Origin of the sequence: Amycolatopsis sp. NPDC058340, assembly GCF_042723975.1 — a bacterium.
GTDB lineage: Bacteria > Actinomycetota > Actinomycetes > Mycobacteriales > Pseudonocardiaceae > Amycolatopsis.
Genome location: NZ_JBHXIB010000030.1, coordinates 1 through 57,671, shown reverse-complemented (window position 1 = coordinate 57,671; position 57,671 = coordinate 1). Strand labels below are relative to the sequence as shown.

Annotated in this window: 44 protein-coding genes (1 of these 44 running past the window's edge); 22 read left to right on the top strand and 22 right to left on the bottom strand. The window is 69.5% G+C overall.

What is annotated here, in order from left to right; all coding sequences use genetic code 11:
• The 3 genes from ACFWIW_RS27750 to ACFWIW_RS27740 all read left to right on the top strand — a co-directional run.
• Positions 1-118 carry the 3' end of a xanthine dehydrogenase family protein molybdopterin-binding subunit gene (locus ACFWIW_RS27750; protein ID WP_378371176.1) on the top strand. The gene continues 2,057 nt to the left of window position 1, outside the view, so 118 of the gene's 2,175 nt are visible here — the last part of the coding sequence; its start codon lies off the left edge, out of view; its stop codon occupies positions 116-118.
• 379 nt (positions 119-497) lie between these two features.
• Positions 498-2,807 carry a CHAT domain-containing protein gene (locus ACFWIW_RS27745; protein ID WP_378371175.1) on the top strand — a complete coding sequence of 770 codons (2,310 nt, stop codon included), beginning with the start codon at positions 498-500 and terminating at the stop codon, positions 2,805-2,807.
• A gap of 10 nt (positions 2,808-2,817) precedes the next feature.
• Positions 2,818-3,192, top strand: a complete 375-nt coding sequence (locus ACFWIW_RS27740; protein WP_378371174.1) for a hypothetical protein — start codon at positions 2,818-2,820, stop codon at positions 3,190-3,192.
• A 28-nt stretch (positions 3,193-3,220) separates the two neighbouring features.
• Here ACFWIW_RS27740 and ACFWIW_RS27735 read toward each other — a convergent pair whose 3' ends face one another.
• Complete coding sequence (locus ACFWIW_RS27735; RefSeq protein WP_378371173.1) at positions 3,221-4,147, bottom strand: ornithine cyclodeaminase family protein; 927 nt, start codon at positions 4,145-4,147, stop codon at positions 3,221-3,223.
• A gap of 12 nt (positions 4,148-4,159) precedes the next feature.
• Positions 4,160-5,176, bottom strand: a complete 1,017-nt coding sequence (locus ACFWIW_RS27730) for a proline racemase family protein (RefSeq protein WP_378371172.1) — start codon at positions 5,174-5,176, stop codon at positions 4,160-4,162.
• A 59-nt stretch (positions 5,177-5,235) separates the two neighbouring features.
• Here ACFWIW_RS27730 and ACFWIW_RS27725 point away from each other — a divergent pair, with 59 nt between their 5' ends.
• Positions 5,236-5,898 (top strand): GntR family transcriptional regulator, encoded by a 663-nt coding sequence (locus ACFWIW_RS27725; protein ID WP_378371171.1) that lies wholly within the window; start codon positions 5,236-5,238, stop codon positions 5,896-5,898.
• A 77-nt stretch (positions 5,899-5,975) separates the two neighbouring features.
• Positions 5,976-6,617 (top strand): gamma carbonic anhydrase family protein, encoded by a 642-nt coding sequence (locus ACFWIW_RS27720; protein WP_378371170.1) that lies wholly within the window; start codon positions 5,976-5,978, stop codon positions 6,615-6,617.
• 101 nt (positions 6,618-6,718) lie between these two features.
• On the opposite strand, the gene ACFWIW_RS27715 is transcribed toward ACFWIW_RS27720, so the two are convergent.
• From ACFWIW_RS27715 to ACFWIW_RS27700, 4 genes are all read right to left on the bottom strand, one after another.
• Entirely contained in the window at positions 6,719-7,165 is a 447-nt protein-coding gene (locus ACFWIW_RS27715; protein WP_378371169.1) for a GreA/GreB family elongation factor, read from the bottom strand.
• A 90-nt stretch (positions 7,166-7,255) separates the two neighbouring features.
• Positions 7,256-7,426, bottom strand: a complete 171-nt coding sequence (locus ACFWIW_RS27710) for a hypothetical protein (RefSeq protein WP_378371168.1) — start codon at positions 7,424-7,426, stop codon at positions 7,256-7,258.
• Positions 7,423-8,688 (bottom strand): NAD(P)/FAD-dependent oxidoreductase, encoded by a 1,266-nt coding sequence (locus ACFWIW_RS27705; RefSeq protein WP_378371167.1) that lies wholly within the window; start codon positions 8,686-8,688, stop codon positions 7,423-7,425. Before ACFWIW_RS27705 ends, ACFWIW_RS27710 begins: the two co-directional genes overlap by 4 nt.
• A 109-nt stretch (positions 8,689-8,797) precedes the next feature.
• Positions 8,798-10,333, bottom strand: a complete 1,536-nt coding sequence (locus ACFWIW_RS27700) for a PucR family transcriptional regulator (RefSeq protein ID WP_378371166.1) — start codon at positions 10,331-10,333, stop codon at positions 8,798-8,800.
• A gap of 173 nt (positions 10,334-10,506) precedes the next feature.
• Here ACFWIW_RS27700 and ACFWIW_RS27695 point away from each other — a divergent pair, with 173 nt between their 5' ends.
• From ACFWIW_RS27695 to ACFWIW_RS27670, 6 genes are all read left to right on the top strand, one after another.
• Entirely contained in the window at positions 10,507-12,075 is a 1,569-nt protein-coding gene (locus ACFWIW_RS27695; RefSeq protein ID WP_378371165.1) for a discoidin domain-containing protein, read from the top strand.
• Between the two features lie 87 nt (positions 12,076-12,162).
• Positions 12,163-13,722 (top strand): discoidin domain-containing protein, encoded by a 1,560-nt coding sequence (locus ACFWIW_RS27690; RefSeq protein WP_378371216.1) that lies wholly within the window; start codon positions 12,163-12,165, stop codon positions 13,720-13,722.
• 15 nt (positions 13,723-13,737) lie between these two features.
• Complete coding sequence (locus tag ACFWIW_RS27685) at positions 13,738-14,769, top strand: hypothetical protein (RefSeq protein WP_378371164.1); 1,032 nt, start codon at positions 13,738-13,740, stop codon at positions 14,767-14,769.
• Positions 14,770-15,102: 333 nt separating this feature from the next.
• Positions 15,103-15,867, top strand: coding sequence for a hypothetical protein (locus ACFWIW_RS27680; RefSeq protein ID WP_378371163.1), 765 nt, complete (start codon positions 15,103-15,105; stop codon positions 15,865-15,867).
• Positions 15,868-15,978: 111 nt separating this feature from the next.
• Positions 15,979-17,319: a sigma-70 family RNA polymerase sigma factor gene (locus tag ACFWIW_RS27675; protein WP_378371162.1), complete on the top strand. Its 1,341-nt coding sequence runs from the start codon at positions 15,979-15,981 to the stop codon at positions 17,317-17,319.
• A 46-nt stretch (positions 17,320-17,365) separates the two neighbouring features.
• Entirely contained in the window at positions 17,366-18,511 is a 1,146-nt protein-coding gene (locus ACFWIW_RS27670; protein WP_378371161.1) for a hypothetical protein, read from the top strand.
• 8 nt (positions 18,512-18,519) lie between these two features.
• On the opposite strand, the gene ACFWIW_RS27665 is transcribed toward ACFWIW_RS27670, so the two are convergent.
• The 6 genes from ACFWIW_RS27665 to ACFWIW_RS27640 form a co-directional block, all read right to left on the bottom strand.
• Positions 18,520-20,622: a tetratricopeptide repeat protein gene (locus ACFWIW_RS27665; protein ID WP_378371160.1), complete on the bottom strand. Its 2,103-nt coding sequence runs from the start codon at positions 20,620-20,622 to the stop codon at positions 18,520-18,522.
• A gap of 78 nt (positions 20,623-20,700) precedes the next feature.
• Entirely contained in the window at positions 20,701-20,982 is a 282-nt protein-coding gene (gene catC / locus ACFWIW_RS27660) for a muconolactone Delta-isomerase (RefSeq protein ID WP_378371159.1), read from the bottom strand.
• Positions 20,983-21,006: 24 nt separating this feature from the next.
• Positions 21,007-21,858 carry a catechol 1,2-dioxygenase gene (gene catA / locus ACFWIW_RS27655; RefSeq protein ID WP_378371158.1) on the bottom strand — a complete coding sequence of 284 codons (852 nt, stop codon included), beginning with the start codon at positions 21,856-21,858 and terminating at the stop codon, positions 21,007-21,009.
• A gap of 26 nt (positions 21,859-21,884) precedes the next feature.
• Positions 21,885-22,988 (bottom strand): mandelate racemase/muconate lactonizing enzyme family protein, encoded by a 1,104-nt coding sequence (locus ACFWIW_RS27650; protein WP_378371157.1) that lies wholly within the window; start codon positions 22,986-22,988, stop codon positions 21,885-21,887.
• Positions 22,988-23,893, bottom strand: coding sequence for a LysR substrate-binding domain-containing protein (locus ACFWIW_RS27645; RefSeq protein WP_378371156.1), 906 nt, complete (start codon positions 23,891-23,893; stop codon positions 22,988-22,990). Before ACFWIW_RS27645 ends, ACFWIW_RS27650 begins: the two co-directional genes overlap by 1 nt.
• Positions 23,894-24,237: 344 nt before the next feature.
• The gene (locus ACFWIW_RS27640; RefSeq protein ID WP_378371155.1) at positions 24,238-25,005 is read right to left on the bottom strand and encodes an SDR family NAD(P)-dependent oxidoreductase; all 768 of its coding nucleotides are present in this window, start codon (positions 25,003-25,005) and stop codon (positions 24,238-24,240) included.
• A gap of 53 nt (positions 25,006-25,058) precedes the next feature.
• On the opposite strand from ACFWIW_RS27640, the gene ACFWIW_RS27635 reads away from it, so the two are divergent.
• The 4 genes from ACFWIW_RS27635 to ACFWIW_RS27620 all read left to right on the top strand — a co-directional run bounded on the left by ACFWIW_RS27635 (position 25,059) and on the right by ACFWIW_RS27620 (position 37,883).
• On the top strand, positions 25,059-25,409 hold the full coding sequence (locus tag ACFWIW_RS27635; RefSeq protein WP_378371154.1) for an ArsR/SmtB family transcription factor: 351 nt from the start codon (positions 25,059-25,061) through the stop codon (positions 25,407-25,409).
• A gap of 88 nt (positions 25,410-25,497) precedes the next feature.
• Positions 25,498-26,043, top strand: coding sequence for a YceI family protein (locus ACFWIW_RS27630; RefSeq protein WP_378371153.1), 546 nt, complete (start codon positions 25,498-25,500; stop codon positions 26,041-26,043).
• Positions 26,044-26,193: 150 nt separating this feature from the next.
• The gene (locus ACFWIW_RS27625) at positions 26,194-26,808 is read left to right on the top strand and encodes a helix-turn-helix domain-containing protein (RefSeq protein ID WP_378371152.1); all 615 of its coding nucleotides are present in this window, start codon (positions 26,194-26,196) and stop codon (positions 26,806-26,808) included.
• A gap of 119 nt (positions 26,809-26,927) precedes the next feature.
• Positions 26,928-37,883, top strand: a complete 10,956-nt coding sequence (locus ACFWIW_RS27620) for a hypothetical protein (protein WP_378371151.1) — start codon at positions 26,928-26,930, stop codon at positions 37,881-37,883.
• A gap of 258 nt (positions 37,884-38,141) precedes the next feature.
• Here the strand turns inward: ACFWIW_RS27620 and ACFWIW_RS27615 are convergent, their stop codons facing one another.
• The 8 genes from ACFWIW_RS27615 to ACFWIW_RS27580 form a co-directional block, all read right to left on the bottom strand.
• Positions 38,142-39,233: a zinc-binding dehydrogenase gene (locus ACFWIW_RS27615; protein WP_378371150.1), complete on the bottom strand. Its 1,092-nt coding sequence runs from the start codon at positions 39,231-39,233 to the stop codon at positions 38,142-38,144.
• Positions 39,230-39,520: a putative quinol monooxygenase gene (locus ACFWIW_RS27610; RefSeq protein WP_378371149.1), complete on the bottom strand. Its 291-nt coding sequence runs from the start codon at positions 39,518-39,520 to the stop codon at positions 39,230-39,232. The genes ACFWIW_RS27615 and ACFWIW_RS27610 overlap by 4 nt, the downstream gene beginning before the upstream one ends.
• Positions 39,517-40,110: a glycerol-3-phosphate responsive antiterminator gene (locus tag ACFWIW_RS27605; RefSeq protein WP_378371148.1), complete on the bottom strand. Its 594-nt coding sequence runs from the start codon at positions 40,108-40,110 to the stop codon at positions 39,517-39,519. Before ACFWIW_RS27605 ends, ACFWIW_RS27610 begins: the two co-directional genes overlap by 4 nt.
• Positions 40,111-40,128: 18 nt before the next feature.
• Positions 40,129-41,691, bottom strand: a complete 1,563-nt coding sequence (locus ACFWIW_RS27600; RefSeq protein WP_378371147.1) for an FAD-binding oxidoreductase — start codon at positions 41,689-41,691, stop codon at positions 40,129-40,131.
• A complete protein-coding gene (locus tag ACFWIW_RS27595) occupies positions 41,688-43,358 on the bottom strand; it encodes an FAD-dependent oxidoreductase (RefSeq protein ID WP_378371146.1) in 1,671 nt (556 codons plus the stop codon). Before ACFWIW_RS27595 ends, ACFWIW_RS27600 begins: the two co-directional genes overlap by 4 nt.
• A 32-nt stretch (positions 43,359-43,390) precedes the next feature.
• Positions 43,391-44,866, bottom strand: coding sequence for an FGGY family carbohydrate kinase (locus ACFWIW_RS27590; protein ID WP_378371145.1), 1,476 nt, complete (start codon positions 44,864-44,866; stop codon positions 43,391-43,393).
• Positions 44,866-46,287, bottom strand: coding sequence for an MFS transporter (locus tag ACFWIW_RS27585; RefSeq protein ID WP_378371144.1), 1,422 nt, complete (start codon positions 46,285-46,287; stop codon positions 44,866-44,868). The genes ACFWIW_RS27590 and ACFWIW_RS27585 overlap by 1 nt, the downstream gene beginning before the upstream one ends.
• A 351-nt stretch (positions 46,288-46,638) precedes the next feature.
• Positions 46,639-48,030 (bottom strand): KamA family radical SAM protein, encoded by a 1,392-nt coding sequence (locus ACFWIW_RS27580; protein WP_378371143.1) that lies wholly within the window; start codon positions 48,028-48,030, stop codon positions 46,639-46,641.
• 256 nt (positions 48,031-48,286) lie between these two features.
• Between ACFWIW_RS27580 and ACFWIW_RS27575 the strand changes: the two genes are divergently transcribed.
• From ACFWIW_RS27575 to ACFWIW_RS27565, 3 genes are read left to right on the top strand one after another with little or no spacing between them, the layout of a single operon-like run.
• Positions 48,287-49,897 carry an amidohydrolase gene (locus ACFWIW_RS27575; protein WP_378371142.1) on the top strand — a complete coding sequence of 537 codons (1,611 nt, stop codon included), beginning with the start codon at positions 48,287-48,289 and terminating at the stop codon, positions 49,895-49,897.
• A gap of 9 nt (positions 49,898-49,906) precedes the next feature.
• The gene (lnt, locus tag ACFWIW_RS27570) at positions 49,907-51,499 is read left to right on the top strand and encodes an apolipoprotein N-acyltransferase (protein WP_378371141.1); all 1,593 of its coding nucleotides are present in this window, start codon (positions 49,907-49,909) and stop codon (positions 51,497-51,499) included.
• A 26-nt stretch (positions 51,500-51,525) separates the two neighbouring features.
• Positions 51,526-52,293, top strand: a complete 768-nt coding sequence (locus ACFWIW_RS27565) for a polyprenol monophosphomannose synthase (protein ID WP_378371140.1) — start codon at positions 51,526-51,528, stop codon at positions 52,291-52,293.
• Here the strand turns inward: ACFWIW_RS27565 and ACFWIW_RS27560 are convergent.
• On the bottom strand, positions 52,247-53,044 hold the full coding sequence (locus ACFWIW_RS27560; RefSeq protein ID WP_378371215.1) for a DeoR/GlpR family DNA-binding transcription regulator: 798 nt from the start codon (positions 53,042-53,044) through the stop codon (positions 52,247-52,249). The two genes, ACFWIW_RS27565 and ACFWIW_RS27560, sit on opposite strands and share 47 nt — an antisense overlap.
• Positions 53,045-53,095: 51 nt before the next feature.
• Between ACFWIW_RS27560 and ACFWIW_RS27555 the strand changes: the two genes are divergently transcribed.
• The 3 genes from ACFWIW_RS27555 to ACFWIW_RS27545 all read left to right on the top strand — a co-directional run bounded on the left by ACFWIW_RS27555 (position 53,096) and on the right by ACFWIW_RS27545 (position 55,636).
• A complete protein-coding gene (locus ACFWIW_RS27555) occupies positions 53,096-53,470 on the top strand; it encodes a DUF4406 domain-containing protein (RefSeq protein WP_378371139.1) in 375 nt (124 codons plus the stop codon).
• Positions 53,471-53,514: 44 nt separating this feature from the next.
• Positions 53,515-54,783, top strand: coding sequence for a sigma-70 family RNA polymerase sigma factor (locus tag ACFWIW_RS27550; protein WP_378371138.1), 1,269 nt, complete (start codon positions 53,515-53,517; stop codon positions 54,781-54,783).
• Between the two features lie 67 nt (positions 54,784-54,850).
• Positions 54,851-55,636 (top strand): SDR family NAD(P)-dependent oxidoreductase, encoded by a 786-nt coding sequence (locus ACFWIW_RS27545; RefSeq protein ID WP_378371137.1) that lies wholly within the window; start codon positions 54,851-54,853, stop codon positions 55,634-55,636.
• Here the strand turns inward: ACFWIW_RS27545 and ACFWIW_RS27540 are convergent.
• Positions 55,529-56,530, bottom strand: coding sequence for a LysR family transcriptional regulator (locus ACFWIW_RS27540; RefSeq protein WP_378371136.1), 1,002 nt, complete (start codon positions 56,528-56,530; stop codon positions 55,529-55,531). The two genes, ACFWIW_RS27545 and ACFWIW_RS27540, sit on opposite strands and share 108 nt — an antisense overlap.
• A gap of 73 nt (positions 56,531-56,603) precedes the next feature.
• Here ACFWIW_RS27540 and dapA point away from each other — a divergent pair, with 73 nt between their 5' ends.
• Positions 56,604-57,509 (top strand): 4-hydroxy-tetrahydrodipicolinate synthase, encoded by a 906-nt coding sequence (gene dapA / locus ACFWIW_RS27535; protein WP_378371135.1) that lies wholly within the window; start codon positions 56,604-56,606, stop codon positions 57,507-57,509.
• Positions 57,510-57,671 lie beyond the last annotated feature (162 nt).

The window sequence follows — 57,671 nt, the reverse complement described above, 5'->3', positions numbered from 1 at the left end:
CGGCGAGATCGGCACCGTCGGGATGGCGGCGGCGGTCGCGAACGCCGTCCACAACGCCACCGGTATCCGGGTTCGGCACATCCCCATCCTGATCGAGGATCTGCTCGACGAGCAGTAGCCGAGGGCGGTGGCGGGGTGGGACTCGTTTCGTGAGTGCCCCTTGACGATGTAGGAATCGGGACACTCGTCGGCCCGGTTCCTACATCGTCGACACCGGTCAGGTCGTTGGAGGTCCCGGATCCTCCACCCGACAGGGCCGCGGCGAGCGATTCCGCCGACTCCGTTCGCCGAAGGGCGCTGACCGGAAACCGGGTATCGAAGGGGTTGCCCCCGGTCGCGCTCCGCCACCGGATCCGGGTCCGGTCTGGGCCGATTCGGGGGCACCACGGCGATCCCGCACCCCCGGACGGTGGATTCGGCCGGCACCGGCTGGTCTTCGCCCGGGTCGCGGACCACAATCTTCCCCCTGTGCGTGCACTGACGGTGGGGAGGATCGGATGTCGCGCCCGCAGGCAACCGTCGCCGCGTCGATCGTCATCCTGCTCACCGTCGCCCTGCCGGCATCGGCGCAGCAGGACGCCGTCCCCACGCAGGTGTACCCAGGTTCCGCGCACGACATCGTCAAGTACGGCGTCGCAGCCGACGAAGGCTGCATGCTCTACTTCGGCGGGGGACCCAGTGCCCCGTGCTCAGGTACGAGCCGGGGGCCGCTCCGTGGCAGGCTCACGGTCGACACCGGGCAGCCGCCCGGCCCCACCGAACTCCATTGTCAACCGTGCCACCGTGTCGGTGCTCCCTCGACTTCGACCCGGAGGCCGCCCACCACGTCGACCGGGCCGGTGACCACGAGCGAATCCCCGAGCACGAGCCCGCCAACCACGTTCACGAGCCCGCCCGTCGAAGAGTCGTCACCGAAACCGCCGGCCGGGTACGCACGCCGACCCGCGGGCACCCGGATCCACCTCGCGACCGTCACCGTGCTGGCCGCACCCGGGACGGCACAGCCGACGCCCGCACCGTCGGTGGAGAACACGCCGCTTCTCGGTCTCCCGTCACGGACATGGCTCGCGATCCTCGCGGGTCTGCTGCTTGCCGCGGCCGCCCTCGCCGGGCTCCGCTTCGTTCGTCGCCGCGGCGACAAGCCGCCGCCCCTTCAGCCGCCGACCGGACTACCGGAACCCGGAATCCGGCCGGTCCGGGTCGGGATCTCCGACCTCTCCGGAAGTCCCGCGCCGTTGGACATCCCCTTGACCCCGGACACCGGATACGTGCTGTGGGTGGACATCGGCGAGCTGCCCGGCGCGGACACGGGCCGAGAGGTGCCTCTCGACGTAGTGGCCTTCGACAGCACCCCGGCCGGGCTACGGCCGATGGTCACGGGGACACCGACCAGGCGCGTCGGACTCGGCGCCGGGGACGCCGGACGCGTCGGGTTCGACCTCCGCACCCCGGCGCGGTCGGCGCGGAGGCGGCTGCGGCTCGGACTGTATTGCCGCGGCGTCCTTTGGCAGTCGTTCGCCGTCGAAGCGGACGTCGGCTGGCCGGAGGAAAGCGGCGGTTGGCGGGCAGAGCGGGACTATGTGGCCGCGTATGGGCTCGATCCGTCCCTTTTGGACACCGCCGCCCCGCATGCCCTGAGCATCATGGTCAATCACAACACCGCCGACGAGCACGGGATCCATGTCCTCTTCGCCGACGGGGCGGTGCCGATGGCCGCGGGTATCCCGGCGGCGCATCTGGACCGCCTGCAAGGCCGCGCCCGCGACCTGTACCGGCGGCTCGAAGCGGCACAGGGATCGATCGACTCCGCGCTCGGGGCCCTGGCGTTGCACGGCCGCAACGTCTACACCGCGATCCGGCCGCGGATCGACCCGGCGCTCGTCCGTGCCGGGCTGGATCCCGTGCCGCTGTGGCAGCGGCTCCGGGACCGGGTCCGCGTGCAGGTGATCTGGCCGGACGGCTGTGCCCAGCCCCTGCCCGCCGCGATCGTCTACGACTATCCCTTGGCAGAGGTCGGTTCGGCCGAACTGCGTGCCTGTCGCGCGTTCTTCGACGACTTGGCCGCTCGTATCGAGCCGCGCTGCTTCGGCGGACGTTGTGTCTCGGACTCGGACACGGTGGTGTGCCCGGCCGGATTCTGGGGATTCCGGCTCCTCCTCGGCAGCCCGCCGTCGCTGGGCACGGATCGACCGGTACCGGATCGGCCCGTGGAATCCGCGGATCCGCCCGCCCTCGTGCTGGGAAAGGCCATGGATCCCGCTTTCGTCCTGCGGGACCGGCATTTGCGTCGGCTTCGGGAGCTGCTGCCGGGAGTGGCGTGGTACGAGGAGAACCGGCGCGCGGGGTTGCTCGCGCGGCTGCGGGCCGTGCAACCCAGCCTGATCTACCTGTACTGCCACGGCGGCGTCGACGAAGAACAGGGCATCGGCTGGGTGGAGATCGGCGACGGCGAACGGCTGTCCGCGCGCGGCCTGCCCGACGACCTCTACCGGCAGTGGCGCTCGCGGCCACTGGTCCTGCTCAACGGATGCAGTACCGCCGCGCTGGGGGACGATCAGCCGAATCCGTTGACGCAACGGCTGTTGTGGGCGGGCGCGGGCGGGATCGTCGGCACCGAGATCGACGTGGGGGAGAAGACGGCGTGCCGGTTCGCCGATCATCTCGTCCCGCTGATGCTCGGCGCGAACCGGGAGCTCGGCGACGCGATCCGGGCGAGCCGTCTCGAACTACTGCGGATCGGCAGCGTGGCGGGGCTGAGCTACCTCGCGCTGGCGCGTCCGGATCTCCGTCTGACGGTCAAGGAATGAGGAAGTGGCGATGTGGGAGTTGATCGGTGCCGGCGCTTTCGGCTTCGTGCTCGGCTGGAACCTGTACTTCGTGAACAGGTATCGAACCGGCGAGATCGGCCTGTCCGATCTCGCCGCGCTGCTCGGCGCCGTCGGCGGTGGGGCGGTACTCGCCCTGTTCCCGGCCGGGAGCAGGCTGTTCGGTGCTTACGGCATCGGGCTCGCGGCAGGCTTCTTCGCCTATCTGGTGGTGCTGCTCATCATGGTGGCCCGCTCCGACGACTTCGGCGTCGAGTGGTTCCTGGACGGGCGTCGCCGGAAACTCGCGGACGAGGACCACATCCCCGCCGAGACCCGGGCCTCCGGCGCGCCGATGTCCCGCGAAGACTCCCGGCTTCCGAGCTGACGGCTGACGTCGTCAGTGACGTTCCCTCCTACTTCGCCCGGTCGAGGCAGGTTTGCGCGAGAAGACCGGCGATCGCCCAGTCCTGCATGGCCACCCCGACGGATTTGAAGACCGTACGGCCTCCTGGCCGCGGGACTCCTTCGGCCAGCGCGGTCCCCAGTTCGACGAGGTCGTCCTCGGTGATGGCTCCCGCCGCGAGGGCGTGGATGATCTCGCCGGACTCCTCGAGGATCGCTTCCCGTTCGTCGATGACGACGGTCGCGTCGGCGAGCAGGTCGTCCGGGAGTTCCCGCATGGTCGGGCGGTAGGCGCCGATGGCGTTCACGTGGGCGTGTTCGGCCAGTGACCCGAGCGAGAACAGGGGCGTGGTGGACGTCGTCGCGCAGCAGACGATGTCCGCGTCCCGAACGGCCTCGTCGGCATCGGTGAGGACGACGGCGCTGATGCCCAGCTCCGCGCCGAGCGTCTTGCCGAGCGCTTCGGCGCGTTCGAGTCCGCGGCTGACGATCCTGAGTCCGGTCAACGGCCGGACGGCGTGCACGGCGCGGACCTGATCGGCCGCCTGCCCGCCCGCGCCGATGAGGGTGCACGTCTTCGCTTCCGGCGGCGCCAGCGAATCGGTCGCGATACCGGTGATGGCGCCGGTGCGGATGCGGGTCACCTCGATCGCGTCGGCGACGAGCTGACGGCTGTGGCCGAGTTCGCTCCAGACGACGGTGCCGACGATGGCCGGGACACGGCCGAAGTCGAGGCTCAAGGTCTTGATCATCGCCGACGCGGTCGGGCGGTGGTGCGCCGACATCACGAGGAATCCGCCGTCGCGCAACACGGTTCGCGTCGGCATTTCGAATTCGCCGCGGTGCAGGGCGAGAAGCCCGTTCCGTACCGCGTCGATCGCGGCGGGCATGGACACGGCGGACCGGATCTCGTCCGGGCCGAGAGTGACGACGTCCACGAATCCTCCTTGTCAGCGCAGTACGAAGCCCGGGACCAGATCGTCGTCGGGATCCACGACGAACCGGTGGTGACCGGTGCGGAACGCACGGCCGGTCACGACGGGCAGCACCGCGTTCCGGCCGGCGAGCACGGTCGTGTCCGCGATCCGGGCTGTCCACGTCGAACCGACGATCGACGAGTGGACGAGAGAGCCGTCCGCCGCCAGCCGTCCGGACGAATGCAGCGCCGCCACGCGGGAGGCGGTCCCCGAACCGCAAGGCGACCTGTCCACCTGCCCGTCGGCGAAGACGGTCACGTTGCGCTGGTGGACGTCTCCGTCCTCCTCGCCGCCGAGTTCGTCGAAGAAGATCACGCCGTAGATGCCGCTGAGACGCGGGTCGAGCGGGTGCTCGGCGTAGGCGCTCGCGTCGAGTTCGTTCTTGATCTCCCGCCCCAGCTCGATCAATTCGGGTAGCGAGGCCTTGTCGACGGAGAGGCCGAAGGCCGCCGCCGGCACGTGGGCGTAGATCGCCCCGCCGAAGGCGATCACACACTTCGCGGCGCCGCGCGACGTCTCCACGGCGACTTCTTCGTGGAGGAGGTAGCTCGCGACGCTGACGAAGTCGACCGCGGTGACCTTCGGTCCGGCTGTGGTGACCCGTGCGGTCACCCGTCCGGACGGCACGTCGATCACCACGTCGGTGACGCCGCCGGGAGCGGCGGGCACCAGTCCGGTCTGGACCGCCCAAGTGCCGAGACACATGGTGCCGTGGCCACACGCGGCGGAGAAGCCGTCCTTGTGCCAGAAGAGAACGCCGAAATGGGCACCCGGATCGTCCGGCGCCACGACGAAACCGCCGTACATGTCGGCGTGCCCGCGTGGCTCGGAGCAGAGCAGCCGCCGCAATCCGTCGACCTCGGGGTCGACGGCGGCCGCGACCCGCTTCTCCGCGACCGTCGCTCCGGCCGGTCCCGCCGTCTCGGTGACGATCCGGAACGGTTCGCCACCGCAGTGGTAATCCACCGCGTCGATCCCGTCGTCTGTCATGGTGAACGAACGTAACATGTGACATTGTACTGAGACAACGCCTGGTGAAGGGGTCGATGATGGCTGTGGGCCTGCGTCCGATCGGTGGCCGTCGCAACCTGCGCGATGAGGTCATCGAGAACCTTCGCGGTGCGGTGATCTCGGGCGAGCTGCGTCCCGGTGTCGTCTACTCCGCACCCACGCTGGCCGGACGGTTCGGTGTGTCCGCGACACCGGTGCGGGAGGCGATGCTCGATCTCGTCAAGGAAGGGCTCATGGAAACCGTGCGCAACAAGGGTTTCCGGGTCACCGAGCCATCCGAACGCGAACTCGACGACCTCACCGAGCTACGCGCGCTGATCGAGGTGCCCACCGTGCGCCGCATCGCCGAGACGGGTGCCGGCGCCGATGCGCTGAAGCGACTCCGTGAACTCGCGGCCGGGATCGAGCGCGCTTCCGCCGAGCAGGACCTCATCGGGCACGTCAGGTTCGACATGGAGTTCCATCTCGCGCTGCTCGGCCTGGCGGGTAACGAACACCTCGTCGAAATCGTCCGGTCGTTGCGTGCCCGATCACGGATCTACGGCCTCAAGGTCCTTGCCGAACGCGGGCAACTCATCTCCTCGGCGCGCGAGCACGCCGAACTCGTCGACCTCGTCGAGGCCCGTGACGCCGACGGTGCCGAGGCGCTCATGCGTCGTCACATCGGGCATGTCCGCGGTATCTGGGCGGCCGAGCCGTAGCCGCCCGGCGACGTCGTCGGAACGCGATGTCCGAAAACCGCGAGCATGCTCGCGGACGGTCGGGTGAGAATCCGCTCATGATCGCTGAAGAGCAGGGAATCCGTATCCGGCATCGCGGGTGTGAACCGCAGGTCCATCCCACCGCCTACGTCGCCCCGACGGCCACGCTGGTCGGTGATGTCCGCGTGGGGCCGAGGGCGCGGGTGATGTTCGGTGCGGTGCTCGATGCCGAGGGGTCCCGGATCGAGGTCGGGGAGGCGTCGGTGATCTGCGAGAACGCGGTGCTGCGCGGGTCTGCGGTCGCCGGCGATCAGCCGGTGCTTGTCGGCGACCACGTCTTCGTGGGGCCGCATGCCACGCTGCTTGGCTGCGAGGTCGGCAGGTGCGTCTACGTGGCGACCGCGGCGACGGTTCTGCAGCGCGCGCGGTTGGGGGCAGGCTCGGTGGTCGCGGTCGGCGCGCTCGTCCATGCGGGCACCGTTGTGCCGGACGAGTACTTCGTGCCGCCGCACACCGTCGCGCTCGACGCGCCGGTGCGGCTGGTGGCCCCTGGCGATCCGGGCTTGGCGGAGGCCGTCGGCCGGGTGGGCTTCGCGCAGGTGGCGTTCGGTGTCGACACGGAGTGGACGGATCGGATCAGCCGGTACGAGCAGATCGCGGAGGTTCGCGTCGCCGAGTTCGGCACCCACGCGGACGACGAGGTTCTGGATCTCGGCTAGCGCCGCATCGGATACCACCGGGTCGGTGGGGGTCGTGAGTGGGAATGATCGTTCTAACCCTCTTTTTCACTCACGACCCCCCGGCACGCAAAGCACCCGGATCAGTGCGCGGTCTCCCGGTGGCGCCCGTAAGGCTTGGCGTCCAGCAGGGTGACGTGGACGGCCCCGCCGCTCGGCACCCGATACTCCCGCCGGTCACCCGGTTTCGCACCGTGCAGCGCGCGGCCGAGCGGGGAATCGGGGGAGTACGCCTCCAGTTCGCCGTGTCCCGCGTCGTCGCGGGTGCCTAGCAGGAAGGTCTCGGTGTCGCCGTCGTCGTACCGGACGGTGAGCACCATGCCGGGCTCGGCGATCCCGTCGTCGGGCGGATCCTGCCCGACGACGGCGCCGCGCAGCATGTCCTCGATCTGCCGGATCCGTGCCTGCCGGTGGGTGTTGTGCGCGATTTCGTCGTCGCCGAACCGGTCGTCGGTGCCGGGGCGCCGCAACGTGGCGAGCTCGCGCAAAAGCCGCGCGTGCGCTTCCTTGGTCAGCCAAGGGCCTGACATGGTGGTGATCGCCTTTCGGTGGATACGTCCGTGAGGGCCGGGCGCGGAAAGGACCCGGCCCCCACAGACCTTCGGTGAGTCCCGCTTCGGTCAGCGGGTCTCTGGTTCACGGGGCCGCCGCTCGAAGGCGCCCGCGTCGGTGGCGAACCCGATCGCGGCCTTCAGCAGAAGGTCCTTCTCGGTACGCAGCAGGGCGTTCTCGGCGCGGAGCCGGTCCACTTCGGACTGTTCGTCGGATGGGGTTTCGCGGTCCGGAGTCATCGGCGGAGGGGGTCGAAGGGGCGCAGCGCCTCGGGCTGTTTGCCCGTGGTGATGTGCTCGGCCAGCAGGCGTCCGGTGATCGGGCCGTGGGTCAGCCCCCACATCCCGTGCCCGCCCGCGACGTAGAGCCCGGGTGTGCTCGTCGCGCCGATCACGTGCCGCCCGTCGGTGGTGACGGGGCGGGAGCCGACCCACTCGTCGGTGCGCCGCTCCCAGTCCAGGCCGGTGAGGAAAGGCCATGCCGAGGCGATGATCGCGGCGATCCGGGCCGGATCCAGCCGCGCGCCCGGTTTCCGGAACTCCATTGTCCCGGCGACGCGGAGCCCTTCGCGGTACGGCGTGCACGCCACGCGGATGTCCGGCAGGTAGAGCGGTCCGGGCACCGGGTGGTCGGTCGGCACGGTGAAGGAGTAGCCGCGTCCTGCCCGCACGGGGACCTTGACGCCCCATTTGCGGCCCAGGTCTCCTAGCCAGGCCCCGGTCGCCAGCACGACCGCGTTGGCGTTCACGGTCTGTCCTGTCTTCGAGCGCACGCTCAGCGCGTGACGGTACGCGCGCAGGGAAGCGACCTCGAATTTGTGACGGATCGTCCCGCCCCGGCTCACCACCGACCGCGCCAGCGACTCGACGAACCGGCCGGGATCGACGTAACGCTGCCCGTCGATCCGGACACCGGCGCCGAGCCTGGCCGTGGCCTGGGGAAACCGCTCGGCGAGATCGGCCGCGGTGAGACGGGTGTAGGAGATGCCCTGTCCCAGTTCTTCGATACGCCGCAGTTCGCCGATCAGCCCGGCGGCCTGATCGGCGGTCTCGAACGCCGCTGTGATCGGCGCTTCGATGGTCGGCGCGTCCACCCCGTTCAAGGTGAGGACGTCGAAGGCTTCCAGGCATTCCTCGTTCAGTGGCGCGTTCGCCTCGACCGCGCGGGCCCACGACCGGCCGGTGCAGTTCGCGGCGAACCGGGCGAGGAACGACCACAGCCGCGGATCGGGTGACGGCGGAACGTGCAGCGGGGCCTGCCGGTCCAGCAGTGTCCGCAGCCCGTAGCGAAGGACGCCGGGTTCGTTGAGCGGGATCGAGAGCCCGGGGGAGAGCCAGCCCGCGTTGCCCCACGACGCGCCCGCCGCGATACCCGCGCGGTCCACCACCGTGACGCTGACGCCGCGTTCCTGCAAGAACCACGCGGTCGACAGGCCGACCACGCCGGCCCCGATCACGATCGCCGAACGCGGGCCGCCGTCGATCCGGTCGAGATCGCCCATGAATTCCTCCGCTGCACAAGTGGTGCTGTCGCGGTCAGGATGACTCGGATCGGGGCGGGGATGATTGTCCGGATCCGACAATCCGGGCGGATCGTTTTGGCCGGAACGGTCAAGGGGCGGGGTCGGACACGGCCAGCTCGATGATCATCGCCAGCCGTTTCGCGGGCTGGTCGAGGCGCAGTTCGGTGACTTCGGCCATCTTCCGGAGCCGGTAGCGGATCGTGTTGGGGTGCACCTCCAGCCGCTCGGCGGCCTCCGCGAGATCCCCCTGCGCCTCGAGCCAGGCACGCAGCGTCGCGACGTAGCTGGTGGCGTTGGCGCTGTCGTGCCGCCGCAGTTCGGTGATCGGCCCGCGGGCGGGCGCCCGGCCGGACGCCGCGGCCGCCCGCAGCCGTTGCACCAGGATGTCGTCCCAGGCCTCGTCGTAGGCGATCGCGGATTTCGTGCCAGGACGCACGCTGTGCAGCGCGAGACATTCGTCGGCTTCCAGTCTGCTGGCGGGCAGCTCCGCCGACGCCGCACCCGCCCCGATACCCGCCAGCATCGTCACCTGCCGCGGCAGCGCCTCGCGGATCGAAGCGACCCACGCCCTGGCCGCCTCGACGTCGTCCCCCGGCAGGACGGTGTAGACGGTGTTGCTGAACAACGTGCTGCGGCCCGGGCGTGACCAGCCGAAACCGGTGGTCGCCCGCTCGAACGCGAGCAGCAGCGCGGCATGACGCTCGTCGCCGATATGGGCCTGGAGCGCGATCACCCGGTACCGTCCCGGCGGCAGACCGAGCCTGCTGAGCACGGCCGCCGCGTCCGGTGTGCCCTCCACCAGCCGGATCACCAGATCGGATTCGACCTGCCGCTCCAGATCCGCGCTGGCCCGGGAACGCAACAGGTGCAGGCCGACCGTGCGCGAACTGTCCCGCAGGACCGCGCGCCGGGCGTCGGTGAGCGGCCGGTCGCATTCCACCCAGATCGACCCCAGCAGCTCCCGGCCCGCGCGCACGGCGACGACCATGCGTCCGGTCAGCCCGTGTTCCGGATCGGCCTCGACGAACAACGGCTCGTCGGATTCGGCGAGGTGTGCGAACACGCCCCGCCGTTCGAACAGCTCACGCACCGGCTCCGGGACCAGCCTGCCCAGGATCGTCTCCAGCCGTGCCCGGTCGGCCAGATGCTGGCGGCTGGAGTAGGCGAGGACCCTGGACAGCCGGTCCTCGATGGTCACCGCGCTGCCGAGCGCGTCCGCCAGGCTGTCGGCCAGCGCGAACAGGTCGGTCGGCCCGCGGCCCGACTCGGTCTCTCGACCTTCGAGGACGAGCCCGTAGACGACGCCGGCGAGCTGGCCCCAGGACACGTCCGGTTCCACCAGCAGTACCGCGACACCGCCGCGTTCCGCCCGTTCGGCGGCCGCGGGATCCGGCGCCGAACCGCGGACGAGGACGACCGACGCGTGTGCCGTCACGGCCAGGTCGACGGCGGCCGTGACGGAGTCCGTCCCGACGGCGAGGTACACGTCCCCGCGCAGGTCGCGCGGGTCGGCGGCGTCGTGCATCACCACGTCACGCAACGCCACCTCGCGCGATACGGGACAGCACCACAACCGCGCCCCGTATCCACCGAGGACGTTCACGAGCCGATCCAGCGTCACCATGGCCGCGACCCTGCCATCAAATGGTGCCGGGCACAGCGCGTTCACCCGTTGACTGTGAGTTTAAGAACCTTTTACACTGCGATCGTTAGGAAACTTACTTAACTAAGCGACTCCGGCAGACAGTCGCCGCCCACCGCCGGTACTCGCCGACTCCGCAACGTCGAGGAGTTCGCATGAAACGGAGAACACCCCTGGCCGGTGTCGCGGTGGCGACCCTGGCCCTGCTGGGGCAGACATTGATCTCTTCGGGTACCACCGCGCAAGCGGAATCCCTGCTGTCGGCGGGCAAACCGACCACCACCTCGTCGGTCGAGACCGCCGAGTTCGCCGGTGGCAACGCGGTCGACGGCAGCACCACGACCAGATGGGCCAGCGAGGAAGGGGTCGATCCGCAATGGATCGCCGTCGACCTCGGCGGGCCCTCGACCGTCACCAAGGTCAGACTCAACTGGGAAGTCGCCTACGCCAAGACCTACCAGATCCAGGGCTCGGCCGACGGCAGGACCTGGACCGACATCAAGTCGGTCACCGGCGGGAATGGCGCCATCGACGAACACCTCGGCCTCAACGCGTCCGCGCGCCACATCCGTATCCACGGTACGGCCCGGGGGACCTCGTACGGCTATTCGTTGTGGGAGCTGGAAGTCTACGGTGACCGCTCCGGCGGCGGGGACACGCAGGCACCGACGGCGCCGACCGGTCTCACCGCGACCGGCACCACCACGAACAGCGTCTCACTCGGCTGGACGGCGTCCACCGACAACGTCGGGGTCACCGAGTACGAGGTGCTCCGCGACGGGAACGTCGTCGGGACCACGGCGACGACCACCTACACCGACTCCGGGCTCGCGTCCGGAGCGGAGTTCGGCTACTCGGTGCGGGCACGGGACGCGGCCGGCAACGTCTCCGCGGCGAGCGCGGTGGTCAAGGCCGCGACCCAGCCCGGCGGAACCGGTCCCATCACCATCGCGGTCGGGGGTGACATCGCCAACCCCGAGCTCTTCTCGACGCATCAGGCGACCGCGAACCAGGTCGCCAGGATGAACCCGCAGTACGTGCTGACCGTCGGGGACAACCAGTACCACAAGGGCACCATTTCCGAGTACCGCGCCCATTACGACAAGACGTGGGGCAAGTTCAAGAGCATCACCAAACCCACGACGGGCAACCATGAATGGGACGACCAGCTCAGGGGGTACAAGGAGTACTTCGGCGCGATCGCGTACCCGAAGGGCTTGCCGTACTACAGCTACGACATCGGCGAATTCCACTTCGTCGCGATGGACTCGAACCCGATCTACGGCGGCGGCGGTTCCGAGCAGGTGGCCTGGTTGCGTGACGACCTGGCGAAGAACACCAAGGCCTGTGTCATCGGGTACTGGCACCACCCGCGCTTCAACTCGGGCGAATACGGCGACAAGAAGCAGATGGCGCCGTTGTGGAACGAGCTGGCCAAGGTGAAGGCGGACATGGTGATGGCCGGGCACGACCATCACTACGAGCGGACGAAGCCGCTGGACGTCAACGGGCACGTGGACGAGGCCAACGGTGTGCGTTCGGTCATCACCGGCATCGGCGGGGACTACCTCTACACGAACTACAAGGAACGTGAAGGGGTGGAGAAGATCTTCGCCAAGCACGGGGTGATGAAGCTGATGCTGAACGGGAAGTCCTACTCCTGGGAGATCTACGACACCAACGGGAACGTGCTCGACAAGGCGGGTCCGTACACCTGCCGCTGACGGCCGGGGTCCGGTGCCGCACGCGGCACCGGACCCGGTCCCTGTTCCACGACGACGTAGGCCCAACCAGGAGTACAGGTGAATCGAATGGTGAAGCCGGGCATCGCCGCGATCGCGGCGATCGTCCTGCTCGCTCAGCCCGTGATCGCTTCCAGCGCCGCGGCCGGACCGGTGGAAGCACTGCTGTCGGCAGGCAAACGGACCACGACGTCCACCGTCGAGAACGAGAGCTTCAGCGGTGCTCTCGCCGTCGACGGCGATTCGACGACCCGGTGGGCGAGCCTGGAGAGCGATCCACAGTGGATCGCGGTCGACCTCGGCGGTCCGGCGGACATCAGCCGGATCAAGGTCTTCTGGGAATCGGCCCACGCGAAGGATTACCAGGTCCAGGCGTCGGACGACGGCCAGAACTGGCGGGACGTGAAGACCGTCGTGGGCAGCGACGGCGGTCTCGACGAGTTCACCGGCCTCGACACCTCCGCCCGGCACGTCCGGATCTTCGGCACGGCACGGGCGACCGTGTACGGATACTCGCTGTGGGAGCTGGAGGTCTACGGCGTCCGGACCGGCGACGGCGACATCCAGCCGCCGTCGGTGCCGTCCGGGCTCCGGCAGGCGTCGTCCACCACCGAGAGCATCACGCTCGGCTGGAACCCGGCGACCGACGACGTCGGGGTCGTCGAGTACGAGATCCTGCGCAACGGCAACGTCATCGGCAGGTCCGCGACGACGTCCTACACCGACACGTCACTGGCGTCGGGCTTCGACTTCCAGTACGCGGTGCGGGCGCGGGACGCGGCCGGGAACCTGTCCGGATCGACCGCGCCGGTGAAGGCGTCCACCCGGCCGGCACCGTCCGACGGCATCGTCATCGCGCTCGCCGGCGACATCGCCAAACCGGAGCTGCCGTCGGAGCACTCCCGGACGGCGGAACTCGTCGCCAAGGTCAAGCCCCGGTACGTGCTGACGGTCGGGGACAACCAGTACGTCGACGGCACCATCGAGGAATTCCGGTCCTACTACGACAAGACCTGGGGCAAGTTCAAGAAGATCACCAAACCCACTCCGGGCAACCACGAGTGGAACAACGAGCTGGCCGGATACAAGCAGTACTTCGGCAAGATCGCGACGCCGAAGGGGAAGCCGTACTACAGCTTCGACGTCGGGGCCTTCCATTTCGTCGCGCTCGATTCGGATCCGGTGTACAACGGCGGCGGTGCCGAGCAGGTGGCGTGGCTGCGCAAGGATCTCGCGAAGACCAAGAAGTCCTGTATCGCCGGCTACTGGCACCATCCGCGCTTCAACTCCGGGAACTCCGGTGACGCGAAGAGCGTGGCGCCGTTGTGGAACGAGCTGGCCAGGGCGAAGGCGGACATCGTGTTCGCCGGGCACGATCACCACTACGAGCGGACGAAGCCGCTGGACGTGAACGGGCATGTCGACGAGGTCAACGGGGTGCGTTCGGTTATCGCCGGTATCGGCGGCGACAGCCTGTACCTCGATTACAAAGCCCGCGAAGGCGTCGAGAAGATCCTGGGCAAGCACGGGGTGATGAAGCTGGTCCTCAAGGGAAAGACCTATTCCTGGGAAATCATCGGGACCAACGGCGAACTGCTCGACAAAGCAGGCCCGTACAGCTGCCGGTGACGGGGAAGGAGACGGGTGAAGCTTCCGATGAAGTTCGTCGTGGCGCTGGCGGGTGTCGCCGCACTCGCCGCCGCTTCGGTGGTGTACGTGGTGCAGGCCAAGGCGAAGAGCCCCGAACGGCAGGCGGCCGACGCGGCGGTCGCGGTGGATTCGTCGGGGCAGGTCGTGCTGGGGGAGCGGGGAAGGCTGTTGTTCCGCAACGGTGCGCCGGGGCCGGGGTACGGCAATGTCGCGTCGGTCCCCGTCTCGGATCCCGGCGGGCCGCGACGGGTCAGTTCGCTCACTTGTGAACGGTTCTACACCGCGGCGAACGGCGGCCTGTGCCTGGCGAAGGACTCCACGCCGATGGCCGGCGCGGTCGCCCGGTTCGTCGATGCCACGCTCGGCGAGGTCAAACGGGTCGATGTGCCGGGAATCCCCAACCGCGCGAAGCTCTCACCCGGTGGCCGGATGGGCAGCTGGACCACCTTCGTCACCGGTGACTCCTACTCGACACCCGGCACCTTCTCGACGCGCACGGCCATCATGGATCGCGAGCTGAACGAGCTGTCGAGCAACATCGAGGGCATCCCGCTGCGGATCGGGGACGTGGCCCATCGTGGCGAGGACGTCAACTACTGGGGCGTCACGTTCGCCGCGGACGAGCGGACGTTCTACGCCACGGTCTCCACCGGCGGACGGACCTATCTGGTGCAGGGCGACAACGCGGCGTGGAACGCCCGCACGCTGCGGGAGAACGCGGAATGTCCTTCGCTGTCGCCGGACGGCAAGAAGCTCGCGTTCAAGAAGCGGGTGACGGAGGGCGACGTCCGGCCGTGGCGGGAGCACGTGCTGGATCTCGCGACGATGCGTGAGACCCCGCTCGCGGAAACACGCAGTGTGGACGACCAGGTGGTGTGGCTCGACAACGACACGATCGGGTACAGCCTGCCGCGTGGGGACGGGAAGGAAAGCGACATCTGGGCCGTGCCCGCGGATGGCACCGGAACGCCGCGGCTGTTGGTTCCTCTCGCGTCGTCGCCGTCGGTCACGGGCGGTTCCCGGTAGGCCGGGGACTCGGAGGCGCCGACTGGAGTGGATGCCGTCCACAAAGGACAAAGTTCGCGTCGAATTGTCTGGTTGATGGCAATTTGACCGATTGTGTCGGTACGTGAAGGCCCCCTTCATTGCGTCTAGCGCAGTGAAGGGGGCCTTCACGTACCGAGAACCTCCGCGAGACTCCCGTGCCCGCCACCCGCGCTCCGCGCGCTCCCCGCGCTCCGTTGAAGGTTGTGAAAGCCACTTTCGCAACCTTCAACGTTGCGAAAGTGGCTTTCGCAACCCGCCACTTTCGACTTGTCACGGTATTCTCCGAAATCGCGAGCCGAGACAGGGAGCGCGATGACGGACGTTGACGAATTGCCGCCGTACCGTGCGGTGCTGGTCGTGGACACCAAGGAGTTCGGCGCTCATTCCGACCGTGGGCAGACGGTTCTCGCGGACGCCATTCCGGACGTGCTGGCCCTCGCCTTCGAACGGGCGGGTCTCGGTCACGTCTGGCGCGAGGCGTTGTTCCCGCACAACACCGGCGACGGTTTCGGGCTCGGTTTCGCGACGAACCACTTGCCCGCCGTGGTGATGCGGTTCTTCGACTCGCTGCAGGAGGTGCTGGCGGAACGGGACACCCGGTGGCCCGCGATCGGACGGCGAGTCCGGTTGCGGATGCGGGCGGGCCTGCACGTCGGCCCGGTCCAGGACCCCGGGCAGGCCGCGGTCGGCAGCGCGGTGATCACGACACATCGGCTGCTCGACGCGCCGGAGGTGCGTGAACTGCTGGAGCGATCCGATCCGGCGCGGACCTTCCTGGCGGTGGCGTTGTCGCAGCGGATCTTCGAAGACGTGCTGCGGACGGAGTACGCGCGGCTCCCACCGTCTCTGCTGGTGGCGCGGCAGGTCGAGGTCAAGGAGTACTCGGGCACCGTGCACCTTTACGTTCCCCGGCCGAGCGGCGACCTGCTGACGCATGGTTTCGGCGCCGCACAGGAAGCCACGGCGGACAGTCCGCGACCGGCGGCCACGACGAACGTCATCACCGGCGGAGCGTTCGACACGGCAATTCAAATCGGGCATCTCCACGGCGATCTCCGGCGTGACACCATCAGGTGACAAGTGCGACCGGCCCGTCACCCGATGGGACGTAGTTTCCCGCGCGCACTCGTTGGGCTCAGTCCGGCTTCCGTCTTCTCCTGCGTGAAAGCAAAAAACCCGAGTCCCCCATTGGACCGCGCGATCGTCGAACGTGCGCTCGAAGAGTGTCTGCCCGACATGCGGGACGCCTGCCGCCGGATCCTCGACAACGACCGTGACGCGGAAGACGCGGCTCAAACGGCGGTCGAGAATGCGCTGAAACGACCGCCTGGCAAGGAAATCAAGAATCTGCGCGCCTGGCTGTGCAGGGTCGCGATCAACTCGGCCAAGGACCTGGCGCGAACGCGCAAGGCTCGTCGTGAAGTCCTCGAGGAGGGAAATCAGGCGAACACGGATCCGCACGCGGACTTCCGCCGTTCCGTCCCCTTGCGGCTGGACACGACGCGGTTGTTGGACCGGATCTGGAACTTCCTCGACAAGCCCGCCCAGGAAAACGCCGCCCTCTACCTGGAAGTGACCTTCGGACACCGCAAAGAAGCGGAACTGGCCGAGCGGTTGGGTGTCCGGCTGAGCGAGGTGCGGAACCGGCGCTGGCGAGGCAGGAGGGCGCTCGGTGAGGCGGCCGCGGCCGCGGTCCTCGTCACCGACCCCGGCGAAGGAGCGAACCGGTGTCTGATCCCCTTCGGCCTGGCAGACGGGAAAGAGGACTCGCCGGAACTGCTCGACAAGGTCCGGACGCATGTCAAGGCCTGCGAGAAGTGCCGAAAGCGTCGCGACGACCGGAAAGGTTTGATGAGGTTCGTCTTGGCCGTTCCGGGGCTGGCTTTCGCCGGTGACCTGCTCCATCGCCTGTTGCCGACGGCCAAGCACAAGGTCGCGGCCGCGAGTTTCGTGGCGCTGGTGGCGGTCACGGCCCCGTACGTCCCGATCCCCGGCTGGAACGACGCCTCGCCGCCCAGCCCGGCCACAACGGCACCCATGAGTCGGGCACAGGGGCCGTCCACCCGGATTCCGTCCGTGGCACCACCGGTGGTTCCGCCGGTCGCGCCGCCTTCGCCCACCATCGCTCCGGCTCCGACGACGGCGAATGCCGTGCCGACGACCGGAGCACCGCCTGCCACGGGCGTGGCCGCGCCGCAGGCCGCCCTCTCCGTGACCGACTCATGGGTGCAGTACCGCCGGATCGCCGCGGCCTCCGACGGCACCTGCCGGAACGAACCGACTTCGTCGGAAGTGCGGGTGACCGTGGCGCCCGGCGCCGAGTCTGCGTCGATCATCGTCTCCCTTCCCGGCGCCAGGTTCTCCTTGGCGATGCAAGGCACCGACGGGGGAACGCGATGGTCCGGCACGGTCGGCCCAGTGCCGAACGAGGACGCTCGGACGAGTCTCGGCATCACCGTCGAGGTCGTCGGCGCCAACGGCGCACGAGCCAGCCGGGATCTCGGGAGGGTCGATGTGTTCCCCTGCTGACGCGTCCCGCGTGATCGCGCCAGGAGACAGAATCGCCGAATTCTGGATGAGCCGTTCCGGTGTCAAACGCGTGTTGGTGGTCGTTCCGCACGTCCAAGCAGGCGAACGACTGCTGGACATCCTGCCCGCGCTGGAAAGCGACATGCGCATCCAGGTGATGATCTCGACCCCGGAAACCGGGTATCGGTGGTCGGGGATCGAGGAGTACGTCCGGCGGCTCGACGGCCTGGTCATCCCGTGGCACCAGGCGGTGAGTACCCGTTTCGACGTGGTGCTCGCCGCCTGCCATTGGGGGTTGGCCGAACTCGACGGTCCGGTCGTCCTGATGCCGCACGGTGTCGGCAGTCTCGGGTCGAGGATCGGGTACGACGGCGACGCCGATCGGCACAATCTGCACCGCGATCACCTCATGCTCGGCGACGACGTGATCCCCACCGTCCTGGCGCTCGCGACCGACGAGGAGCGGGCCGTGTTGGGTGAAGCCTGTGCCGAGGCGCTTCCCGGCGCGGTCGTCGCCGGAGATCCGTCGTTCGACCGGATGCTGGCGGGCCTTCCGTATCGGGACGTGTACCGCGAAGCGCTCGGTGCCGAACCGGGACAGCGGATCGTCCTGGTCTCGTCGACGTGGTCGAAGCACTCGCTGTTCGGCGCCGATCCGGCGATCTTCGCCAGGCTGGCCGAGGAACTGCCTCGGCCGGAGTACTTGGTGGTGGCGGTTCTGCATCCGTTCGTATGGCACGCGTACAGCCGCCGTCAGGTGCTCGCGTGGCTGGCGCGCGCACGCGAGGCTGGGCTTGTCGTCCTGCCTCCGGAGGAGGGTTGGCGTGCGGCGCTCGCGGCCGCCGACGTCGCCGTCGGCGACCTCGGTTCGGTGCTGCAGTACGCGGTGGGGCTCGGTGTACCGACGGTGATGAGCACCTGCTCCCTCGCCGGTGTGCGGCCGGGCAGCCCCGCCGAGATGGTGTCGCGTATCGCGGTCCCGCTGCGTCTCGATCGTCCGTTGGCGCCGCAGGTGTCCCGAGCGGGACCACCGGCCGACGCCGAGCGCGAACGGGTCGTGCGGACCATCACGGGCCGCCCCGGCCAGGCGCTGAGCCTCCTGCGCGGCACCTGTTACGCGTTGCTCGGCCTCGATCAGCCCTCGCACGGGGTGCCGGTCTCCCCGGCGTCCCTGCCCGAGCCGATCCGATGAACCGGAACTCACTCCGGCGGCGTTGAGCGGACCCTCGTCCAGGTCCGCTCAACGCGCGGGTCGCTCATCGAGGTGTACGCGGCGAGAGCTTCGGCCCAGCTCTGTCGTGCACCTTCGTGGTCCCCGGACTCGGAAAGGACTTCGGCCAGTTTCTCCAGTACCGGTGCCCGCAGCGCGGCGGCCTCCGACGCCGGGAGGGACCGCAGTCCGCGCCGCAGTTCGGAAATCGCTTCGGTGAGCGAACCCCGTGCCGCGTGGACCGTGCCCAGCCCGGCGATCGCCTGTGCCTGGCAATGAACATCGCCGATCGACGCCGCCAGCCGTGCCGAGTGTCCGAAGTGGACGGCGGCGGCCTCGAAGTCGCCTTTACCGGCCAGCGCGTGGCCGAGATAGCCGTGGAGGAGCGCCGTTCCACGGTGGCGGGCATGTGCCTCGTTGAGGTCGAGGGCGCTTCGGTAGTACTCGACCGCTTCCGCGAGCCGCCCGCAGGCGTGCGTCGCCGCGCCGAGCCCTTCCAACGCGGTGGCCTCACCGGACCAGTCGCCGATCGAACGGGCGACGCCCAGCGCCCGCCGGTACGGCTCGAGGGCCGCGGCCGGTTCACCGATGCGCAGGTGGACGGCGGCGGACTGGTTCACCATCCGTACCTCGGTGCGGGCATCCCCGGACAGGGTCGCGGCTTCGACCGCGAGGGCTCCGGCGCTGATCCACTCCTCGTAGTGCCCGCGATAGAGGAACAACCCCCAGAGCGCGTCGAAGAGCTGGCACACCAGCTCGTGTCGGCCATGCGAAAACGCGGTCCGCAGGCAGGCGATCAGGTTCGGTGACTCGCGCTCCAGCCAGTCCAGCGCCGCGACGCGGTCGCCGAACTCCGCCGGCACCGGCCCGTGACGGGGCCGCAGTGGGGTCGCCGCGCTGTCCGCCGCCACGGCGCGATCCCGGTAATACGACACCGCCGACCACACCGCCCGCTGCCGCTCGGCCTCCGGTTCCCGCTGTTCCGCCAGGCGCCGAGCGTGCAGCCGCATCAGGTCGTGGAAGCCATGACGGTCGAACGCCGTCTCGGTGATCATGTGCGCTTCGGCCAGCGTGGCGAGCGAGTGCTCCGCCTCCGCCTCGGACGTGCCGGTGAGCGCGGCCGCGACGCCGGGCCCGAACTCGTTGCCGGGGTACAGCCCCAGCAACCGGTAGAGGCGAGCCGCGGCAGACGGGAGCCCGCGATAGGAGACGTCGAAGCACATTTCGACGGACGACGTCCCGTCCTCGCCGACGAGGGCCCGCAGCCGACGGCGTTCGTCGGCGAGCTCCGCGGCCACTCGCGCCAGCGGCCAATGCGGCCGGGTCACGAGCCTCGCCGCGGCGAGATGCACCGCGATCGGCATGCCACCGCAGAGGTCTGCCAGGCTCCGGGCCGATTCCGGCTCGGCGTCGACGCGCTCACGTCCGACCGCACGGCCGAGCAACTCCACCGACACGTCCGGGGTGACGACGTCGACCGCCACCGTGACGCCGCCATACGCGACAAGGCCGCCCAGGCGTCGACGGCTGGTCACGATCACCGCGCTCGTCGGAGAAGCCGGGAGCAGCGGCGTCACCTGTGCGGTGGAAGCGGCGTCGTCCAGCAGCACGGCGATCGCCTTGCCCGCGGTGAGCGAGCGGTACGCCGCGGTTCTCTGCGCCATTCGAGGCGGGATGTCCGAGGACGGCACGCCCAGCCCGTGAAGAAGGTCGCCGAGGATCTCGACCGAGGCGGCCGGTCCGCCCGGACCGTGTGCCGACAGGTTCGCGTACAGCTGCCCATCGGGCCAGTGCTCGCGCTCGCCGTGCAGCCAGTGCACGGCGAGCGCCGTCTTGCCCACACCGCCGGGGCCGGACACGACCGCGAGAGCGGGCGCGTCCCGGTGGGTGCCGGTCAGAAGAGCATCGGTCAACGCGCCCAGTTCGCCGGAGCGCCCGCTGAAGTGCGCGGGTGACGGCGGAAGCTGACGAGGGACCGGCCCGCGGTGGACGCCGTGGAGGTGGATGTCGCCGTGCACGACGCCGGTCTGGACGACCGAGCCGCCGACGTGGTGCGAGATGTCGTTGGTCGTGTGCTGACTCGGACGGTCCACGGCCCACCTCCGCTTTCGAGGCTAGTGCCGGATTTCCGACCGTGGTACTCGGCGTGACCGGGCCTGCCGAGCGGGACGTCAGCCCGTGACCTTCGACGGATGGGCCGCCAGCGGCGTGACCTCGATGTCCAGGTACGGGAACAACGGCAAACCGGACAACAACGTGTGCAGCTCGTCGTGATCCGCGACGTCGAGGATCGAGAAGTTCGCGTATTCGCCCGCGATGCGCCAGAGCTGCGGCCACTTGCCCTCGCGTTGGAGCCGCTGGCTGTACGCCTTTTCCCGCGCGATGATGTCGGTACGTTCCGCCGGATCGAGGTCCGGCGGCAGGCGAACGTCCATGCGAACGTGATAAAGCATCGATCACTCCAAAAAGGACATCGGTCAGGGACGTTCGGGGTCGAGGACGAAGCCGTACTCGATGGCCTCGCCGTCGCCCGACGGGCGCGGGTCCAGCAGCAGCTCCGGCTTGACCGCCGAAGCGATGTCGTCGTCGTTGTGCTCGTCGCCGGGGAAGTACAGCTGCGCGGTGAGCAGTTCGTGGCCGGGCGCCGAGACCTTGACGTGCAGATGCGCCGGGCGCCACGCGTGCCAGCCCGCCGCGGCGATGAGCTTGCCGCAGGCACCGTCGGTCGGGATCTGGTACGGGGCGGGGCGCACGGTGTGGATCTCGAACCGGCCGTCGGCGTCGGCGGTGAAGCTCGCGCGCAGGTTCCACTCCGGGATGTTCGGCGCGAACTGGGAGTAGAAGCCGTCGGCGTCGGCGTGCCACAGTTCGACCTTCGCGCCCGCCAAAGCGGAGCCGTCGGTCGAGGTGACCCGGCCGGTCCAGATCAGCGGCGTACCGGATTCGTCCTCACGCATCGGGACCGAACCGCGCGCGCCCTGTTCGGGTGCGGCGGGCACGTAGTACGGACCCTCGATGGTTCCCTTGTTGCCCTCGCGGTGCTCGGTCGCGACCTCTTCGACGACGTGCTCCACCCACACGTCGAGGAACAGCGGCCACTCGCCGTCCTCGCCCACGCTGATCAGCCACGCTTTGAGCGCGTTGTACTCGTCGTAGGTGACCTTGTGCTTCCGGATCGTGGCGTGCACGGCTTCCAGCACCTCGCGAGCCAGCAGGCTGACCCGTTCCTTGGGGGTTCCGGCGACACCGGCGAACTTGTCGCTCTTGAACCGTTCGGTCGCGTTGGCGCCGGACGCGGCGGCGGTGGCCGTCTCGTGGATGGCGGTCATGAATCCTCCTTGATTCGTGGGGGGCGTCAGTGGTCCTGGCGGTAGCGCCGGAGCTTGTCGGGATCGATTTCGGCACCGAGGCCGGTGCCGGGGCGGACGGTGAGTTCGCCGTCGGTGATGCGCAGCGGCTCGGTGAGCAGGTCGTCGCTCATGTCGAGGAAGTTCGAGAGCTCGCCGGGGCGGCGGGACGTCAGCTCATAGGCCGAGCCGAACGCGACCGTGCACAGCGAGCCGAGCTGGCCGTCGATCTGGTTGCCCATCACGACCTCCACGCCGAGGCCCTCGGCGAGGTGATGCGTGCGCTGCGAACGGGTGAAACCGGTGCGGGCGGTTTTGATGCTGATCGCGGTGGCGGAGCCGCCGAGCACCTCACGGGTGACGTCGGCCGGGGTCACGGCGGATTCGTCGGCGATGAACGGCACGGGCAGCTGAGAGACGAGCCAACGCCTGCCGAGGACGTCGTCGGCCGGGCAGAGCTCCTCGGCGAAGAGCAGGTCGAGGTCGGCCATCTCCCGCATCGCCCGCGCCGATTCGGCGGCGGTCCAGCCGCGGTTGCCGTCGATGTAGAGGTCGACGCGGTCGCCGAAGTGCTCCCGCAGCGCGCGCACGACGGACGTGTCGAGTGACGCGGGACGGCGGCCGACCTTGACCTTGAAGGTGCTGATGCCGTGGGTGTCGCGCATCCGCTCGGCTTCGGCGACCATCGCCGACGGCTCGTCGAAGCCGAGCATGTGGGACACGCGCATGCGGTCGGTGTAGCCGCCGAGCAGTTCGGTGACCGACACGTCGAGGCTGCGGCCGAGCGCGTCCCAGACGGCCATGTCGATGGCGGATTTCGCGGTCGGGTTGCCGACCGTGCGGGCGAGCCGGGTGTGCACCGTTTCGCGGTCGAGCAGGCTGAGACCGACGATCTGCGGGGCGAACAGGGAGTCGATCACCGCGATGATCCCCGCCTGCGTCTCGCCGTAGGTGAACGGCCGCGGGGGTGCCTCGGCGACGCCGACGACGCCGTTGTCGGCGTGCACCCGCACGAGGACGTGCTCGGCGACGTGCACCTCTCCCGACGCGAACTTCAGCGGTTTTCGGTACGGGATGGCGAACGGGATCGCCTCGACTCGCGTGATCTTCATCAGGTGCCCCCTGTGGACGGTGCGACGGAAGGAAAGACTTCTTCGAGCGCGTCGAGGACGGTCGTGACGAGCGGGGACTGGGTCTCGCGGTGCCAGGCCAGCGCCAGCTCCACGGTCGCCGCTCCGACGAGGTCGCGGAACACGACACCGGCCAGGGGGAGGGCACGGGCCGAGGCCGGCACCACGCCGACCCCCAGTCCGCCGGCGACCAGTGCCAGCAGGACCGCGGTTCCGGAGGCTTCGTGCAGTTGATGAGGCGTGAGCCCGGCCTCGCGGCAGCTGCGCGCGACGGCCTCGTACACGACAGAGTTGCGCCGGTCGTAGGTGACGAGCGGTTCGGTGCGCAGATCCGTCATCGCGACGACGGGCTCCACGGCCAGCCGGTGGTCGGCTGGAACGGCTAGGACCAGCGGCTCGCTCTCGATCACGCGGAAGTCGATGTCGTCCCCGGTGACCGGAGGCCGGAGCACCCCGATCCCCAGCGTGCCCGTGCGCAGGCGTTCGCACTGCTCGGCGGTCAGCAGGTCGGCGCGGATCTCCAGCTCCACATCCGGTACCCGCTGGGCGAGCGCCCTGGCCAGATGCGGCAGATGGGAGAACGCCGCCGTGCCGGTGAACCCGACCCGGAGCAGGCCCAGCTTGCCTTCGCCGATACGCCGGACCCCACGGATCCCCACGTCCAGGCCGGCGAGCACGCGTCGGGCTTCGGCAAGGAAGAACTCACCCGCCGGTGTCACCCGGACCTGCCGGGTGGTCCTGGCCAGCAGGACGACGCCCAGCTCGTCCTCCAGCTGGCGGATGGTGTGCGAGAGTGCCGGCTGCGCGACGTGCAACTGCTCGGCCGCCCGGCCGAAGTGACATGTCTCGGCGACGGTGACGAAGTAACGCAGGTGACGAAGTTCCATGAGACGCCTCCTCCCTGGTCTCTGTCGCCGATTCGTCCACGGTAGGAAGCAAAATCATCGAAGACAAAGACTTTATTCAGGCCTATTGATAAACAGCGATTATCAATAGCACCCTAGGTTGGATCTAGGCAGATGTCCGGTGTGACCGGCGGCACCGCGGGCTGACGTACGGTGCCGCCGTCCTCGACCCCGCGAAGTCCGAGACCGCGGATACGAACGCCCGCGGCTCCGGCCCGACCGAGCCAAGGCGACGAACTCGGCCGTTCGGACGGATCGGTGACGATGACGTCGACCTTCGCGATGCGTGCCGGGGGCGCGGACAACGCCGCACTGGCCGAGGACCTTCAGAGCAGTTCGAGCCCGCCGTCGATGGTGAGGACTTGGCCGGTGAGCCAACCGGATCCGGGGTCGGCCAGGCGCAGGAGCCAGGTGGCTACTTCCTCGGGCTCGCCGCGCCGTCCCAGTGGGATGCGGTGGGCTTCGTCGTGTTTGATCCGGTCGACCACGTCCGCCGGCAGGCCTGCCGCGGTCAGGGCTTCGCTTTCCGTGGGCCCCGGGGCCAGCGCGTTGACCCTGATCCGGTCGGGGGCCAATTCCAGTGCCCAGCTTCGCGTGAGATGTTCCAGGGCGCTCTTGGTGGCGGCGTAGTGGGCGGCGTGTGGCATGGGCCGGTGACCGTAGGTGCTGGACACGTTCACGATCGCCCCGCGGGTCCGGCGCAGGTGCGGCAGCGCGGCGCGAGCGAGCAGGCTGGGCGCGGTGACATTGAGGCGGAACAACTCGTCGATGCGGGACGCGGTGGCCTCGGCCAGTGGCATCAAGGCGGTGGCACCGGCGTTGTTCACCAGGACGTCCACCCCGCCCCAGCTGTCGACCGCCGCTCGCACGACGGCGTCCGGCGCGTCGTCGGCGCGGATGTCGGCGGCGAAGGCTGCGATACCAGGGTGACGGCGCGCGGTGGCGTCCAAGGCTTCCTGGCGGCGGCCGACGCCGAGCACGCGTGCTCCGGCACGGGCGAAGGCGAGCGCGGCGGCGCGCCCGATCCCCGAGCCCGCTCCGGTGACGATCACGACCCGGCCGGTGAACTCCGCTTCCACGCTCGTCGCTGCCATGACACTCCTTCGTTCGATGATCGTAGAACATCGAACAAGCTAACGTGGTCGGCATGAAGCAGGCGCGGCATCCGGACACTCACGAGATGACACTGGTCTCGGTCATGGCGGCGTTGAGCGACCCCATCAGGGTCGGGCTGGTCCGGGTGCTCTCCGATGGCCGGGAGCGCGGCTGGGGCGAACTGCGGGCGCCGGTGGCGAAGTCGACCCTCAGCCATCACCTGCGAGTGCTGCGCGACGCCGGGATCACCCGCACCCGCCAGGAAGGCACCCGGTGTTACGTCACACTGCGCCGCGATGACCTACAGGCGCGGTTCCCGGGCTTGCTGGACGTGGTGCTGGACGTAGCCGACACCGACAACGTCGGAGACCGAGTAGGACTGACCGCCGTCACAGCCGAGTGACATCGGCCCATGTTCGTTCGGCTCACATCCGGCGGGGCGGTTTCGTCGTAATACCGAGAACGCTTCCTTCACCCGCCAGGAGCCCAGCATGACGACCATGACCCCGCTCAGCGAACTGACCGGCGACTACTCGCTCGAAGCCGCCGGTACGACGCTCGCCTTCATCGCCAGGCACACCATGGGAAGCCGGGTGCCGGGCCATTTCGACGAATTCGACGGCAGCGCCCACTTCGACGGTGACGATCCGGCCAAGTCCAGTGTCCGGCTCACCGTCAAGGCTGCGAGCATCCATACCGGCAACCACCGGCGTGACGACCATCTGCGCACCGCCTTCCTCGACGTGGAAGGGCATCCGGTCATCACCTTCGTCTCGACCGCCGTCCGGCACGCCGGCGGCACCCGGTTCGAGGTCACCGGAGACCTGAGCATCCGCGGGGTCACGAAACCGGTCCGTGTCCCCGTCGAACTGGTCGACGCCAGGCCGGGCACGGACGGCCTGCGCACCGGCTTCACGGGCGGTGTTTCGCTCAACCGCCACCACTGGGGTGTGAACGAGAACTTCGCCACCAGGCTCATGGTCGGCTCGAAGGTGACCCTGCGGCTGACCGTCGCGGCGAGCCGTCCGGTGCGCTGACCCCGATACCGCCGTTCGCCGTAACGCCCGGTCGCGGGTGGACGACAACTCAGGCACGAAGAGCCGATCGGTGCAGGCGGACCGCGGTGGAGGTCACTGATGCTTACGGACGATCTGAGCGGCGTGACCGGAACCGTCGGGGGTATTCCGATGGGTATCGCGCGCGTGCCCGGTCGTTCGGTGCTCGAGGGCGCGTTCGCGTTGCTGGAGGTGCTCGCCGCCGCCGACGCCGGCGCGGGTCTGGGGTTGACGGAGGCGGCTCACCGGGCAGGCCTGCCCAAGTCGACGGCCCACCGGTTACTGGAGCAGATGTGCGGGATCGGCGCGGTCGAACGGCTGTTCCGCGGCTACGTCGTCGGCCCGCTGGCCGGCAGGCTCGTCCAAGGCAGGGGCAGGCTGCACGCGAGGATCCGCGCCGCCGCGGGGAAACCGGCGATCCGGTTGGCGAAGCTGACCAGGACCGACGTCGCGGTGTGCGTGCTGGCTGGGTCCGACGTCGTGGTCGTGGCGGCGGTCGCGGGGCACTCCGCGAGCGTGCCCGCCGTCTCACCGGGCACGGTGCTGCCGCCTTCGGCCGCGGTGGCCGGGGTGCTGCTCGGCGGTGTCGCGCAGGGTGCCGCCGCGCCGATCCGATGCCCGGAAGGCCGGATCGTGGCGGCGATCGGGCTGCTGACCGTCCCGGCGAGCGATCTCGCGGTGATGCGGCGGCTCGTCGACGCCGCCGCGCTGGAAGCCGGTCACGAGCTGACCGAATCCGCGCACTGACGGCCGGGAAGTCACCAGTCCGCTGAGCGGACCACCCTCTTCACGTGGATTTCACCTTTGGTCAGCCTTCTCCGAGTGAACGGCGCGTCGTCGCGCGCCCGTGAACGGGGAGGTGCCCGATGGGCTCACGTGCCGGCTCCAGGTGGCTCGCGTTGGCGACGGCGTTCGCCGTCTCGATCGGGATGGGCGTGGTGGTCACCCCGCCCCCGGCACGGGCGGCGAGCCCCGGGGTCGGCACGCTGGTCGACGCGTTGGCCGGGCCCGCGAACAGCTTCGCCACCTGGAGCAAGGGCCTCGGCACGATCGGGCAACTGGCGAAGGCGCTGCCCGCCGTGCAGACCAGCCCCGGCGCCGCGCTCGGGTTCGACACCCTGGCACAGGAGGCGTTCAACACCGGCACCAAGAAGCTCTCCGCCGCGGTCGACGACGCCGATCTGGACATCGACCAGCCGATCACGTTGTCGGCCGACCGGACCGGGACGCTCAAGACCACGCTGAGCACCGTCGGCGAGGACAAGCGACTCGATCTCACCCTGACCGTCTCCCGCGTGCTGCAGAACCAGGCGCTGAACATCCCGGTCCCGATCGGAGAAGGCGGCAACGCCCCGCAGTCGGCGTTCTCCTCCACCGGCGGCGTGCGGCTCACCGTCGGCACCACGGTGAAGCTGACCGTGATCTGGGACAAGGCACACGACAAGGCCTACATCCTCAACGACGGAACGACGCCGGCGTTCACGGTCGACGCTTCGGCCGGTTTCCCCGACGCGAACGCGATCAAGGCCGTCAACGCCGCGATCGGCGTCCTCGGGGTGAAGCTCGTCGAGACCGACACCTCGCTTGACCTGAAGGCGCATTTCGCCGCCACGATCAACGACCCGGACAACGACGGGCGGCTGGCGTTCGTCAACAACGACGGCACCGCGGGCGAGCTGGCCCAGAACGGTTCGCTGGCCGGTCTGGTCAGCTTCGGCTTCGCCAGCCCGGCGGGGTCGCTGAACGGCTCGCTGCACCTGGCGGCCGCGCCTGCCGCCTCCTTCTCGCTGGAGCTTCCCTCGGTGGACGCCAAGATCGGCCTCAGCTGGCCGGACATCGCCACCGGATCTCCGCAGATCACGCCGGAAGGCATCGGCACCGTCGGCCCGTTCCTGAACATGACCCCGCGTGACCTGGCCACCGGCCTCGCGCAGCTGGCGACGACGCTGACTTCGATCCAGCGCGCGAAATGGGGCGACGCGGCGAACCCGATCGGCAACCTCGACCTGCCGTTCCTCAAGGGCACCCTCGCCGACGCGATCCAGCTCAACGAGTCGATCAAGAAGTTCTTGCAGGACAACACGAAGTCCGCGGCGGACCCGACACAGGCGGGTGAGCCGCTGTTCGTGTCGCTGCAGCAGATGCTCGACAAGCTGAACACCGCGGCGAACCTGCCCGGCGGCGCCAAGATCGGTATCTCCGACGTCCACTTCCCGCCGGGTTCGACCAAACTCGACTTCAAGATCACGTTGTCCCGCAAGGCCCCGGCGACCGCCGTGGATCTCAACGCGGCCGCCGCGGCGGCGTCCGGGCCGGCGGGCACCCCGGCGAAGACCAGCTACACGCAGACCACCCTCAAGGACGAGAACCAGACCTGGAAGACGGGCGAGTTCGCGGGACGGCGCGTCGTCGCCGGTGCGGCGGGCGCGACCGTCGAGAACAACGACGGCAACACGCTCTTCCTCCAGGCGCCGGGCTGGACGCCGGTGATCCCGGCCGCCAACTCGCCGTACACGATCTCCGGGATGCAGGGCGATGTCGGCGTCGTCCAGCTCGGCAACGACCTGAAGACCGGTGGTCGCGGTGTCGGCGAGGCCAACGCCGTCAACGCCACCGCGAAGGTCAAGCCCAGTTACGACGCCGCGGTCACCCTCGTGCTCGACCTGCAAAACCCGACCGTGCACAACCCGCCGATCGAGCAGAAGAACCCGGACGGCAGCACGACGCTGGTCGGCGCGACGCCGACCGGGCCGGACCGGGTGCTGCTGCGCACTTCCGGCGCTCCGTCGCTGTTCACCGCCGATTTCCCGATGGACGCGGGTATCGACCTGTTCGCCAACGCCGGCTTCCTCCAGGTGCAGCTCAAGGGCGCGGCGCACGTCTGCCACCCGAACGCGGGCGCCGACTGTGCCGGGACACCGGGCGCGGACGACCATATGGCGCAGGTGAAGTTCAAGGACCTCGGTGACCTGACCTTCGGCGCGGTCGTGGACAAGTTGCTGCACGACCCGGGATCGCTGCTCGACTTCCAGGTGCGGGTCCGCGGTGCCGGTGGCGTCGACGCGAGCGCGCCGGGTACGGGTGACTTCCTGAAGGGTGCCACCGCGCACGCGGGATTCACCTGGAACGACCTCACCAAGCTGACCGGTCCCGACGGGCCGCAGTTCAGCACGAGTGACCTGTCCGAGCTGGTGAATTTCGACTTCGACCCGGCCAACCCGAAGGCGCTCTTCTCGATCCTCCTCAAGACGTTGCAGACCCTGAACGCGTCGATCAGTGACGCCTCGCCGTCGGGCGCCGCGGTGTTCGGCACGAAGATCCCCCTGGTCGGCCGTTCGCTGAAGGATCTGTTGAAGGCCGACCAATCCGGCTCCGGCCCGACCGTGAGCTACGGCCCGAATTCCGTGAAGGACACCGCACGCACCGTCGAGAAGGGCAACGCGTTCCCGCCCTCGCTCGTCGGCCGCACTGTCGTCGCCGGTACCCAGGTGGGCATCGTCGGCAGTGTCACGCCGGACACGCTGGTCCTGGCCGGTCCGTGGGCCAGCCAGCCGTCACCGGCCACGTCCTATGTGGTCAGGTCCGAATTGGACGATGTGATCTCGATGCTGGAGGCGGCGCCGTCCGACAACCTGCAGCGCCTCGTCCAGACCATCAACACACGCTTCAAGGACAGCGTTCCGGTCACATTCGAATACGCCGAACCCGGCGGGACGCCGTCGCTGATCATCCGGCTCGACTGGAAACGCGTGTACCACACCAGCACGCCGGTGCAGTTCGACTTCAGCCTGCCGTCCGGCGGCCAGCGGGTCGCCGGGGTACAGGGCGACGGCTCGGTCTCCCTCGGCGTCGGCGGTCAGGTCAAGATGGGCCTGGTCGTCCCGCTGCAGCCGGGTGCGGGCCCGGCCGACGCGAACGCGCTGCGTGTGCTCGACGATTCGAAGATCGGCGTGAAACTCGACGCCACCGTGGAGAACGCCACCATCGCGACCACCTTGGGCCCGCTGAGCGTGTCGCTCGGCGACCCCAAGTCGGCGGACAAGGCGACCGCGAAGGCGTCCTACTCGATCGACCTGGCCAAGGGCGGCGGCACCGGCGCACCGGTCAGCTTCACCGACTTCCTCGGCGCGGTCGGCCCGACGATCAACGCCGGGAGCACCGCGGTCAATTGCGGGCTCGATGGCAGCACGCCGCTCGCCCTGTGCGCCAAGTTGCCGTTGTACATCAGCGAAGACGGCGGCGCGACGTACAGCAAGGTGATCACCGACGACACGAAGTCGAACAACTTCGCCTTGCGGCTGCCCAAGTCGACCGCTGTCGACGACTATTTCAACCTCGGCGGCGCGGCGATCGACGGGCATCCGCGGCTGGAGACGCCGGATCCGGCGCTGCTGGCGGACGCGCTCGCGGCCAAGCTGATCGACTTCGGCAGGCTCGACGGCCTCGACAGCTACCTCAACCTGGTGGAGCAGGCGCTCAACACCGCCAGCTTCGGCGGCAAGCTGCCGCTGCTCGGTGACGATCTCCAGCAGGGCGCGGACTTCATCGGGAAACTGCGCACCGCGATCCACAACGCGCTGGACCAGCTGCCGGCGAACGGCCACTTCGACGACATGGCCGCGGTGCGCGGCTGGGTCAACGACCAGCTCGGCGGGAAGCTCGCCGCCGCGGGCCTGAACCCGGACACGGTCACCGTGGACACCGTGTGCAAGACGCCGCTGGGCACCGTCGGCGCTCCGACGGTCAAGCTGCACGAAGGCGCGACGGCGGCGGACAAGACCTACCGCTACGTCGTCGCGTCGTATGTGACGATCGACGGCGCGAAGAAGCAGGCCAAGGCTAGTGATCCCGGCCAGATCACCACCGGCCCGGCCGCGCTGTCCACAACGGACTCGCTCGACATCACCTGGGAACCGGTCACCAACGCGGCCGGCTACCAGGTGTTCCGTGAAGAAGGCGGCGCCTTCAAACTCATCGCGGACGTCACCGACGCCAAGTTCACCGACGTCGGGGCCGCGTCGATCGGCGGGGCGCCGGAGAACCCGGCCGAGAACCCGCGGCCGCACGACTGCTCGTACAACGACCTCGACGCGGTCACGATCAGCCTGAACGTCAGCCAAGGTGATTTCAGCGGTGACCTGCTGAACTGTGCCGGGCTGCCGTCCGGTCACGAATGCCTCAAGAAGACCGTGCCGCTGGACCTGGGCATCCCCGGGTTCTCGTTGAAGGCCGACGGCGGCGCCGGCCCGGAGGTCCAGCTCGGCTGGCGGCTGCATCTGGCCATGGGCATCAGCCGCAGCGAGGGATTCTTCGTCGACACCAAGGACTCCGCGCAACCGGAGTTCGCGGTCGGGCTGAACGTCACGCTGCCGAACAAGATCAACGCGCAGCTCGCGTTCATCAACATCACCGCGGAGAACTGCACGAAGCAGAAGAGCGCGGACGACTGCAACCACGCGGCCGCCCCGGCGAACGACGCGGGTGTCCTGCCGTTGTTCGGCGGTGCGTTCAAGATCGATCTGATCGCGCCGGACGACCCGACCAACGGCAGGCTGCATCTGACCGATCTGCAGAACGCCGGGCTGGACCGGCTGGCCGACGTCAAGCTGCACGCGAGCGCCGACATCAACTGGCTGCTGAAGGCGCGGCCGGGTGAGGACGCCGGGTTCCCCGGTATCCAGGCGAACTTCCGGTTGCACTGGGCGTGGAACAACGCCAAACCGGGGACCAACAGCGCCGACAGCGGCAACTCCCCGCTGACGCTGGCCTTCGACAAGGTGGCCATCGACAGCGGCGAGATCTTCGGCAAGATCCTCGGCCCGATCGTGAACAAGATCAAGCAGGTGACCGGTCCGCTCGATCCGGTGATCAAGACGCTGTACGCGCCGATCCCGGTGCTTTCGGATCTGTCGCATCTGGCGGGCGGCGGTGACGTCACGATGGTGTCGATCGGCAAGGCGTTCAGCACGATCGCCGGCGGCCCGGACCTGAAGTTCGTCGACACCATCGCCGGGGTCGTGAACTTCATCAACCACTTCCCGAGTTGCACCACCACCTGTCTCATCCCGCTCGGGTCGTTCGAACTCGGTGGCCAGAAGGCGCTCGACACCACGGTGACGCCGGACAACACCGAGAGCCTGATCAGCGCGAAGAAGGACGCCGGTGGCGGCACCGCCTTCACCCCGATCCTCGGCGCGATCAACGGCAAGAACCAGAACGCCGATCCGGAGTCGGCCAACCCGATGACCACCAAGGCGTCGGCGGCGGGGTTCAGCTTCCCGGTGTTCGAGAAGCCCGCTTCGCTGTTCAACGTGTTGCTCGGCGGCGACGTGGACCTGGTCAAATTCGACTCCGGTCCGCTGCGCCTCGGCTTCGACTGGCGGCAGCAGTTCGGGCCGGTGTACGCGCCACCGCCGGTGGTGATCACCTTGCACGGTTCGGCGTCGGTGACGCTGCGGATCGTCGCGGGCTTCGACACCTTCGGTATCCGTAAGGCGTTCGAAGCCGCCCGTGCCGGCGAACTCGACCTCGCGACCGTGGGGCAGGCGTTCCTGCAGAGCCTGTTCTTCTACACCACCGAAAACGGGAAGCCGATCCCGGTGGTGTCGTTCACGGGCGAACTCGCCGCCGGGGCGGCCGTCACGGCGGTGATCATCACCGTCGGCATCGAAGGCGGGGTCGGGCTCACGGTCTCGTTCCTGTGGAACGATCCCAACCACGACGGGAAGTTCCGGATCACGGAGTTCCTGCAAACGGCGCTGAACAACCCGATATGCCTGTTCACCGTGTCGGGGCGGCTCTATGTCTTCCTCAAGCTGTATGTGACGGTCGGCTTCGGCCCGTTCTCGGTGTCGTTCAGCTTCACGATCGTCGACGTCACGCTGCTCGACTTCACCGCGACACCGAACTGCACGCCACCACCACCGAAACTCGGCGGGCTCAGCGGTGACGGCAAGACGCTCGTGGTGTACGCGGCCGCGCTCGGCCACACCGCCCAGCGCGGTGGCGGCGCGGGCGACCCGTACGAGTCGGACAAGCAGGAGAAGGACACCGTCAAGATCACGTCACTGCACGACTACGCGAACCCGGCGAACCCCACGTTCACCGGTGTGGCCGTGGACATGCTCGGGATCCGGCGCGAGTTCCGGAACGCGAGCATCGAGCGGGTGGTCGTGGACGGCCGCGGTTACGGCAAGCCGATGAGCGTGACGTTCATCGGGGACGCCAAACAGGACACCGCGAAGGACGGCCCACCGCCGCCGACCGCGCAGTTCGACCGCGACGCGATCGTGTTCGGCGGCGACAAGAACGACCAGATCAAGACCGGTATCGGCAACTCGTGGGTCGATGGCGGCAAGGGTGACGACACCATCGTCACCGGCGACCGCACCGTGCTCGCCGCGGACCGGAAGAGCTATGTCCGAAACGAGGCGAAAGCGCGTGTCGCGGGCGGTCCCGGCGTCGACAGCATCACCGTCGGCAACGGCCTGGACGTCGTCGCGGGCGACTCGAGCCTCGGCGCGCCTCCGGTGACCTCGATCGGCTTGAAGGAGCTGAAGAACGACGGCCGGGACGGCGGCGACCCGCTCGCGGACGGCACCGGCGGTCCGACGGTCTCCGTGCCGAACTGGGCGATCCTGCCCGATCCGGCTGGCGGGACCGGGAGCGGCGACGGCAACGACACGATCAAGGTCGGGCTCGCGAAGTCGACCGCGTTCGGCAACGGCGGTGACGACACCCTCGGTGTGACGGCCGACGATCCGCTGAAGGACGTGCCGACGCTTCCGCAGTCGCTCTTCGTCTCACCGGGCGCGATCCTCGTCGGCGGTGACGGCAGCGACCGCTTCGCCGGCGGGACCGGGCCGGACGAGATCTACACCGCGGGCAAGCTCGACCCCGGTATCGACGGCTACGGCTCGGACGACGCGAACACCACGGGCGGCCCGGCGGGTGGGCCGATCAACACCGTCGACACCGGCTCCGGTGACGACAAGGTGTTCGGCGGCAAGGGACAGGACCGGGTGACCGGCCACTCGACGAAGACGCAGAAGGACGACTTCCGCGGTGGTGGCGGCAACGACATCCTGTTCGGCGGGTTCGGGGCGGACACCCTCTACGGCGGGCCGGACGACGACTACGTGATCGCCGAACCGTCCACTTTGGACTTCCCGGACCCGGCGAAGACCGACGACTACGGGCCGCTCTACTTCGTCACGCACACGCCGCTCCCGCAGGGTGTGAGCCCGTCGCACAAGACGCTGGTCGGCGGACTCGGCCGCGACCACATCATCGGCGGCGACGGCGGCGCGGACGTGTACGGCGACAAGCAGACGACACCGTGCAAGGCCGGTTCGCCACTTCCGTCGACCCCGGTCGACGAGACGGTGAACGACGCGCTCGACGGCAACGACCGCGTCATCGGCGGCGCCGGTGTGGAGAACGTGCGGGCCGGTGGCGGTGACGACAATGTCGACGCCGAGGCGAACGAAGATCTGGTGTGCGGTGAGAAGGGCAAGGACGTCCTGCACGGCGGCCGCGACGCGGACCAGGTCTGGGGCGGCTCGGACGACGACGCCGTCTACGGCGACACCGGTACCGACACCCTGTACGGCAACGACGGCGTCGACACGATGTTCGGTGGCGACGACCCCGACACCATCGAAGGGAACAACGGCAAGGACTGGATCTCCGGTGGCCTGGCCGGTGACGTGATCGTCGGCGGCACGCGGGCGGCGGGTCAGCCGGACGACGGCGACAAGCTGTTCGGCGACGGCGGCACCGACACGATCATCGGTGACAACGGCGATCCGGCGGCGGCAGGTGGGCCGGTGTTCGACCTGGCCAGTAGCGCGGATGCCGCGCTGGGCGGCGACGACACCATCGGCGGCGGCCTCGACACCGACGCGCTGTACGGCGGGTTGGAGAACGACACCGTCTCCGGCGGGAAGGATCCGGACCGTATCGAAGGCAACCCCGGTTCGGACACGCTGAACGGCGAGACCGAGGCCGACGACATCATCGGCGGCAGCCACCAGACGCCCGGTGACCCGGCGGCGAAGAACGCGGCGGGCTATCCCGACGCGGGTGACACGATCTCCGGCGGCGACGCCGACGACGTGATCACCGGTGACAACGCCACGATCACCGGTACGGGTGGCGCGGACTCCGGCGACCCGGTCACCCGGGGACGCGGGCTGTCGGCGGGCAGGCATGTGGTGCTGTTCGACCTCGGCCACGCCCCGAATCCGGCGAACTCCGGCGGTGACACCATTTCCGGCGGTACCGCCACGGACATCGTCTACGCGCAGTCCGGAATGGACACCGTGCACGGCGACGCCGGGGACGACTACGTGGAAGGCGGCCAGGACGCCGACAAGCTGTTCGGCGACTCCGGACAGGACGATCTCGTCGGCGGTTCCTCCGCCGTGGAGATGGGCAGTGGCCAGGGCACCGTCGGCCAGCTCGACACCGGGGACACCATCTCCGGCGGCGAGGACGCGGACGTGATCACCGGCGACAATGCGCTCGTGACCAGGGACGCGGGTATTCCGAAGAGCCCGATCACCCAAGGCCGCTTCGACACGGATCTGCCGGGCGCGCTTCCGATGACGCAGCGCAGCATCCAGCTGTACGACCTCGGTGACACGCCGGTGCCGAACACCTCCGGCGGCGACGACATCACCGGGGACAACGGGTGCGACGCGATCCTCGGCCAGTCCGGCAACGACCGGATCAAGGGCGGCAACGACGGCGACCACGCCGAAGGCGGCCCAGGCCGGGATTGGCTCGAAGGGAACAACGGCGACGACGACCTCGTCGGCGGCAGCTCGACGATCCACGGTGACGACACCGCGCTGACCACCCAGGGCCAGCCGGACACCGCGGACGTGGTCTTCGGTGGCACGGGCGACGACGTGGTGCTCGGCGACAACGCGATCACCGACCGGATCGCACCGCCGTCGCCGTACCTGCTGCGAGTGGGCAGCAACGGGACGTTCGAGACGCAGCGCTCGCTGCGGCTGCTGGATCTCTCGTGGAGCAACGGATTCCTCGGCGCGCCGGCACGGTCCGTGGCGGGCGGGGATCAGCTCTCCGGTGGTGGCGGCGTCGACGTGATGTTCGGCCAGGACGGCGACGACCAGATCTCCGGTGGCGCGAACGACGACTACGCCGAGGGCAACGGCGGGCACGACACGATGTTCGGCGACCGCACCCTCGCGGAGGCCGGGATCGCGATCAGCCCACCGGAGCCGGCGTGGCCGGGCGCGGCGTCGGACGACCTCGGCGACGTCTCCGCGCCGAACGGCCAGGACGACCTGATCGGCGGCAGCTCGCTGGAGGTCTTCCGCGACACGGCCGACGACGTGCACGGTGACGGCGCCGCCGACTTCATCCTCGGCGACAACGGCACCGCGGTGCGGGACATCGTGGACCAGACCGGCAAACCGGTGGCGCTCGGCGACGACCTGTCGAAGGTCTCGCTGCCGCTGACGAACCGGATCTACGCGAAGCGTTACGACCCGCAGAACCTCCCGCAAGGCGCGGCGTTCGTCCGCCACGGCGTCAACGGCGCACCGACCCGCTTCTGCACCACCACGCAGGCGACCTGCGAGGCACTAGGGGCCTCCGGCGGCGACAACCTGTGGGGCGACGCGGGGGAGGACACCCAGTACGGCCAGGACGGCGACGACCTGATGTACGGCGACACCGGCACGACGACGGCTCCGGGTGACGGCGCCGACGACATGTACGGCGAGCTGGGCGGGGACCGGATGTGGGGCACCGGTGGCGAAGACGCCATGGTCGGTGACCGCGGCGGTGTCGTGGACGTGTTCCAGAACGGGTCGAACCACTTCGTGATCGACAACCCCCAGGTGCCCGCGATCCACTACGAGGGCTTCCTGGCAGGCTCGGTCACGCGGCAGGTCGATCTGCAGCACGACGTCAACGGCGACACCTTCGCCGCACCCGGCAACGCCCCGGCGATGCCGCACCGCGGCGACCTCGAAGGCGGCGACGACCGTATCCGCGGCGGCGACGACCACGACTCGATCCACGGCGGCTTCGGCGACGACCTGGCCAACGGGGATTCGGGTGGTGACATCGTCTTCGGCGACGACGGCGCGGACGTGCTGTGGGGCGGCAAGGGCGGCACCGACCCGGCCAACCCGAACGACCGGGGTGTCAACGACTCGCTCGTCGACCACCTCAACGGCGGCAAGGGCGCGACGTCCGGACCGTCGGTCGACCCGGACACCGGCGCGCTGGGTTCGGACATCCTCGACTGGCGCCCGCGTGGCACCTACGGCACACCGGGGCAGGCGACCTGCACCGCGAACCCGTGGCCGCAGACGTTCGGCAACGGCAAGAACGCGGTCACCGTCGACCCGTGCTCGTGGTTCGAGATGACGAACCTCGACAACGCCGATGTCGCGGACAACCAGCATCACCAGGGCATCGACTGGATCTACGGTGGCTGGGACCGCGACGTGCTGCAGGCCGACGTGGCCGACAACGGGCCGAACCTCGGTGACCGGTTGCTCGACTGGGGCGGTGCGTACAACCTCTACACGCACTGCAACGCGGCCTACGGCGGCTACAACGACGTCCGGCAGCACAGTCCGACGCATCAGGAGTTCCTGCAGCGGTGGGCGTACTCGCTGGGTGCCGGTCAGGTGGCCGGGGACGTGACCACGGAGGGCACGTCGGCGTACGACGAGCTGGCGCTGGTGTACCAGCCGGATATGAAGGACCACGGCACGGGACCGGCGTTCCCGACCACGCCGGGCCATTTCGACAACCCGAACGCGTGCGCACCCTGAGGTCGGCGCGATCCGGTCGGTGAGAAGGAGGCTTGCCCGCTGTGGAGGATTTGGGACGTCGAGTGTCCTGAATCCTCCACGCTCGAATCGCCTGGCCGGCGCGAGGTTTGGCGTGCCTGGCGGTGACGATGTGGGAATCGGGACGTTGAGTGTCCCGATTCCCACATCGTCGAGGGCCGCTCATACCCCACTCGCCGACATCGGCGCAGGGCGTATTGCGAAAGCCACTTTCGCAACGCCGAACTGGGTCACTCACCCTCAAGAGAAGGTGACCACCTGCCGGACCGCGGCCCCGCGACGCAGCCGGTCGAATCCCGTGTTGATCTCCTCCAGCCCGATCCGATGCGTCAGCAACGCCTCCACGGGCAGCAGCCCGGACCGGTACAGGGCGATGAACCGAGGGATGTCGCGCCGGGGGACACAGGAGCCGAGGTAGCTGCCACGGAGCGTTTTCTCCTCCGCCACCAGGCTTTGCGCGGGCAGCGCGACTTCGGCGGCGGGGTCGGGCAGCCCGACGGTGACGGTGGTGCCGCCCGGTCGCGTCGCCCGGTACGCCTGCTGCAGGGCGGCCACCACGCCGGTGGTGTCGATCGCGTGGTCGGCGCCGCCACCGGTGAGGTCCTTGATCGCCTCGACGTCGCCGTCGAGCGCGTGCGTGGCGCCGAGGGAGAGCGCCAGCTCACGTTTCTCCGCGACGACGTCGACGGCCAGCAGCGTGGTCGCGCCGGCGGCTTTGGCGGCGAGCAGCGCCGCCAGTCCGACACCGCCGAGTCCGAACACGACGACGCTGTCGCCCGGACGCACGTCGGTCGCGTTGAAGACGGCACCGGCGCCGGTGAGCACGGCGCAGCCGAACAGGGCGGCGACGTCGAACGGGAGCGTCTCGTCGACGGCGACCACCGAACGTTCCGAGACCACGATGTGCTCGGCGAAGGCGGACACGCCCAGGTGATGCCCTGGCCGTCCGCCGGACGCGGACCAGCGGGTGCCGCCACCGAGCAGGGTGCCGTTCCGGTTGGCGTCGGCCGCCGGCGCGCACAGGGCGGGGCGGCCGGTGAGGCACGGGCGGCAGTCCCCGCAGGAGGGCACGAAGGACAACACCACATGCTGCCCCGCCGTGAAGCCGGTGCCCGGTCCCGGCTCCACGACCTCGCCCGCCGCCTCGTGCCCAAGGACCATCGGCAGCGGCCGGGGCCTGCTGCCGTCGATCACCGACAGATCCGAGTGGCACAGCCCGGCCGCCCGCACCCGGACGAGCAGTTCACCGGGCCCCGGCGGGTCCAGCGTCAGGTTCTCGATCTCCAGCGGACGGCCGACTTCGCGGAGCACCGCGCCCCGCACCCGCGTCACCGCTCGCTCCCGGCCGGGACGCAGGTGGTGACCTGCCGCTCGGACAGCAGCGGCACCACCTCGCCGAGCACGATGCGCCGGAAGTGTTCCGACGCGCAGTGGTCGGTGAAGTCCTGTTCGGACTCGTATTCCTCGACGATCACCACCACCCCGTCCTCGGTTCCGGTGTGGACGGTGTACCGGAGGCAGGCGGGTTCGCGCCGTGAGGCGTCGGCCATCGGCTCCAGCAGTTCGAGGACGCGGTCCCGGTACGCGGTCACGTACCTCGCCACCACGACGAAGCTCATTTCTCTCCTGCGCTCAGCAGGGACCGGGTCAGCGACCACAGCCCCGAATCGGACGACGCGGCGCCCAGTGCGCCCATCGCGAGTGAATGGGCCACCCCGGCCCGGTCGGTGACGAAACCGGCCGCCACGAACGGCGACATGACCTCGCGGGCCTGGGCCGACATCCACGGGATGATCGGCGCGGGCATCAGCTCCACCAGGTCCGGGCGGCTGCGTTTCACCGCTTCCAGGCTGCGGTTGAGGTTCGACCGGTCGGTGACGAACACCTTGTGCATGGTCAGCATCGACAACGCGCGTGCCCGTTCGATCGGGGCGACCCGGGTGCTGACCACCCCGGTCGCCCCGATCTCCTGGAGGAAGTCCACGCCGCCGCGATCGGTGGCCAGCCCGGGACAGGAGTCGATGTTCACGAACAGGATCTTCTCCAGCCCGGTCAGCACCGGGACGATCTTGGCCAGCTGCCCGACCGGGACCGCGGCCAGGATGCCGACGCGGGACGCCGCGTTCGCGAAGTCGGCCACCTTGGCGGTGCCGACCACCGACGCGCAGACCGGGACGTCCGCGAACGCCGCCGTGATCCTCTCGTTCATACGGTCCACAGTGGTCGATCAGCTCGCGGAGTCAAGGGGATTCGGCCCGAGGTCACTGGGCAGCCCGAGCTTGCCGGGGTTGAGCAGGCCCTGCGGATCGAGCGCCCGCTTCACGGCGACGAACGTGCCGAACCCGGAGCCGAGCGTGTCCGCGAGATACGGCCCCCGCAGCAGACCGGAACCGTGGTGGTGGCTCAGGGCGGCTCCGTGGCGCACCAGCACGGCGTTGGCCGCGTCCCATGCCGAGCGGTACCAGTGCCGACGCTTCTCCGGTTCCACGTCGCCGCGGAGCGAGAAGTACAGGCACGCGCCGTCGGTGTAGGCGTGGGATTGGTGCGCGGACGCGGCCAAGGTGCCGGGAACGGCCTCGATCGCGGCCACGACCTCGTCGTAGATCGTGGGCAGTGCCGACCACGCGCCTGCCATTTCGAGCGTGTCGGCGACGAAACCGGGGCCGGGCGTGAACCCGTCCGCCGACTTGCCGACCAGCATCCGCTCGTCCAGCCACCGCTCGAAGATGGCCTGGCCGTCCAATTCGGACCCGGTCGAGGCGCAGACCTCGGAGCTGACGCGGAGCATCGCGTCGACCAGCACCGGGTCGCCTTCGTCGGCGATCAGCAGCAGGTTGGTGTCCGGCAGGCCGAAATGGGTCCCGCTCTCCAGCTTGTCGTAGAGCCGCATCGCGGCCGGTGTCGCTCCGCGCTGCATGATCAGCCGGCACGCCTCCAGCCCTTCGGCGAAGGTTTCGAAGCCGTAGGCGACGGCCTTGGCGTAGCCGGGCAGCGGGTGCGTGCGCAGGCGCACGGAGGTGATCACGCCGAGCGTTCCCTCCGAACCGACGAACAGCTGGCGCAGGTCGGGGCCGGTGGCGGCGCGCGGATAGTCGCCGAAGCGGGCGAGCGTGCCGTCGGCGAGCACGACGTCGAGGCCGACGACCATGTCCTCGATCTTGCCGTAGCGGGTGGAGAGCTGGCCCGCCCCGCGGCAGGCCACCCAGCCGCCCACAGTGGACAGTGCGAACGCGGACGGCCAGTGTCCGGTGGTGGCGCCGTGCGTCTTCTGCAGTTCGGTCTCGAACAGGTCGCCGAACATCCCGGCCTGCACGTCGACGATCTGGGAGTTCGCGTCGAAGGACAGGATCCGGTTCAGCCCGCAGACGTCGAGCACCACGCCGCCGCGTACCGGCAGGGCGGCGCCGGTGACGTTGCTGCGGCCGGCGGACACCGTCAGCGGCACCTTGTGCTCGCCGCACAGTCGGACGACGGCCTGCACCTGCTCCACCGTGCTGACCTCGGCGATCACCGCTTCCGGCGTCGCCGGGTTCCCGGCGGTCTCGCCGATCATCGAACCGGCCCACCAGTCGCGGGTGCGGAGCACGACCTCGTCGTGCTCGGTGTGCACGGCGTCCGCGACCTCGCGCAGCGACTCGGTCAGCGCGGTGGGCACGGGGACGACGGTCGTCTGCAGCGACGCCGGGCCCTGCCCCGGAGGCGTCCGGTCACCCCAGCGGGGCGGCGTCGGAGCCCCGACCACGTACTTCCCCCGGTTGAACGGGTGGGCGATGGTCTGACTGCTGATCATGCGTTGTCTCCCAACAGAATCGACTTCTCCCGGGCGACGTCCGCCCGATAGTCCCGCACTTGCGACGCCACGGTCTCCGGTGGCAGGCCGAGTTCGGCGCCGAGCAGTTCGCCGACGAGCGGCGCGGCCTCGGCGGAGGCGTCCCTGGCGAACAGCCGCAGCCGCGTGCGCCGGGACAGCACGTCGTCGACCGAGCGCGCCATCTCCGACCTCGCCGCGAACACCACCTCGGCCTTGAGGTGCGGCTGGCCGGGCACGAGCGGCTCGCCGAGCGTCGGGTCCTCGTCGACGAGCGCGCTCACGAAACGGGCTTCGGTCCCGTAGCGGCCGCCGAGGTGCGCGGCGATCCCGCCGGTCGCCGCGGTGGCCTCGGCGTCGTAGCCGGCGCCGCCGAGCAGGGGCAGGTTCTTGGTGCGGCAGCGGGCCTTGCGCCCCAGCAGCCCGAGCGCCTCGTCCACGACGAGTTCGCCCATATGCCTGCTCGTGGTGAGTTTGCCGCCGGTCACGGTGACCATGCCCGAGGCGACGGTGATGTGGTGATCGCGCCGCATGTCGAGGGTGGTCCCTTCGGAGCCGCCGACCAGCGGCCGCAGACCCGCGTAACTGCCCAGCACGTCCTCGGGACCGAGTTTGGTGTCGAAGGCGATCGTGGCGCCTTCGAGCAGGAACTCCATCTCGTCGCGGGTGCAGTGCACGTCGTCGGTCGGACCGTCGTAATCGGTGTCCGTGGTGCCGACCACGACGACGTCACCCCAGCGGGTGCAGGTCGCCCGCCTCGCGCGGCCGGGGATGGGCACCGTCACCGTGCAGTCGTTGCGGATCTTCGACCACGGCAGCACGATGTGGACGCCCTTCGCGGGGCGCACCTGTGGCCGGTGCCCGGGGGAGGCCATGCCGTCCACGTCGTCGGCCCACACCCCGGTCGCGTTGACGACCACCCGCGCCCGGACGTCGATCCGTTCGCCGCCGGCCTCGACCGTCGCACCGGTCACCCGTCCGCCCGTGGTGCGGAGGCCGGTCACCTCGGCGCCGTTGGCCACGACGGCGCCGAGCCGGGCCGCGGTGCGCACGATCGCGAGGGTCAGCCGGGCGTCGTCGGCACGGCTGTCGTAGTACATGAGGCCGCCGCGCAGGTGGTCGGCTCGCAGGGTCGGGGCGTGCGCCAGTACTTCGTCGACCGTGAGCCGCTGGTGCAGCTTGCCGATCCGCCAGCCGCCCGCGAGGTCGTATGTCCACAGCAGACTCTCGAAGGCGCGGGCGATCCGGGCGTCGAACACCCCGTCCTTGGCCAGGATCGGGAACAGGAAGGGCAGCCGCTGCACCAGATGTGGTGCGTTGCGGCGGAATCGCTGGCGTTCCAGGAGGGAGTGCCGGACCAGATCCAGGTTGCCCTGCTCGATGTAGCGCAGGCCGCCGTGCACCATCTTGGACGATTTGGACGAGGTCCCGGACGCGAAGTCGTCGCGTTCGACCAGCGCGACCGACAGGCCGCGGGCGGCGGCGTCCAGCGCGCAGTAGGCGCCGGTGATTCCGCCGCCGATGACGAGAAGGTCGAACTCGCCGGTGTCGAGTCCGGTCAGCGCGCTGCGACGGTCCAGTCGCAGCAGCGCCGAAGGGGTCGCTCCCGCTGCGACGGCATTCGGCCGCCGGGACGGCAGTGTGAACATTTTCGGGGAACCTCTCAACTCAGAACTGGGTTTCACGACAGCGAAACGGCGAGCACGTCTTGCCAGCGCGCCCGTAGCTTCAGCCGGTCGGTTTCGGCGATGGCGGGCTCGAAGATCCGCCCGGGTGGCTGGTGGGCGACGGCCTCGGCCAGCGACGGCCACAGCCCGAGCCGGGTGCCGGCGAGATAGGCGGCGCCGCGCAGGCTGGCGGTGGCCGAATCCGCCACCCGTTCGATGGCGAGACCGGTGAAATCGGCCTGGCTCTGGAGCAACGCGTCGCTCGCCGCCAGCCCACCGCCGGCCCGGAGATGGGTCATCGGCCGGTCCATGGTGGTGCGCAAGGCGTCGGCGGTGTCGCTCACCGCGTGGGCGATCCCGTCGATCACCGCCCTGGCCAGAGCTTCCCGCGTGGTCGCCAGGCTCAGCCCGGCCAGCATCCCGCGGGCGTCGGGCCGCTGCACCGGGGTGCGCAGTCCGGCCAGCGTCGGCACGAACCACGTCGTCTTGCCACTCGGCTGCGCCGCGGCCAGCGCGCTGATCTCGGCCGCCGAGGCGAACAAGCCGAGGTCTTCGATGAGCCATCGCAGGGCGGATCCGGTGGTCGAGGTGTAGGACTCGAGGCTGAACCGGCTGTGGCCGCCGCTGCGCCAGGCGACCAGGCACAGCACGCCGTCGAGACCGCCCACCGCCTCGGGCGGCTCGTCACCGGCGAGCGCGCCGACGAACGTGCCGGTGCCGTGGACGCAGGTGGCCTGGCCGGGCGAAAGCGCGCCGAGCGCGATCAGGGACGCGTGCTGGTCGCCCATCACCGCGGCGATCGGCACGCGGATGCCGAGCAGATCCGGGTCCGTGCAGCCGTAGTCGCCGTCGTCGTCCAGTGGCGGCGGAGCCGACTCGGCGGGAAAACCCAGTGCCTCCAGCCATTTCTCGTCCCAGCAGTGCTCGCGCAACCGGTAGCCGCCGAACGCGACGGCGTTCGTCGCCGAGATCGCGTATCGCTCGCGACCGCTGAGATGCCACACCAGCCAGGTGTCCACCGAGCCGAACAGCACCCGCCCGGCCGGAACGCCGAGCTCCCCGAGTTTCCTGGCGGCCCACAGGAACGGGGCACGGGTGCCCACCGGACGCCCGGTTTCGGCCCACAGGTACCGGTCCCACTCCGGGGCGAGCTTCGCCAGCTCGGCGGCGTAGCGGCTGTCCTGCCACACCACGGCGGGCGCCAGCGGGCGACCGGTCTCGCGGTCCCACAGCACGGCCGTCGCCCGCTGGGTGCAGATCGACATCCCAGTGATCTCCACACCGTTCTCGGCTGCCCATTTCACCGCTTGGCGGGCGACGTCTACGGTCCGCTCCAGCAGTTGGATGGCGTCCTGTTCGACCTCGGCCGGGCGGGGATGGCTGACGTCGATGGCGGTGTAGAAGGAAGGCCCGCACTGTCCGTCCTCGCCGACGACGGCCGCCCTGGTGCCGGTGGAACCCTCGTCGACGGCCAGGATCCCGCGCCGCATCAGGCGCTCCCGAGCTTGAGGTCGATGGTCTCGTCGTCGGGATCGACGCCGCTGCGCGTGGGGTCCCAGCGGACGATCAGGCAGGAGACCAGGCCGAGGAACGGCACGACCGCGAGCAGGGCGATCGTCGGGCCGAGTCCCATCGATTCCTTGATCTGCGGGAACACGTAGAGCCCGACGACACTGCCGAAGCTGCCGAGCATCCCCGTCACGCCGGTGCCGAGGGTGCGGATGTCGCTGCGGTAGGACAGCGCCGCGATGGATTTGCCGTTCGCGCCCGGTCCGGCCGAATGGAAGAAGATGAACAGGAACGGGAGCAGGAACCCGACGGCGATCGGCAGCTTCCCGAAGCCCAGCCCCATCACCAGCAGGATGGCGAACGCGAAGGCGTAGCCGATGGCGGAACTCGTCCGGAGCCCGATCTTCCTGCCGAAGTACGCCGAGAGCGCACCGCCGATGATCCCGGCGACGTTGAAGATCATCGAACCCAGGGTCGCGGTTTGGAAGGCCTGCCCGAAGATCGCCAGGCTGATCACCGGCAGGTACCACCCGACGGCGAAGTACTGCATCGACTGGGTCAGGGAGATCGCCGTGGACAGGAAGGTCCGCGGCAGATAGGGCTTGCGGAACAGCACACCCGCGTGCCGGAAGCCGATCTTCCGTTCCTGGGCCGGGTCAGGCCCGCTCGAGGTTCCCGGTGTCACCTGGAAACCGTAGATCCGGCGTAGGCTGACCGCCGCTTCCGCGAGCCTGCCCTTGGCCGCGAGCCACGACGGGCTTTCCACGAGGAACAGCAGCTGCAGCACCAGCAGGACGATCGCGAAGACACCGGCCGACCCGACGGACCATCGCCAGATCCCCACCCCGGCGTCGAGCTGGAAGAACACCAGCGTCAGTCCGAGGTTCACGGTGGTGGCGACGTACCAGACGGACTGCCAGAGGTTGAGCCGTCCGCGCAGTTTCGCGGGGGTGTACTCCGCGAGCATGGCCATGGCCACCGCGAAGTCGATCCCGTAGGCGACGCCGACGAGCCCGCGTCCGAACCAGACCTCGCCGAACCCGCCCGCCGTCGCGGTGAGCACGGCCCCGACGGCCGCGATCGCCTTGGCCGCGATCAGCGGTTTGACCCGGCCGATCCGGGCGGCCAGCCAGCCGCCGATCGGGTTGAACAGGATCGCCACCGCGGGCGCGGTCGCGGTGAGCACGCCGACCTGGGTTGAGCTGAGGCCGAGCTCCTTGATCATCGGGGAGAGGCCTGCGCCGAGCGCGGCGTTGGAGTAGGCGTCCAGGAATAGCCCGCCCAGTACCAGATACCACAGCAGATTGGCCTTGCGCGGCAACCTCGACAGCCCGTTGACGAGCGCGGCTACCTGGGAGACGTTCGAAATCGAGCCTGTCGGGCTGAGCGTCGATGAACTCATGGACCGCCAACTTTCTGCGCTGGCTGTCAGCGATCCGACACAAAAAAAACAGACACGACGAAGACCGCTGACAGTGGCTCTTCGTCTGTGCCTGTCTGAAGGATGAAGAGTAGATCCCGATCCAGGGTCCGTCAAGACGGTGCCCTGTCCGGCCACAAAGGACACTCGCGCGGAAAGATCTTCGCTGGGTTCCGCGGATTCCGGTCGAGGATCGCCGGAGCGTGCGAAGCTCTTGTTGTGCGGTAAGGCGAACGTGGCGTGGTTCGCGGCTGAGGTTGATCCGTGAAGGCCTCCTTGAGGGACTCTGGGTCCCTCAAGGAGGCCTTCACGGACTTGGGAAGCCGATCCGGCTTACGCCTTCGGCTGATCCCGCCACCAGCGCTGGCCGGCTTCGGGCAGCGTGGAGATCGGGTCGTAGTAGGGGTAGCGGCGCTGCAAGGCTTCCGGGTCCTCGTGTTCGATCCCGGTCCGGTAGTTCTTGGTCCAGTAGGAGATCCCGAGCTCGCGGTCGTATTCGGCGAGCTGGTGCACCCAGCGTTTGCCGACGTACGGCACGTCGCAGACGATCCTCGGCGTGGCGTAGCCCGGCAAATATCCCATGATCGCGTGCTGCAGTTCCTGCGCCTCGTGCACGGAGACCCGCCAGTGTTCGGCGTTGGGGATCATGTCGCACATGTAGAAGTAGTACGGCAGGATGTTCGCCTCGCCCTGCAGCGCGAAGCACAGGTCCAGCAGGTCGGCCGGGGTCGCGTTCACGCCCTTCATCAGCACGCCCTGGTTTCGCACGTCGCGGACGCCGACGTCGAGCGCGGTCCTGGCGGCTTCCGCGACCAGCGGGGTCACCGACTGGGCGTGGTTGACGTGGGTGTGGATCGCGAGGTTGACGCCGCGGCGCTGCGCGGTGCCGGCGACGCGTTCGAGACCTTCGACGACCTTCGGCTGGATCCAGTGCTGCGGCAGGGCGGCGAGCGCCTTGGTGGCGAGCCGGATGTCACGGACGGTGTCGATGTCCATCAGCCGCATCAGGAACGACTCCAGCTGCGGCCACGGCACGTTCGCGACGTCGCCGCCGGAGACCACGACGTCACGCACGCCGGGGGTCTTCTTCAGGTACTCGATCATCGCGTCCTGGCGGTCGACCGGTTTGAGCGAGAGCTTGTGTTTCTCGATCTGTTCGGTGGAGTTGCCGACCAGGTCCATCCGGGTGCAGTGCCCGCAGTACTGGGGGCAGGTGGAGATCATCTCGGCGAGGACCTTGGTGGGGTAGCGGTGGGTCAGCCCCTCCACGACCCACATCTCCGCCTCGTGCAGCGAGTCCCGCTCGGAGTGCGGGTGGCTCGGCCATTCGGTGTCCCGGTCGCTGCGCACCGGGAGCATGTAGCGGCGGATCGGGTCGGCGTACCAGGCTTCGGTCACCTTCGCCGGGTCGGTGCCCGCGTTGGGCGCCATCGTGTTGATCATCTGCGGCGGCAGGAGCATCGACATCGTGGCCATCTCGCGCTGGTCGGCGAGCATGTCCTCGTAGAAGCGCTCCTCGAGCTGATCGCCCATCAGGGCGCGCAGCTGCTTGGCGTTACGGATGCAGTGCACTCGCTGCCACTGCGCGTCGCGCCACTCTGCCTCGGTCACGTCGTGCCAGCCGGGGAAGCGGCGCCAGTCGGGTTCGGTCAGCTCGACTCGGGTGTAGTCGTAGGGCTGATCGTAGGCGGCCACCGGCGAGGTCGGTTCCTGGATCGCAGTCACTTGTACTCCTCGTCGTCGGAAACGCGTGAAAATATCCTGTCACATCGTCCGGAAGACGTAAATATTCCTGCCGCGCTCGGTGTGTCCGGCGAATACTCCCTCGGTCCTCGAACGTGTTCCATGGCAGCGATCCCGCCCACCGGACCGGCCGGACGGCCATGGTGATCTATCGCTTCGAGTCGAGCCGGTGACGCGGTTCGCAAATTCGCCGACCCTGGCCACGCGGTGATCGTCCGCACGCTGCAAACTCGGGAGGGTGACGAACGCGCGAACGACGCTCCTGCTCGGCGGGCGCATCTACAGCCCCTCGGCTCCCGACGCCACCGCCATGGCGATCACCGACGGCATCGTCGTCTGGGTGGGGCAGGACGGCCCGGCGCGGGCACTGCATCCCGACGCCGAACCGGTCGACCTCGACGGCGCCTTCGTCGCCCCGGCCTTCGTCGACGCGCATGTCCACGCCACCGCGACCGGGTTGCACCTCACCGGCCTGAACCTCGCGGACGTCCGCGGCGCGGGCGAACTCCTGGCCGCGGTCCGCGACGCCGTCCGGCCCGGCCAGGTGCTGGTCGCCCACGGCTGGGACGAATCCCGCTGGACCGACGGCAGGCTGCCCAGCCGCGCCGAGATCGACGAGGCCGCGAACGGCGCCCCGGTGTACCTGAGCCGGGTCGACGTCCACTCGGCGCTCGTCTCCAGTGCCCTCGTCGCGCTGGCCGCCGGCGTGCACGAGGCGCCGGGCTGGTCGGCCGACGGACCGCTGACCCGCGACGCCCACCATCTCGTGCGCGCCGCGATGCGCGACGCGATCACCCCCCAGCAGCGCCGCGAAGCCCAGCGCGCGTTCCTCGCCGAAGCCGCCGCGCGCGGAGTGGTGAGCGTCCACGAATGCGCGGGCCCGGACATCTCCGGCGCCGAAGACCTCACCGACCTGCTCGCGCTCGCGTCCGGGCCCGGGCTGCCGGAGGTCGTCGGCTACTGGGGCGAACGCGGCGGAATCGACACCGCTCGCGCGCTCGGCGCCAGGGGAGTCGCGGGCGACCTGTTCGTCGACGGCGCGCTCGGCTCGCGCACGGCCGCGCTGCACGAGCCCTACGCCGACGCCCACGGCACCTCCGGAACGCTCTATCTCGACGCCGCCGCCATCGCCGAGCACGTCGCCGCCTGCACCGAGGCCGGACTCCAGGCCGGTTTCCATGTCATCGGCGACGCCGCGGTCGCCGAGGTCGTCGAAGGATTCCGGCTCGCGGAGAACACCGTCGGCCGTCGAGCGCTGGCCGCCCGGCACCACCGGCTCGAACACGTCGAGATGATCGACGCCGACCAGGCCAAGGAGCTCGCCGGCTGGGGTGTGGTCGCGTCGGTCCAGCCGCAGTTCGACGCGGAATGGGGCGGCACGCACGGCATGTACGTCGATCGCCTAGGCGGCGAACGGGCCCCAAAGCTCAACCCCTTCGCCGCCATGGCCGCCGAAGGGCTCCTGCTCGCTTTCGGCTCCGACGCTCCCGTCACGCCTGTCGACCCGTGGGCCACCGTCCGCGCCGGGACCTATCACCGCACGCCGGGCTCGGGGCTGTCCGCTCGCGCGTCCTTCACCGCACACACCCGCGCGGGGCACCGCGCCGCCGGGGTGAACGACGGGGTCACCGGCAGCCTGGTCCCGGGCGCCCCCGCGCACTACGCGATCTGGGACGCGGAGGATCTCGTCGTCGCGACCCCGGACTCGCGGGTGCAACGCTGGTCGACCGATCCGCGCGCGGGGGTACCCCCGCTGCCGAACCTGGCCGAGGGGGCGACGCTGCCCCGCTGCCTGCGCACGGTCCGCGACGGAGAGGTCATCCACGATGTGTTCACCCGCACGGCCTAGGGTTCAGGGGTGTCCTCGACCGTGACCGATCCGGACCCCGAAGCGGCGCCCCGGAAGCGGTTCTCCCGCGCCTGGCTGCTGCGTTTCCTCGTCGCCGCGGCGTCGGGTTTCACGCTGTACCTCAGTTTCGCGCCGCGTCCGCTGTGGTGGCTCGCACCGCTGGCGTTCACCGGCTTCGCGCTGGTGGTGCACGGACGCAGGTTCCGGGGCGCGTTCGGCTACGCGTTCGTGTTCGGGATGGGGTTCTTCCTGCCGCTGCTGACGTGGCTGCTGGACTTCCTCGGCCCGGGTTTCGGTCCGTGGCCGTGGCTCGCGCTGTCGATGGCACTGTCGGTGTATCTCGGTTTCGGTGGAGCGTTCGCCACCGTGGTGTGGCGGCTGCCGCTCGGGCCGCTGTGGGCCGCGTTGGTGATCATCGCGCTGGAGACCCCGCGGACCTGGTTCCCCTTCGGCGGATTCCCCTGGGGTCGCGTCGCGTTCAGCCAGCCCGAGGGCGCCTTCGTCTCGCTGGCCTCGATCGGCGGCGCTCCGCTGGTCGGCCTCGCCGTCGTGGCGACCGGTTTCGGGCTCGCGGCGCTGTGCCTGCGGCTGCGGGGTGCTGATCCGCGGCGTTCCCTGGTGGCCGCGGCGGCGGTGACGCTGGTGCCCGTGGTGGCGGGGCTCGCGGTGTGGCCGACGATCGGCACCGAAGCCCAGGACGGCGAACTCACCGTCGCCACGGTGCAGGGCAATGCCCCGGACATCGGCCTGGCGCTGGAAGGCCGCCGCGACGAACTGCGGAGCAACCACCTCACCGAGAGCGCGCGGCTGCTCGAAAAGCTCAAGGCGAGCAACACCAAGGTCGATCTGCTGGTGTGGCCCGAGACCGCGATGGCCATGCGCACCGGCGACGCCGGCGTCGACCAGATGGTCCGCGACTACGGCACGCAGGCGATCATCGGCGCGCTGGTCCGGCTGCCCGACGGCACCGCGCAGAACTCCGCGCTGGTCTGGGATCCGGTCACCGGTCCCGGCCAGCGCTACGCCAAACAGCAGCTGGTCCCGTTCGGTGAATACGTCCCGGCTCGTGAGATCGCGAAGCTGGTGACGCCGTTCGTCGACAGCGTGGCGAACATGACACCGGGTGACGGCGCCAACGCCGCGCTGTCGGTCGCGGGCACCAAGGTCGGCGTCTTCATCTGTTACGAGACGGCGTTCGACTACCCGGCCAGGGAGTCGGTCGCCGACGGCGCGGAGCTGCTCGTCGTGCCGACCAACAACGCCTGGTACGGGCCGGGGGAGATGAGCTACCAGCAGCTGGCGATGTCACGGCTGCGGGCGGTCGAGCACGGGCGCGCGGTGATCGTTTCGGCCACCAGCGGGGTCAGCGCGATCGTCGCTCCCGACGGTTCGATCAGGGCCTCCACCAGCCTGTTCACCGCAGACTCCCTGGTGGGGCGCGTACCGCTGAGGCAGCAGACTACGCTGTCGGATCTACTCGGTGTGACGACGGAGTACGGACTGCTGGCCCTGGCGATCGCCGGGGTTACCGGCGGGTACGTGCTCCGTTTCCGCACCCGGCGCGCGAGCGCCGCCAAGGCAACGAGGGAAGCGGCGGGCTGACCCGCCGGAACACGGAGGAAAAGCGGATGGCGCAGGCGCCGCGGGGGGCCCAGGGAATCGACCCGGTGCTGGTGGTGGTCCCGACGTACAACGAGCGGGACAACATCGGCCCCATCCTGGAACGTCTGCTCAAGGCACTTCCGGACGTGCACGCCCTCGTCGTCGACGACGGCAGCCCGGACGGCACCGGTGACGTCGCCGACGAACTCGCGAAGGCCGACGAGCGGATCCACGTCATGCACCGGACCGAGAAGGCCGGCCTCGGCGCCGCGTACGTCGCGGGTTTCCGCTGGGGGCTCTCCCGTGACTACGCCACCATCGTCGAGATGGACGCCGACGGCTCGCACGCGCCGGAGGATCTTCCCCGCGTGCTGGCGGCACTGGAGGACGCGGACCTGTCCATCGGTTCCCGCTACGTTCCCGGCGGAAGCACGGTGAACTGGCCGTTCCAGCGCAAGGCGCTGTCGTGGGTGGCGAACCTTTACGCGAGGATCGCGCTCGGCACGAAGATCAAGGACATCACCGCCGGCTTCCGCGCGTACCGCCGCACGGTGCTGGAGAAGCTCCCGCTCGACGAGATCGCCTCGCGCGGCTACTGCTTCCAGATCGACCTGGCGTTCCGCACGGCGCTCGCCGGGTTCGAGGTCGTCGAGGTGCCGATCACCTTCACCGAACGCGAGGTCGGTCAGTCGAAGATGAGCGGCTCGGTCGTGCGCGAGGCGATCGTCCTGGTCGGGTTCTGGGGGATCAAGCGTCGCTGGGAGCAGCTTCGCGGGCTGGCCAAGAAGGGCTGACGCCCAGCACGCTCACGCCGAGTTTTCCCAGTTCCTTCACCGTCGGCTCGTCCGGCGCCGCGTCGGTGATCACGCCCGCGACGTCGGACAGGGGGAGCACGGTGAACGGCGAGGCCGCGCCGATCTTCTCGGAACTGGCCAGCACGTAGGTGTCGGCTGCCCGTTTGGCGAGGGTGCGTTTCATCGCGGCCTCGTCGGAGTCCCCGGTGGTGAGCCCGGTTTCGGGGTGCACCCCGGTGACGCCGAGGAAGAACAGGTCGGCGTTGATCCCCATCGCGGCCTCCGCCGCGGCCGCTCCGCAGGTGACGGCGGAGTGTTTGAAGAGCCGTCCGCCGATCAGGAACACCTCGACCTTCGGATGGGTGACGAGCGCAGCCGCGACCGTGGGACTGTGCGTGACGATCTTCGCTTCGAGATCGACGGGGAGCGCCTTCGCCAGCGCGAGCGCGGTCGTCCCGCCGTCGAGGATGACCGTCGAGCCGAGCCGGATCAACGCTGCTGCACGTTTCGCGATGCGTTCCTTGCCCGCGATGCTGACCGCCATGCGCGTCGCGTAGTCCGCGGTGGCGGGCGAGACCGGCAAGGCTCCGCCGTAGACCCGTTGACACAGTCCGGCGTCCGCGAGATCTCGCAGGTCACGGCGGATACTGTCCTCTGATACGCCGAGTTCGGCGGCGAGGTCCTTGGCCACGATCCGGCCTTCGGTTTTGAGTCGTTCCATCAGCAGGTCTCGTCGCTGCGCAGCCAACATGTGCACGTTCCTCCTTGTTCCTGCCGATTGTTGCACATTATGCTCCGGCGCATGAGCAAACCTCTGATGATCCTCATCGCCGGACCGTTCCGCTCCGGCACCGGCGACGACCCCGAACTCCTCGCCCGCAACCTCGCCCGGCTCGAAGAGGCCGCCTGGCCGATCTTCCGCAGCGGGCACGTGCCGATGATCGGCGAATGGGTCGCCCTGCCGGTGCTGCGCGGCGCGGGCGGGAAGACCGTCGCCGATCCGATCGCGAAAGAGGTCATGTACCCGACGGCCGACCGGCTGCTGCATCACTGCGACGCCGTCCTGCGGCTGCCGGGCGAATCCACCGGCGCCGACCAGGACGTCGCCATCGCGCTGTCCCGCGGGCTCGACGTCTACCACCGTGTCGAGGACATCCCGGGGTACCAGGCCGCATAATGCGTAACCCGATCCAGCGTTACGTTTCCGGGGGATGGTGAGCCGTGACCGGTCAGGCCTGCGCGAACTGTGGTGGCCCGCTGCCACCGAGAGCGGGAACGAGAGGGCGCGCCGCCGTCTACTGTTCCGCCGCGTGCCGCCAGCAGGCCTACCGGTCACGGCGCAGCCCCGTACCCGACCTGGACACCCTCATCGCCGAGGTCGGCCGGGTCGCGAACCGGCTCGCACCCCAGCCGCCGGACACCTTCTTCGCCGACCTCACCACGCTCAACTCGGACGTCGGCAGGTTGCGGCGTATCGCGCAGCTCGCCCTCCGGGCGTGGCCGGAAAACGTCACCCCGGACCCCGTTACGGAATCCCTGGACGAGGTCGCCTTCGCGGAGAGGGTCGAGCAGCACGAGCGCGAGCTGCGCGTGCACTGCTATCGCATGGTCGGGTCCTACGACGACGCGCAGGACCTCGTCCAGGAGACCTTCCTGCGGGCGTGGCGCGGCCGTGAAGGCTTCGAGGGCCGGGCGAGTTTCCGTGCCTGGCTCTACCGGATCGCCACCAACACCTGCCTCGACTTCCTGCGGCGCAACGAAAGGGTCCCGCGTCCTTACGACCCGCTGCCCGGTGTCGAACAGGAAGGCGAACCACCGCAGTTCATGCCGTGGCTGCAGCCGTTCCCGGACGACCCCGACGAGATCGCCGAGACCAGGGAGACGCTGGAGCTGGTGTTCCTGGCCGCCATCCAGCACCTTCCGCCGAAACAACGGGCCGTGGTGATCCTCAACGACGTCCTCGGCTGGAAGACCGCCGAAACCGCGGACCTGCTGGAAACCAGCGTCGCGTCGGTCAACAGCGCCCTTCAGCGCGCTCGCCCCACCCTGCGCGAACGCCTGCCGGAACGCCGCGCCGACTGGGCTCGGACCGTGCGGCCGACCGAGGAGGAGCAGGCGATCCTGCGGCGCTACATGGCCGCCGCCACCGCCAACGGGGACAGCCGGGTCATGGCCGAGCTGCTCAGGGAAGACGTGCTGGTCACGATGCCGCCGAATCCGCTGTGGTTCTCCGGCCGCGACGTCTTCCTCGACTTCGTCGCCAAGTCCCTCGATCCCGCCTCGCCGACCTACTTCGGGGAGTGGAAACACCTCCCGGCCGTCGCCAACGGGCTTCCCGCCGCGGCCGGCTACGTCCGGCGGCCGGGCACCCGGGTCTACCGGGCACAGGTGCTCGACGTACTGCGCATCGAAGACGGGAAGGTCGCCGAGATCACCGCTTTCGAGCCGCACCTGTTCCCCGCGTTCGGGCTGCCGCTGACGCTCACCTGAGGACCGATGACGTTCACACCCCTTCCGCGTCTCAACGGTCGAACCCGACCAAGCGGAAGGAAAACCCATGAGCCTCCAGAACAAGAACGCGATCATCTACGGCGCCGGCGGCGCGATCGGCAACGGCGTCGCCAAGGAGTTCGCCGCCCGCGGGGCCCGCGTCTTCCTCACCGGACGGCACCGGCCGGCGCTGACGAAACTCGCGGGCGAGATCGAGCAGAGCGGGGGACAGGCCGAGGTCGCGGTGGTCGACGCCATGGACGAGACCGCGGTCGACGAGCACGCGGCGGCCGTGGCCGCCGAGGCGGGCAGCCTCGACATCTCGCTCAACCTCGTCCCGCGTGGCGACATCCAAGGCATCCCGCTCGTGGAGATGTCGGTCGAGGACTACGTCCGCCCGATCACCGCCGGGATCACGACGAACTTCATCACCGCGCGGGCCGCCGCCCGGCACATGGCCGCCCAGGGCTCCGGCGCCATCCTCGCCCTCGACAGCGGATCCGCCCAGGGCAGCCCGATGATGGGCGCCACGGGCTCGATCGACGCGGCACTGGACACCTTCATCCGCAATCTCGCCGTCGAGATCGGACCGCACGGTGTCCGCGCGCTCGGTGTCTGGGTCGCGGGCATCCCGGAGACCCTCACGCCCGAGAAGCTCTCCGCGGTGAACAACCAGCTGCCGGCGAGTCCCGAGATGGTGCGGAACGTACTCGACGGCCTCACCGAGGCCCGGATGACCAAGCGTTCACCGCGCCTCGCCGAGGTCGCCGCCACGCTGGCGTTCCTCGCTTCCGACGACGCCATGGGGATCACCGGCACGTTCGTCAACGTGACCAGCATGTTCCCCAGCTGACCGCGTCGCCCCGAGTTCCGCCAGCACCGCCCGGATCGCGGGGCTCGACTCGGCACTGCGGCGCCACGCGGCGTGCACCTCGCGCGTCGGCGGGCGCCGCAGCGGCCGGGCGACGAGCCCTTCGGGCAAAGGCGGGCGCGCCAGCCGCGGGATCAACGCGACGACCTCGCCCGAGGCGACCAGCGACAGCTGCGTGGAGAAGTCGTCCACCAGGTGCCGCACGTCGGGTTCTTCCGGAAGGCCGGCGAACACGCGCCGGAACCATTGGTGGCAGACCGTGCCCGGTGGACTGGTCACCCACGCGTGCCCGGCCAGGTCCGCGCCCTCCAGCGGCGGTTCGGCTCGCGCCAGCGGATGGGTCCCGGCCATGACGACGTCACCGAGGTCGGTGTGCACCAGGCGCCGCGACAGCGCGGGGGACAGCGGGACCGGCAGACCGTCGGCGTCATGCAGGAGCGCGAGGTCGGCCGTCCCGGCCTCGACCGAATGCAGAGCCTGGTCGGGGTCCTGCTCGGTGATGTGCAGGCGGAGTTCGGGGTAGCGCGTCAGGAGGCGAGGATGGACCGGGGCGAGCAGGCCGCGGATACCGGTCGAGAACGCGGCCACCCGAAGAACACCGCGCGGCGCGCCCTCCGCGACCGACTGAGCGGCCTCGGCGCACCGTTCGAGTGCCTGGAACACCTCCAGCGAGGAGTCGACGACGGCCTGTCCCGCCGGAGTCAGCACCACACCGCGGCCCGCCGGAGCGAGCACCGGCATGCCGATCTGGCGTTCGAGCCGTTTGATCTGCTGCGACACCGCGGACGCGGTGAATCCCAGCTCGTCCGCCGCCCGCGCCAATGTCCCCAGCGCGGCCACCGACCGCAACGCCCGCAGAGCCCCGACCTCGATCATGAAGCCAGGCTACGCAATACCGTCCAAAAACCATCGCTGGACCGCAGGTATCGGCGCCGACAGGATCGACCGCATGACCGAAACCCTCTTCGGCTCCAACCTCGTCGCCATGGTCACCCCGATGGAACCCGGCGGCGCCCTCAGCGAACCCGGCCTCACCGGCCTGGTCGACCACCTGCTGACCAGCGGCTGCGACGGCATCGTCGTCGGCGGAACCACCGGGGAATCGCCCACTCTGACCGACGCCGAAGCCGCGCGGCTCGTCCACACCGTGGCGAACCGCGCCGGGAACCGGGCGCGCGTGATCGCCGGAATCGGCACCTACGACACCACCGCGTGCATCAGGCGCGCGAAGGAAGCCGAGGCGGCCGGCGCCGACGCGCTCCTGCTCGTCTGCCCCTACTACTCCAAGCCGACACAGGCCGGCATCGTGGCGCACTGCCAGGCGGTCGCCGACGCCACCGACCTGCCCGTGATGCTCTACGACGTCCCGGCCCGCGCCGGGACGGCCATGGAAGCGGCCACCCTCATCGAACTCGCCCACCACCCCAGGATCCGGGCCGTGAAGGACGCCAAGGGCGACCTGTTCGAAGCGATGACCGTCATGGCCCGCACATCGCTGGCCTATTACTGCGGTATCGACGAGCTCAACCTGCCCTACCTCGCCGCCGGGGCCACCGGCCTGGTCAGCGTCGTGGGCAACGCCTTCGCCGACCGCAACGCCGAACTCATCGCCGCCGTACGCGGGGGAGACCTCGACACCGCGCGATCGCTCAACGCCGCACTGCTTCCCCTGGCGGAGGCTGTCATGCGCACCTCGCAGGGAGCGATCATGGCCAAGGCCGCACTGGCCGAACTCGGCGTCATCCCGCACGCGACGGTCCGGCTCCCGCTCCTCGAATCGCCGCCGGAGCACCTACGACGGCTACGCGACGCCTTGGCGACTCTCTGCACCGGCGCTCTCGCAGGTACCTCGTGAGTGGCTAGGACGGTTAGGGCCAAGGCTGCCTTAGGTACCCCTGAATGTGGGTGGCAGTTGGCGGCAGGTCCGTGAGGGCCTCCTTGCCTACCTTCAGGGTAGGCAAGGAGGCCCTCACGGACCGGTACCTCGCCGCCGCCGACATCCTGCTCGGCACGCTCG

Excerpts from the sequence above, each read along its gene's own strand:
- ACFWIW_RS27620 (WP_378371151.1), top strand. The coding sequence starts at position 26,928 with ATGGGCTCACGTGCCGGCTCCAGGTGGCTCGCGTTGGCGACGGCGTTC.
- dapA (WP_378371135.1), top strand. The coding sequence starts at position 56,604 with ATGACCGAAACCCTCTTCGGCTCCAACCTCGTCGCCATGGTCACCCCG.
- ACFWIW_RS27545 (WP_378371137.1), top strand. The coding sequence starts at position 54,851 with ATGAGCCTCCAGAACAAGAACGCGATCATCTACGGCGCCGGCGGCGCG.
- ACFWIW_RS27710 (WP_378371168.1), bottom strand. The coding sequence starts at position 7,426 with ATGACTCCGGACCGCGAAACCCCATCCGACGAACAGTCCGAAGTGGAC.
- ACFWIW_RS27625 (WP_378371152.1), top strand. The coding sequence starts at position 26,194 with ATGGGTATCGCGCGCGTGCCCGGTCGTTCGGTGCTCGAGGGCGCGTTC.
- ACFWIW_RS27640 (WP_378371155.1), bottom strand. The coding sequence starts at position 25,005 with ATGGCAGCGACGAGCGTGGAAGCGGAGTTCACCGGCCGGGTCGTGATC.
- ACFWIW_RS27590 (WP_378371145.1), bottom strand. The coding sequence starts at position 44,866 with ATGCGGCGCGGGATCCTGGCCGTCGACGAGGGTTCCACCGGCACCAGG.
- ACFWIW_RS27730 (WP_378371172.1), bottom strand. The coding sequence starts at position 5,176 with ATGACAGACGACGGGATCGACGCGGTGGATTACCACTGCGGTGGCGAA.
- ACFWIW_RS27680 (WP_378371163.1), top strand. The coding sequence starts at position 15,103 with ATGACGGACGTTGACGAATTGCCGCCGTACCGTGCGGTGCTGGTCGTG.
- ACFWIW_RS27725 (WP_378371171.1), top strand. The coding sequence starts at position 5,236 with ATGGCTGTGGGCCTGCGTCCGATCGGTGGCCGTCGCAACCTGCGCGAT.
- ACFWIW_RS27650 (WP_378371157.1), bottom strand. The coding sequence starts at position 22,988 with ATGAAGATCACGCGAGTCGAGGCGATCCCGTTCGCCATCCCGTACCGA.
- catA (WP_378371158.1), bottom strand. The coding sequence starts at position 21,858 with ATGACCGCCATCCACGAGACGGCCACCGCCGCCGCGTCCGGCGCCAAC.
- ACFWIW_RS27600 (WP_378371147.1), bottom strand. The coding sequence starts at position 41,691 with ATGATCAGCAGTCAGACCATCGCCCACCCGTTCAACCGGGGGAAGTAC.
- ACFWIW_RS27630 (WP_378371153.1), top strand. The coding sequence starts at position 25,498 with ATGACGACCATGACCCCGCTCAGCGAACTGACCGGCGACTACTCGCTC.
- catC (WP_378371159.1), bottom strand. The coding sequence starts at position 20,982 with ATGCTTTATCACGTTCGCATGGACGTTCGCCTGCCGCCGGACCTCGAT.
- ACFWIW_RS27595 (WP_378371146.1), bottom strand. The coding sequence starts at position 43,358 with ATGTTCACACTGCCGTCCCGGCGGCCGAATGCCGTCGCAGCGGGAGCG.
- ACFWIW_RS27715 (WP_378371169.1), bottom strand. The coding sequence starts at position 7,165 with ATGTCAGGCCCTTGGCTGACCAAGGAAGCGCACGCGCGGCTTTTGCGC.
- ACFWIW_RS27605 (WP_378371148.1), bottom strand. The coding sequence starts at position 40,110 with ATGAACGAGAGGATCACGGCGGCGTTCGCGGACGTCCCGGTCTGCGCG.
- ACFWIW_RS27585 (WP_378371144.1), bottom strand. The coding sequence starts at position 46,287 with ATGAGTTCATCGACGCTCAGCCCGACAGGCTCGATTTCGAACGTCTCC.
- ACFWIW_RS27700 (WP_378371166.1), bottom strand. The coding sequence starts at position 10,333 with ATGGTGACGCTGGATCGGCTCGTGAACGTCCTCGGTGGATACGGGGCG.
- ACFWIW_RS27690 (WP_378371216.1), top strand. The coding sequence starts at position 12,163 with ATGGTGAAGCCGGGCATCGCCGCGATCGCGGCGATCGTCCTGCTCGCT.
- ACFWIW_RS27745 (WP_378371175.1), top strand. The coding sequence starts at position 498 with ATGTCGCGCCCGCAGGCAACCGTCGCCGCGTCGATCGTCATCCTGCTC.
- ACFWIW_RS27560 (WP_378371215.1), bottom strand. The coding sequence starts at position 53,044 with ATGTTGGCTGCGCAGCGACGAGACCTGCTGATGGAACGACTCAAAACC.
- ACFWIW_RS27645 (WP_378371156.1), bottom strand. The coding sequence starts at position 23,893 with ATGGAACTTCGTCACCTGCGTTACTTCGTCACCGTCGCCGAGACATGT.
- ACFWIW_RS27610 (WP_378371149.1), bottom strand. The coding sequence starts at position 39,520 with ATGAGCTTCGTCGTGGTGGCGAGGTACGTGACCGCGTACCGGGACCGC.
- ACFWIW_RS27695 (WP_378371165.1), top strand. The coding sequence starts at position 10,507 with ATGAAACGGAGAACACCCCTGGCCGGTGTCGCGGTGGCGACCCTGGCC.
- ACFWIW_RS27720 (WP_378371170.1), top strand. The coding sequence starts at position 5,976 with ATGATCGCTGAAGAGCAGGGAATCCGTATCCGGCATCGCGGGTGTGAA.
- ACFWIW_RS27635 (WP_378371154.1), top strand. The coding sequence starts at position 25,059 with ATGAAGCAGGCGCGGCATCCGGACACTCACGAGATGACACTGGTCTCG.
- ACFWIW_RS27705 (WP_378371167.1), bottom strand. The coding sequence starts at position 8,688 with ATGGGCGATCTCGACCGGATCGACGGCGGCCCGCGTTCGGCGATCGTG.
- ACFWIW_RS27555 (WP_378371139.1), top strand. The coding sequence starts at position 53,096 with ATGAGCAAACCTCTGATGATCCTCATCGCCGGACCGTTCCGCTCCGGC.
- ACFWIW_RS27540 (WP_378371136.1), bottom strand. The coding sequence starts at position 56,530 with ATGATCGAGGTCGGGGCTCTGCGGGCGTTGCGGTCGGTGGCCGCGCTG.
- ACFWIW_RS27670 (WP_378371161.1), top strand. The coding sequence starts at position 17,366 with ATGAGCCGTTCCGGTGTCAAACGCGTGTTGGTGGTCGTTCCGCACGTC.
- ACFWIW_RS27740 (WP_378371174.1), top strand. The coding sequence starts at position 2,818 with ATGTGGGAGTTGATCGGTGCCGGCGCTTTCGGCTTCGTGCTCGGCTGG.
- ACFWIW_RS27565 (WP_378371140.1), top strand. The coding sequence starts at position 51,526 with ATGGCGCAGGCGCCGCGGGGGGCCCAGGGAATCGACCCGGTGCTGGTG.